We start from the raw sequence: 57,281 nt of genomic DNA on the forward strand, positions 1-57,281 counted from the left end.
GACCGCGTCGCGATCTACCTGCCGATGATTCCGGAAGCGATCGCCTCCATGCTCGCCGTCGCGCGCCTGGGAGCCATCCACTCGGTGATCTTCGGGGGCTTCTCGGCGGACAGCCTGCGATCGCGCATCGACGACGCGGGCGCAAAAGTCGTGATCACGGCGGATGGCGGCTACCGCAAGGGCAAAGTATCGGCCCTCAAACCCGCCGTCGACATGGCGCTCGCCGACCGCAACGGCTCGGGTGTACAGGCGAGCGTCGAGCACGTGCTGGTCGTGCGTCGGGGCGAGAACGAGGTCGACTGGACCGAGGGGCGCGACGTGTGGTGGCACGACGTGGTGCCCGAGGCATCCGCGGATCACGAGGCGCAGCCCTTCCCCGCCGAGAATCCCCTCTTCATCCTGTACACCTCGGGCACGACGGGTAAGCCCAAGGGCATTCTGCACACGTCGGGCGGATACCTCACCCAGGCCGCCTTCACGCACCGCAACGTCTTCGATCTGCGTCCCGAGACGGACGTCTACTGGTGCACGGCGGACGTCGGATGGATCACCGGACACTCGTACGTCGCCTACGGGCCCCTCGCCAACGGCGCCACACAGGTACTCTACGAGGGCACGCCCGACACCCCGCATCCGGGCCGCTGGTGGGAGATCATCGAGAAGTACGGCGTGAGCATCTTCTACACCGCGCCCACCGCCATCCGCTCGTTCATGAAGCTCGGGCGAGCGATTCCGCAGAAGTTCGACCTGTCGAGCCTGCGCGTGCTCGGCTCGGTCGGCGAACCCATCAACCCCGAGGCCTGGATGTGGTACCGCGAGGTCATCGGTGCGGGCAAGGCGCCGATCGTCGACACCTGGTGGCAGACCGAGACCGGCGCGATCATGATTTCGGCGCTCCCCGCCGTGACGACGACCAAGCCCGGCAGCGCGCAGGTGCCGATTCCGGGCATCTCGATCGACGTGGTGGACGACGCGGGCGAGCACGTCGGCACCGGCAACGGTGGGCTGCTCGTCGCGACGAAGCCGTGGCCGAGCATGCTGCGCGGCATCTGGGGCGACCCCGACCGATACGTCGAGACGTATTGGGAAAAGTTTGCTGATCAGGGGTTCTACTTCGCGGGTGACGGCGCGCGTCTCGACGACGACGGCGACATCTGGCTGCTCGGCCGGGTCGACGACGTGATGAACGTCTCGGGCCACCGCCTCTCGACGGCCGAGATCGAATCGGCGCTCGTTGCGCACGAGGCGACGGCCGAGGCCGCCGTGGTCGGGGCATCCGACGAGACCACCGGCCAGGCCGTTGTCGCGTTCGTGATCATCAAGCAGAGCTACCTCGACAAGCACTCCCCCGATGGTCTTGCGCAGGCGCTACGCGCGTGGGTCGGTGAGCAGATCGGACCCATCGCGCGTCCGCGCGACGTCTACATCGTCGCCGAGCTGCCGAAGACCCGGTCGGGCAAGATCATGCGGCGCCTGTTGCGGGATGTTGCGGAAGGCCGGGATGTCGGGGACACCACGACCCTCGCCGACACGATGGTCATGAGCGTGATCAGCGCTCAGGTGCGCTGATCACAGGAGCTGCTGCCAGGCGCTACCCCCGCCCTGGCGCTCGGCGCATGTCGGAGATCCGGCGAGGGTCGGATGGGGTGGATACATCCGATCCGACGTGCGCCGGATCTCCGACGCTCACGTCGGTGCGAGCGCCCGACCGACGCCTACTTGCCGTCGATGCGGCGCAGCTGCGACCCCACGATCACGAAGAGCGCACCAAGCCCGGCGACGAGGGCGCTGACGCCGTAGGCCAGCACAGAGGTCATCAGTGACGTGCGCAGAGACGCCGCGGTCGCGAGCGCCGCGCTCTGACCACGCAGCTTGCCCTCCTCCGCACTGCCCTTCTCGACGTGCCGGAGCGCCTCGCTGATATCGGCGAAAGTGCGGCCACCCGCCCCGCGCTCCGCGTTGCCCTTGATCACGACGGCTTCGACGTAGGCCGTCACCGGGTCCTGCACCGGCTTGCCCGCAAGGATCGGGGCGTTGCCGGGCACCGTGATCTTCTCGGCCCGCAGCTGCCGCGTCACCGCCACCCACGCGCCAGAACCCGCCACCGCGAACAGGGCACCCGCCGCGACCGTGAGTCCGCCGACACGACGCAGGGCGGTAAGGGGAGGGAGGGATGCCATGGGGTGTCCTTTCGGGCGCGGATGTCTCCACGCATCCTGACACGCGGCGCCCCGTTACCGCGCGCTCGAAAGGGCGTCAACCCCCGGCATCCGTTCACGCGGTTGACACACCGCGCTGTCATGATCGACGCATGAAGCGAGACGTCGGCGCACACATCACCCTCACGGTCACGGAACCGGCCGAGCTCATCTTTTCGATGGCGGTCGCGGATGGCGCCGACCTCGCATCGGAGCGCATACTCTTCAGCCTGGACGGCGCGGCCGTCGAGGCCGAGGAGCTGGTCGATTCGCACGGCACGCGCCTGCACCGGGTGGAGGTCGGGACGGGTGAGCTCGAGGCGAGTTATACCGCCACGGTTCTCGGCCGCTCGGCGGAGGAAGAGCTGATCCCGACCGACCTGATCCGGTACCTGCGGCCCAGCCGCTACTGCGAGTCCGACACGCTCGCGCCGACGGCGGGGGCCGAGTTCACGGGACTCGGGGGCGTCGACCTTCTCGACGCGGTCAGCTCGTGGGTCGGCACGCGCCTGGCCTACGTGAGCGGATCGAGCCTGCCGACGGACGGCGCCGTGCGTACACTCCTCGCCCGCCAGGGCGTCTGCCGCGATTACGCGCACCTCTGTGTGGCCCTGCTGCGCGCCCGCAACGTGCCGGCGCGCCTCGTATCGGTCTACGCCCCGGGCCTCGCGCCGATGGACTTCCACGCCGTCGCCGAGGCCTATGTCGACGGAGCCTGGCACGTCGTGGATGCGACGACCCTCGCCCCGCGCAGCAGCATGCTGCGAATCGCGACCGGGCGCGACGCATCCGACACCGCCTTCTTGACCACACAGCGCGGGGGTGTCGACTTCCACACGCTCGAGGTCACGGCCGTCGCGGATGAGTTGCCGAACGACGACGTGACCGCGCTGGTGCGCCTGGGCTGAGCGCCTCGGCGGGGCCGCTTCTCGCGTCGACCGCGTGTCAGCCGCGGCGGATGCCTCCAACTGGCGCCGAAGCGTGAGACCGGGCACGCTGGACACATGCGCACCTGGATCGTACGGTTCGTCTCGCTGTACCTCTTCAACCTCGTCGTGCTGTGGCTGATCGGGCTGCTGCTCGCGTCGGTGCGGGTCGGCTGGGCCGCATTCTGGGGCTCGATCGTACTCACCGCCGCAACCCTGTGGATCAAGCCCCTCATCACCTCGTGGTTCCGCGGCATGGCCGCGCGCTCGGCGAATCAGCGCACCAGGATCGGCGAGAAGCTGACGCAATACGTGCTCGTGCTCATCGTCGCCGCGATCGTGTGGGTGCTCGTCGTGCTGTTCACGTCGGTGCGGGTCGAGGGATGGTTCACCGGATGGATCGTCCCGCCCGTCGCACTGCTGATCGCCTGGGCGATCTACGACGCGATCGACGACCGCGTCGAGAAGCGCGCTGGGCACGTGTACGACGCGGCCGCGGCGAAGCTCGGGCGCTCCCCGAAGACGGGCGGGACGGATGTCTCGGCACCTGCCATGACGCCCGGTGTCGACGCATCCACTCGCCGTGAACTCAAGGACGGTCTGACCGACGAGCAACGCCGCATGCTCGACGAGCTCGGCTGACCGACCGCTGACCCCGGCCTGAGCATCGGGACCGCACGAGGGCAGGTGATCACACGAAGACAGGCCGATTCGTGATGGATCTGCCTGTTCTCGTGTTTTTGCCTGCACCCATGTGCCTCCGCAGACACCTGGGGGTCAGGCGATCGAGCGCTCAGCCGCTTCGACGACGTTGGTCATGAGGAGTGCGACGGTCATGGGTCCGACACCGCCGGGGTTGGGTGAGAGCCATCCCGCGACCTCGGCAACGGCCGGGTCGACGTCGCCGTAGACGGCGGACTTGCCGGTCTCGGGGTCCGGTTCACCGCGCGTGACCCCGACGTCGAGCACCGCGGCACCCGGCTTGACGTCCTCCGCCCGCACCAGGTGCTTCACACCCGCGGCCGCGACCACCACATCCGCCTGACGGATGAACGACGGGATGTCGGGGGTACCGGTGTGGGTCAGCGTCACCGTTGCATTAACCTCACGCCGCGTCAGCAGCAACCCGATCGAGCGGCCGATCGTCACCCCTCGACCGACGACGACGACATGCTTGCCCGCGAGGTCATATCCGCTGCGACGCAGCAGCTCGATCACCGCACGCGGGGTGCAGGGCAGAGGCGACGTGATCTCGTTGTTGACGTTCAGGACGAGTCGCCCGAGGTTCGTCGGGTGGAGGCCGTCGGCATCCTTGTCCGGATCGATCCGCTCCAGGATCGCGTCGGTGTCGAGGTGCTTCGGCAACGGCAACTGCACGATGTATCCGTGGCAGGCCGGGTCGACGTTCAACCGGTCGATGACCTCCTCGACGTCCTGCTGGGTCGCGTCACCGGGCAGTTCGATCTGGATCGAGTTCATCCCGATCGCCTCCGACTGACGGTGCTTCATGCCCACGTACAGCTGCGAGCCGGGGTCTGCCCCCACCAACACCGTCGCGATCCCGGGCGTCACCCCTCGCGCCTTCAATGCCGCCACGCGCTCGGTCAGCTCGGCCTTGATCGCCGCTGCCGTCGCCTTGCCGTCCAGCTTCTTCGCCGTCATCGTCTCTCCCGTCGGTCATCCGCGCTTCTTCGCTGCGGCACTGCGCTGTCTCCGACCGTGGCACTCGGCCCGGTCAAATACCTATGTCGATAGTTAATCTACAGAAGCGGCGTCCGCGGCGATAGGTGTTCACTATTCAGCACATCGCGCCAGATATCCCGCCAGACCCCCGGAATCCCGGCCCGTCGCGCGACAGCCTCGAACGAGCAGACTGAATTGCGAACGACGCGAGGGCGTCGGATCCCGGGGTCGGTCGCTACTGCTCGAGACCCGGGTACAGCGGGAAAGCCGCCGTCAGCGCGGCGACACGCGTGCGCAGCGCCTCGACATCCGCATCCGGCAGCAGCGCGAGAGCGATGATGTCGGCCACCTCGGAGAACTCCGCGTCGCCGAAGCCGCGCGTCGCGAGGGCGGGCGTGCCGATGCGCAGACCCGAGGTCACCATCGGCGGACGCGGGTCGTTGGGCACCGAATTGCGGTTCACGGTGATGTGGATCTCGTGCAGCAGATCCTCGGCCTGCTTGCCGTCGATCTGCGCGTTACGCAGGTCGACCAGCACGAGATGCACGTCGGTGCCGCCGGAGCGCACGCTGATACCAGCGCCCGCGACATCCGGCTGCGTCAGGCGCTCGGCCAGGATGTGCGCACCACGGACGGTGCGCTCCTGACGATCGCGGAACGCGGGCGTCGCGGCCAGCTTGAACGCGGTCGCCTTCGCCGCGATCACGTGCATGAGCGGTCCGCCCTGCTGACCGGGGAAGACGGCGGTGTTGATCTTCTTGGCCAGGTCGGGGTCGTTCGTCAGGATGAACCCCGAGCGCGGTCCGCCGATCGTCTTGTGCACCGTGGACGACACGACGTGCGCGTGCGGGAACGGCGAGGGGTGCAGCCCCGCGGCCACGAGCCCGGCGAAGTGCGCCATGTCGACCCAGAGGTAGGCACCGACCTCGTCCGCGATCTCGCGGAAGCGGGCGAAGTCGAGCTGACGCGGGTACGCCGACCAGCCCGCGATGATGACCTTCGGCTTGTGCTCGACGGCGAGCGCGCGCACCTCGTCCATGTCGATGAGGGATGTCTCGGCGTCGACGCCGTACGCGACGATGTTGAAGAGGCGGCCGGAGAAGTTGATCTTCATGCCGTGCGTTAGGTGCCCACCGTGGTCGAGCGACAGTCCGAGCAGCGTGTCGCCCGGGCGAGCGATGGCGTGCAGCACGGCGGCGTTCGCGGTGGCACCGGAGTGCGGCTGGACATTCGCGAAAGCCGCACCGAACAGGCTCTTGGCCCGCTCGATCGCGAGCTCTTCGGCCACGTCGACCTCTTCGCATCCGCCGTAGTAGCGACGGCCGGGGTATCCCTCGGCGTACTTGTTCGTCAGCACCGAACCCTGCGACTCGAGCACCGAAACCGGCACGAAGTTCTCGGATGCGATCATCTCGAGGTAACCGCGCTGGCGGTCGAGTTCGCGTTGCAGAACCTGTGCGATCTCGGGATCGACTTCGGAGAGCGGGGCGTTGAAGAGCGGATCGGTCATTGCAACCTCCAGGACGACGGCATCGGCAGAAATTCCGCATCGGCCCAGGCGAGCGGTCGAATGCCGTAGTCAGTCGCTCCCCGGTGGTCACCCACCCGAACGCCAGTCGCGACATGGCGAGTCTACCGGATGCTCCGACATCCGCTCTCTCCGGATGTCCTCCGATGTCGGCCACGAAAACCGCGCCGTAGCGGCCGGACCCGGGGTTTGTTAGGTTTCCTTACATGATCCCCTACCCGGCACGCGTCGAGCCCAGCGACGGGGCGCTTTCGCTCGCCGGGGGGCTCGTCGTCCTCGCCGACCCGGGGGCGTCACACGAGGCGCGAGAGTTGGCACGTTCCATCACGGTGCGCACCGGCCTGACCTCGACGGTTCAGACGACCGATGCATCCGCGCCCCACCCCGGGGCGATCCGGCTGCGCCTCGACCCGAACGTCGGGCTTACGGCGGAGGCCTACACACTGCGGACGGATGCCTCCGATGCGGAAATCGTCGCCGCAACAACCACCGGCCTGTTCTACGGGGCGCAAACACTCGTCCAGGCGATCGAGGCCGGCACCGACGGCGGCACCTGGCACCTTCCCCACCTGACGATCGAGGACACCCCGCGCTTCGCCTATCGCGGCATGATGCTCGATGTCGCGCGGCACTTCTTCTCGGTCGAGGACGTGTGCGCCGTCATCGACCGAGCCGCAAGCCTGAAGCTCAACCACCTGCACCTGCACCTCAGCGACGACCAGGGGTGGCGCCTGCAGATCGACACCTGGCCCCGGCTGACGGGGCCCGAGGCATCCGCGAGCTTCTATAGCAAGGCCGACTACCGGCGCATCGTCGAGTACGCAGAGACCCGACACATGACCGTCGTGCCCGAGATCGACATGCCCGGCCACACGCACGCGGTCGGCATCGCCTACCCCGAGCTGGTCGAGGCCCCGGTCATCTCCGACGCACTGCGCGCGCAGGTCGCCGAGCTCGGCCAGCAGCTGCCCGAGTCGGGCGTGCCGTTCACCGGGTGGGCGGTGGGGTTCTCGTCCCTGCGGATCGGTGACGAGACGGTCGACCGATTCGTGCACGATGTGGTCCGCGAACTCGCCGAGGTGACGCCCGGGCGGTACCTGCACATCGGGGGCGATGAGGCCCTTGGCACGGCGCCCGCCGACTTCGCCGCCTTCGTCAGCCGCGCAGCCCACGTCGTCCGCGAGGTCGGCAAGATCCCGATCACCTGGCAGGAGGCCGGGGCGGTCGCCGAGCTTCCGGCGGGCACGGTCGGGCAGTACTGGGGCTTCGTCGCCCCGCAGGATGGCCACGACGACCTCGCGCGTGCGTTCGTCCGGAACGGTGGCCGAGTCATCCTGTCCCCCGCGGACGCGGCGTACCTCGACATGAAGCCCGACGCCGAGAGCGCCCTGGGGCTCACCTGGGCGAACGGACCCACGAGCCTCCGCCGCGCCTACGAGTGGGAGCCACTCGCGGTGGTCGAGGGTCTCACCGAGCGCGACATCCTGGGGGTCGAGGCGGCGCTCTGGACCGAGACCGTCGAGACCCTCGCCGACATTGACGCCCTCGTCTTTCCGCGGATCGCGGCCGCGGCGGAGATCTCCTGGTCCAACCCGCCCGCGATGTCGGCGGCGCGCACATGGGAGTCCTTTCGCGAGCGAGTCGATGCGCTCGCACCGCTCTGGCTCGCCGCGGGAATCGGTGGGGCGCGATGAGCTTCATCGTGCACTCGGCGCGGCTGGTGGCGCCCACACTCGAGGCCGCAACATCAGGCAGCGGGGCAACGTCCGGCATCGTCCGGGACGAATCGGATGCCTGGCTGCGCGTCGAAGGCGGGCTCATCGTCGCGCAGGGCACGGGTGACTCCTGGCGTGCCGCGGCGCACGACAACGATCGGATCGTGGATGCCGCTGCAACGGCGGGCCCGGGCGCCGTGCTCACGCCCGGCCTCATCGACATCCACGTCCACGGCGGCGGGGGCGCGTCCTACGACGGCGATCGCGCCGGCGCTCGCGGCGGGTCCCGCGGCACCGATGTGCCAGAGGACCCGGATGCCGCGATCGCCCATGCCCTCGCGACGCACGGCGCACACGGCACGACTCGCGCCGTGCTCTCGCTCGTCACCGCACCCGTGTCCGACCTCGAACAGCGTGTCCGCCGCATCGCGCGGCTCAGCAAGTCTCAGCCGGGCATCCTCGGCTCCCACCTTGAGGGCCCCTTCCTCGACCACGACCGCCGCGGCGCGCACGACCCCGCCCAGCTGAGGGCACCGAACACCACCGACCTCGAGCGGCTGCTCGCCGCGGGTGAGGGGACGGTGCGCCAGGTGACGCTCGCGCCGGAGCATCCGGGTGCGATCGAGGCGATAACTCAGATCGTCGTGGCCGGCGCGGCGGCCGCGATCGGGCACACCGGCGCGGATCTGGCGACCGCCCGTGCCGCGTTCGACGCGGGAGCCACGATCCTCACCCACGCCTTCAACGCCATGCCGGGCCTGCATCATCGCGACCCGGGGCCCGTGGCGGCCGCGGCGATCGACGAACGGGTCACCCTCGAGGCCATCGCAGACGGGGTGCACCTCGACCCCGCGGTCGTGCTCTTGCTGTTCCGCATGGCGCCCGGACGGATCGCCCTCATAACCGACGCGATGGCCGCGGCGGGCGCGGACGACCGCGACGGAGACTGGGTCCTCGGGGCACGCTCCGTGGAGGTGCGTGATGGCATCGCACGACTTCGTGGCAGCGACACCATTGCCGGATCGACCCTGACGTCGGACCGCGCGCTGCGGATCGCCATCCGCTCCGGCGTACCCCTGACGGAGGCGGTACGCGCGCTGACGACGACACCCGCGCGTGCCGTCGGGCACCCCGAACTCGGGACGTTGGATGACGGGGGCCCCGCGGATCTCGTCCTCTGGGATCGGGATTTCCGCGTCCGCGCCGTGTGGCGCGCGGGCGAACCCGTGCCGCGGGCCGGCGCGTCCTGACACCGTCTTCAGCATCCCCATGCCTCGGGTCCGGTTCGCGCCCGTGTCCCCTTGAGTCCCGCGGCGACGAAATGAGGCGGGGCGTGGATCCGGATCGGCCTCCCCCCGGATGACCACCCGAAAGCCACGCCCCGCGGCTGCGACGTCCAGCGCCGCAGCGACTTCGCACCATCCCCCCGGAAGGATCGAAGCGCGTCTCTCACCCAAGAGATGCCCATCGAGGGAGTTCATTACGCGAGTTATGGAAACTTTTTCGAGTCGTCCGCGTGAGCATCCCTCCCCGTCGCACCGCGGGACGTGGACAATGGAGAGAACTGCGTCATAAAGCGGCCGCCCCTGCGTCTCTCTGAGTGAGACGAAAATCGGGCACGGCCGACAGGACGAGTACGGGGAATCTGCATGGAGAGCGACGAGGTCGACACGACGCCGACAGGCGATGGCGACGCCGACCTCGTCTTGCGCGCCCGCTCGGGCGACGGCGAGGCCTATGCCGAACTCTGGCGACGCCACTACCGGTCGGGCATCACCGTCGCACGCTCGATCACGAGTTCTCTCGACCCCGACGACCTGGTGCAAGAGGCATACGCACGGATCTACCAGTCCATCCGCCGGGGCGGCGGGCCCACAGGGTCGTTCCGCGCCTACCTGTTCACGAGTATCCGCAACACCGCGGCGGGGTGGGGCCGTGCCCGCCGAGAAACCGCGATCGACGAGCTCGACGCCGTCGAAGACCCCGCGTCAACGCCCGAGGCGACGGCGGACGCACTCGATCGCGGACTGACGCACCGCGCCTTCCGCAGCCTGCCGACGCGCTGGCAGGAGGTGCTCTGGTACTCCGAGATCGAGGGCATGAAGCCCGCCGAGATCGCGCCCCTGCTGGGGCTCAAGCCGACGGCCGTCGCACAGCTCGCGTTCCCGATCATGGCCCTCGCGGCCATGCCGTCGAGTCTGATGCCCGGGGCTGTCACCGTCGCGGGCGGGAGCGGTGCGGCGGCGAGCGGCGCGGGCTCTTTCGCGGGCGGCGCGGGCTCTGGCGGCGCGGCCGCGGCTGCTTCGGGCTCTGGCGCGGCGGCGGGCTCTGGTGCGGCGGCGGGCTCTGCCGCTTCGGGCGCCGGGGGCGCGGTGGTAGGAGCCGCCGCCGCGGGCACGGCGACGGCGGGCGCGGCAGGGATCTTCTCGGGCGCGGGGCTTGCGGTCGCGATCGCCGTCGGCGCCGTCGTGACCGGCGGAACCGTCCTCGGGGTCACTGTGGGGCCGTCCCTCTTCGCGCCCGCGGCAGCCGAGCCGAGTTCGGCCGCGGCCGTGGCGTCTCCTTCAACGTCATCGGCTCCCTCGCCGTCGGCTCTGCCGTCCACGGAGTCCACGGATATCCCGATCGACAGCTCATCCAGTCCCGCCGCCGAACCGGTTGCTCCGCTCCCGCCCACGAGCCGGCAGATCCGACCCCGGCATCGAGCCCGGCGCCGAGCACCGAGCCCGTACCCCCGGCGACACCCGCAGATCCGGTGGATCCCGTCGATCCGGTGGAACCCGTGGATCCCGTAGACCCCGTAGACCCCGTCGATCCCGTCGACCCGGTCGACCCCGTGGATCCGGTCGATCCCGATCAGCCCACAATTCCCCCGGGCGGGCCCACCGAGTTCTCCGTCACGAGCACAATCACCCTCGCCGCAGCCACCCTGAACATCTCCGTGGTCGGCGAAGAGGGCGCAACCCTTTCCGTGGACGTCGACGGCGTCACACGTTCCACCGTCATGCTGGGGCCCGGCGGCGTCGGCGCGCTGTCGGTGCCGTTCTCCCTCGTCGAGTACACACTCGCTCCCGTCACCGTCCGCTACGTCCCGACGAGCGGATCACCGATCGAGGTCGCGGGTTCGTCCGCTCTCGTCTGGGATCTGACGAACTGACCCCCGCTCGTAGACTGGGACGATGACCGATTCGTCCGCGCTCGACGGCGCACCTCAGCCCGCATCGACCCCCGCGGGTGGTACCGGGCGAGCGCCCGGGATGGTCGAACGGCCCGGCGTGATCGACATCGTGCGGCTGCTGACCGAACTCGTGGCCTTCGGAACCCTCGCGCTGTGGGGCTTCCTCGCCTTCGCCTTCCCGTGGAACCTCGTCTTCGGCATCGGCACCCCCGTCTTCGCGATTCTGCTGTGGGCGCTTTTCCTGTCGCCGCGGGCCGTCATCGCGGTGCATCCGTTCGTCGCCGCGTTCATCGAGCTGCTGATCTTCGTGAGCGCGACGCTCGCCTGGTGGAGCCTCGGCCAGCCGTGGATCGGCCTGGCGTTCGGCGCCGTCGCTGTCGCCACGGGACTCGTGGTCGGAAGACGGCGTTTCGCGTGACGTCTGATCTCGACATCGCGGTGCATCCCGACGCCGCACCCGAGGGCGATGTCGTCGCGCGTCTGCGCGCCGAGCTTTCGCATCGCGTTGATACGACGGATGCCTCGCTCGAGGCCGCCCGGGCCGACAAATCCGGTCATCGCTCGATCGGTCGGCCACTCGCCGTCGTCCATGCGGCATCGGTCGAGGATGTCCAGCGGACGATGCGGATCGTGACCGCGACGCGCACCCCGGTCGTCACGCGCGGTGCCGGCACGGGTCTCGCGGGCGCCGCTATGGGCGGGCCGGGCGAGATCGTGTTGTCGATGCGGTCGATGGACGCGATCCTCGAGGTGCGCCCCGATGACCTGCTCGCCGTGGTCGAGCCGGGGATCATCAACGCCGACCTGAATGCCGCGCTCGCCGAGTACGACCTGTGGTGGGCGCCGGATCCCGCGAGCCGTGCGATCTCGACGGTCGGCGGCAACATCGCGACAGGCGCCGGTGGGCTGCTGTGCGCGAAGTACGGCGTCGTGCGCGACGCCGTACTGGGCCTCGACGTCGTGCTGGCCGACGGGCGCCTCCTGCGCCTCGGGCACCGCACCGTCAAGGGCGTGACGGGCCTCGACCTCACGTCGCTCATGATCGGATCCGAGGGCACCCTTGGAGTCGTGGTGGGCGCAACCCTCAAGCTCCGCCGCCTCGTGCCCGGTGACGTGTGCACGGTCGCGGCGACGTTCCGCGACGTGCGCTCCGCGGCGCAGGCGTCGGCGGCCGTGACCGCCTCGGGCGTGCAGCCCGCGATCATGGAGCTGATGGATGCGACGACTCTCGCATCCGCACATTCCTATCTCGGAATACAGCCGCCCACCCCCGGCGCGGCCCAGTTGATCGTCCAGACCGACGGCCCAGCCGCGGCGGCCGAGGCGGAGGCCATCGGCGTCGTCCTGTCCGCAAACGGCGGCAACGTCACCGTCACGCGTGACCGGGACGAGGGCGAGCGGCTGCTGACGATCAGGCGCTCGATGCATCCGGCCATGGAGGCGCTCGGCAAAACAACACTGATCGAGGATGTCTCGGTACCCCGCAGCGCACTCGCGACGATGTTCGATGAGATCGCGCGCATCGAGCGCGAGTACGACGTGACGATCCCGACGATCGCGCATGCGGGTGACGGCAACCTGCATCCCAACTTCGCGTTCGACGGCGAAGAGGTGCCCGACCATGTCTGGGCGGCGGCGGATGCGCTGTTCCGCGCCGCACTCGCGCTCGGCGGCACCCTCACCGGCGAGCACGGCATCGGCACGCTCAAGCGGCGGTGGCTGGCGGATGAGCTCGGCGACGATCAGTGGGCCCTGCAGCGCGACATCGCGCGGGTGTTCGACCCCCTCGGCATCCTCAACCCGGGCAAGGTCTTCGCGCCCTGAGCTGCGGGTCGAGCGCGAAGCGGGGCAGGTTTCGTGCATTTGGGGCAGGTTTCTCCGTGCCCCACTGCACCTACGGTGCCCCACATCGTGTCTGTCGGCGTCGTCGGACTACAGCCCCTGCCAGGCCGGCTTGTGCGCCCACGTCTCGCGGTAGTAGCCCGCGAAGCGCAGGGCGGACGCCGCGGCCTCGTCCACGACGACGGTCGTGTGCGGATGCAGCTGGATGGCCGACCCGGGCAGCGACGCGGTGAGGGGCCCCTCGACGGCACCCGCGACCGCGGCGGCCTTGCCCACCCCGAACGCCAGCAGCACCAGGTGCCGTGCGCGCAGGATCGTGCCGAGGCCCTGCGTGATGCAGTGCACCGGAACATCGTCGATCGAGGCGAAGAATCGCGCGTTGTCTTCCCGGGTGCGCCGGGTCAGGGTCTTCACGCGCGTGCGCGACGCAAACGACGACCCCGGCTCGTTGAACCCGATGTGCCCGTCACTGCCGATCCCGAGCAGCTGAAGATCCACGCCGCCGGATGCCTCGAGCTCGGCCTCGTACGCCTCGCCCGCGTGCTCGATCCCCGTCAGCGACCCGTCGGGCACCCCCACCCGCTCCGGGTCAAGCCCGAGCGGCTCGACGACCTCGCGCCGGATCACGCTGCGGTAGCTCTGCGGATCGTCGGGGGCCAGGCCCACGTACTCGTCGAGGGCGAACGCGCGGACGCGCGAAACGTCCCTGCCCGCCAGTCGCTCCACCAGCGACCGATAGACCGGAAGCGGGCTCGACCCCGTCGCCAGGCCCAGCACCACGTCGGGGCGCCCGGCGATCAGGCGCACGATCTCGTCGGCGACGAGGGCACCGCCCGTCGCGGCATCCGGAACGATGACGACCTCAGCCATGAATCAGAACCCCTTCCTCCGGCGCTCCCGACAGTGCGGCGCCGAGAGCGGCAGCCGGCGAACCCGGCGGGAGCAATTCCACACGGTCGGCGAGCGCGAGTGAACGCAGGAAGACGGATGCCTCGGCCACCGCCTCGAGCTCGCGCCGCACGTCGTCGTGCAATCGTGCACCGAGCGCGGTCAGTCCGCCACCGAGAACGACGGTCTCGACATCCGTCGTGAGGACCAGTATCCGCACCGCCGCCGCGACTCCGCGCGCGAGCTCGCCGCGGAGCGTCAGCGCGAGCGGATCGCCCGACTCGGCCGCGTCGAAGATGTCCCCCACAGGATGAGTGCCCGGTCGCCCCCACCGTTCGGCGAGCGCGGCGCCCCCTGCGAGGGCTTCGATGCATCCGCGCTGTCCACACCGGCACATCGGTCCCGCGGGATCCACGCTGATGTGACCGACCTCGCCGGCCGCGCCGCGCGAACCACGCCAGACCGCGGGCACCGTCTCGCGCCCAGAACCCGCCGCAGCTATCGACCCCGCTAGAGAGCCCGTCACAAAGCCCGTCACGATCCCCGCGGCGATGCCCGTCCCGAGGTTCAGGTACCCAATCGACCCCGAACCCCCGCGCAACACGGCGGCGCCGAGCGCCGCGGCCCGCACGTCGTTGTCGACGTATACCTGCACCCCCAGCGTCGACGCGACGGTGTCGCCGAGGTCGAGCGACTCGATGCCCAGGTTGACGGCATGCTCTACCCACAGGGAGCCGGGCGCGATCTGGCCCGGGATGCCGATGCCGACCGACGCGATCTGCGGCGCAGCCCCCGACGCCTCGGCGCCCAGCTCGGCCCCGAGGTCGGCAACGACCCCGAGGATCGTCTCGACCACGGCATCCGGACCCCACCCCGTGGCGCGGCGCACGCGAGCCACAATCGACCCGTCCGGCGCGACGGCGACTCCCTCGGTCTTCGAACCGCCGACGTCCAGCCCGACCCTCATCGCCCGGCCCCCGATCGAGGGACGGTGCACACCGGATCACCCATCAGCCCTTGACCGCCCCCGAGACGAGGCCGCTCGTCATCCGTCCCTGCACGATGAGGAAGAAGATCACGACCGGCACGGCGACCAGCGTCGACCCGGCCATCAGCTCGGCCCAGTTCGTGCCGCCGTTCGGGTCGAGGAACGTCCGCAGCCACACCGGAAGCGTCATGGCCTCGGGGCGCGGGTTGAGCACGAGCGCGAAGACGAACTCGTTCCACGCTTGGATGAAGCCGAACACGCCGGTCGCGACCAGCCCGGGCGCGAGCAGCGGGAACGTGATGCGCCAGAACGCCTGCGAGCGGCTCAGCCCGTCGATCATCGCGGCTTCTTCGAGTTCGACCGGCACGCCGTTGACGAAGCCCCGCAGCGTCCAGATCGTGAACGGCAGGACGGTCGCGATGTAGACCGCTGAGAGCCCGATGATCGTGTTGAGCAGCTGCCATCCGTCGACGAGTCGGAAGGTCGAGATGATCATCGCCTCGGCGGGAATCATCTGCACGATCAGGATCGTCGCGATGAACGAACCCCGAGCCCGGAAGCGGAACCGCGTCACGGCGAGTGCCGCGAGAAAAGCGAAGACGAGCGCCACGATCACGGTGATGAGCGCGATCTGCAGCGAGTTCAGCAATGCCGGCACGAACGGCGCACGGGTCTGCCCGAGGATGATGCTCGCGTAGTTCTCGAGCGTGCCGTTGTCGGGCCACAGGTGCAGTTCACTCCCCCGCACCTGCCCGTTCGGCTGGAACGAGGTGTTGACCATCCAGTACACGGGGAAGACCGAGAAGAAGAAGACCACGAGCGCCGCCACACCGGCGAGCAGCGACCCCGTGCGGCGGCGCGCCGAGATCTTGCGGCGCGGCGGGCGTGCAGCGCGGGACGGACGCGTCGAACGAGCGGATGCCTCGGCATCCGTCCGCCCAATGTTGCGCCGCGTCGAAACGGCGCTCATGCGCTCTCCTCCCGCAGGCTTCGGCGAACGTAGAACAACGAGACTCCGACGAGCATCAGCACGACGATGACCGAGATCGCGCCGCCCGCGCCGAAGTCGCCCGAGCCGAGCGAGACGCGGTAGATGTACACCCCGAGCGTGTTCGTCTGGGATGCGAGACCGCCGATCGACTGCAGCGCGTAGATCTGCGTGAACACCCGCAGGTCCCAGATGACCTGCAGGATCGTCACGATGATGAGGATCGAGCGGATGTACGGCACGACCACGAGCCGGAACCGTTGCACGGCCCCTGCCCCATCGAGCTGCGCGGCTTCGAGCACCTCATCCGGTACCTGCGTGAGACCCGCGTACACCGTGAAGGCAACGAAGGGCACGGCACCCCAGACGATGATGATCGTCGCGACGAAGAAGAAGCTGAGCGGATCGATCAGCCACGAGTGCCCCTCGAACGGCAGACCGAGCGCGCTGAGAAACGCGTTCAACACCCCGTACTGCGTGTCGAAGATCCAGCCCCAGACAATCGTCGCCGACAAGGGCGGCATGGCCCACGCGAGCAGCAGCCCCACCGAGACGAGGGTGCGCAGGCCCGTGCCGAGCCGCCGCATGAGCAGGGCGACCAGGATGCCGAGCAGCATCGTCAGCACGACACACACGGCCGCGAACAGCACCGAACGGCCGAGCACCTGCCAGAACTCGGCGTCTGTCAGTACGGCGAGGTAATTCGCCAGCCCGACGAATTCGGGCGGCGCACCGAACACCTGAGCCCGACCGAATTCCTGGAAAGACATGACGAACAGCTGCACGAGGGGCCAGCCGGTGATCACGGCGAGCACGAGCAACCCGGGCCCCAGGAGTGCGTAGGGCGTGAATCCGCCGGGCCGGCGGGACCGGCGTCGACCGCCGCGCTGCCGGTCGGGGACGGGTGGTTCGGGGGCGACGAGCCGCTCTCCCTCGACCGCACTCACGGCCGGGGCGAGTCCGCGGGGGACGCTCGACATGGGATCTCCTGCTCGGGAGGCGAATGGGCGGGTGATGAACGAATGAGGGACGGATGCGCGGGGCCGGAGGAGCGCGCGGCTCCCCCGGCCCGCCCGATCAGCCGTTGAGGATCGACTCGATCTGCGTGTCGACCTCGGTCGCGAGCGCCGCGACGTCGCCGCCGAGCGCGATCTGCACGAAGAAGTCTTCGAGAACACGCGATGCCTCGACCTCGGCCCAGTTCGGCGACGCGGGCGTGAGCTTGGCGTTGCTCGCGGCTTCGGTGAAGGCGACGGCCTCGGGGGTGTCGCCGAGCGTCGATGCAAGCGACTTCTTGGCCGGGATGAGGCCGTTCTCGCCGTAGATCGTCTGGAACTCATCGCTCAGGATGATTGCCAGGGCGCTCTTCGCCAGGTCGGGATTGGCCGACTGGGCGGAGATTCCGATGTTGGAGCCGCCCGCGAAGACCTGCGCGGCCCCGCCGTCCATGCCCGGGAGGGCGTAGACGAACGGAGCTGCCGGCGGGGTCGCCGTCTCGCACGCGCTGGCGAGCCCGAGCGCCCAGTTCGGCGCCGAGAACTGCACGGCCTGGTTCTCGCAGTACGGGGTCCAGGGCTCGGCATTGTCGCCGTCCTTCGGTGCGAGCGAGGCGTTCATCATCAGGTCCTGCACCTGCAGCAGACCCGCGACCGAGGCATCCGATGACAATCGGGCGTCCCAGCTGTCGCCATCCGGGACGGCGATCTCGCCGCCGTTCTCCCAGATGAAGGGCAGCGCGTTGTACCAGTCCTGGCCGGCGAAGTAGATGCCGGACTTCCCGGGGTTCGCCGCGGCGAGCGCCTTCGCGCTCGTGACGTACTCGTCGAGTGTTGCGGGCGCGGCCGTCACCAGGGCGGGGTCGGCGAAGACCACCCGAGCGCCCGAGTACAGGGGCGGAGCGAAGAACTGCCCGTCGTAGGACCCGGCCTCGACGAAGCCCGGCAGCAGGTCGTCGCCGCCGAGTGCCTCGTACTCGTCCGTGAGGTCGAGCAGGGCGCCCACTGAGGTGAAGGCGGCCGCCTGGGTGTTACCGAACTCGACGATGTCGGGGCTGTCCGAGCTCGACAGGCTGGTCGTGAGTTTGTCAACGAGTCCGTCCCACGACTGCTCTTCGATCACGAGGGTCGAGCCGGGGTTGTCGGCCTCGAAGGTCTCGACGAGGTAGTCCCGAGCCGCTTGCGGGGTGTCCGTTCCGGCTAGCCACACCCGGATCTCGGCGGATTCCGACGATCCGGCGGTGCAGCCGGCGAGGACGAGGGCGGATGCCCCGAGCAGGGCCATGGCCCCGAGCGTCTTCTTCATGGTGTTCCTTCGCGTGTATTGAGTGGTGTGTTGAGTGGGTCGTGCGTGTGTCGATCGGGTGGTGCGGATCACGAGACGCCGAGCTGGCCCGAGAGCACCATGACGGCGGCCCCGCGCAGAACGATGTCTTGGCCGTGCTGTGTCATCCGCACGCGCACGCCGTCGTGGAACTCGGCGAGCGTGCGGGCGCGCAGGGTGTCGGCGGTCTGTTGGAGCAGGGGACCGTCGATCAGTTCGGGCGGACCCGACAAGACGATCTCGGATAGATCGAGCGCGCCGACGATGGGCGCGACCGCGATCCCGAGTCGCTCGCCCGCGTCCCGCAGGATGCCGTCTCTGTCGGTATCTGTGGTCGCCTCGGCCAGGCGGGCTTCCAACGCCGGCACCGACAGCCAGGCCTCGAGGCAGCCGACCTTGCCGCACGCACAGCGCGGACCGCCATCCGTCCCGATCGTGACGTGTCCGATCTCACCCGCGGCGAACCGGCTGCCACGGGTCGGCTGACCGCCGGTGAGCAGTCCCGAGCCGACACCCGCGCCGACCTTGATGAGCATCATGTCGTCTTCCGCGCCGCCGAACGTGTACTCGGCGAGCGCGGCCGCATTGGCGTCGTTGGCGACGAGAACGGGGAGCTCGAGCGCCGTCCGAAGGCGCGATTCGAGGTCGAAGGCCGTCCACCCGAGGTTCGGAGCGCTCAAGACGACGCCGCGGTCGTCGACGATGCCGGGTGTACCGACGCCGACGCCCAGCACCGGCGCGAACGAGTCGGCGATCAGGTGACGCGCGAGTTCGATGACGGCCGTGGCAGCGGCCTCTCCCCCGCCCGGCCGCGGCACTTCGTGACGGGCGACGATCTCGCCGTCGAGCGTGAGCACCGCGCCCAGAAAGGCGGTCGGACCCGAGAGGTCGATCCCGACGATGCGGTGCGCAGCGCGGTCGATATCGAGCAGGATCGCCGGTTTGCCGGGTCGCGAACCCTCGCGCAGGCCCTGTTCGATCACGAAGCCATCGGAGATCAGCTCGGCGACCAGGTCACTGATCGTGACGCGGGTGAGCCCGGTTTCGCGCGACAGATCCGCGCGACTCAAAGGGCCGCGGTGAAAGAGCGTCTGGAGGACGAGCGACCGGTTGTGCCCGCGTCCGTGCTCCGGCAGGACCTTCTTGCCGGGCCGCAGGGAGCGACCGGCCCCGAAAGCCCGTGGAGACGTCGTTGCCTGCGGCGTGGTGTTCGGGAGCGTGCGTTCGGTCGCGGACTCGGACACCGCGCCGGGGGGCTGCTCGGGGGTCGACATGTTTGTTAGTAGACCTTACTAACACGCTCGTTGGCAACCCCTCGTTCATAGTTCGTTCGGATCATTTACAAAACCGTAATCTTGCGTCCTCGCGACGCCGCGCAGAGAGCGCGCATAGGCTGGGACCTTCACCGAGGGGGAACTGTCATGAATCGACGACTGATCGCGCTCGCGCTTGCCGTGACAGCAACGTTCGGCTTGACCGCGTGCACGGGCGGCGGGACCGAATCCTCCGAGGGCACCGAGTCTTCGAACAGCGAGTCTTCGAGTGGCGCGAGCGCACCCGAGTCGCAGACCGTGGAAGAGGCCTGCGCCTCGGTCAACGACACAATCCAGAGCGTCTCTGACGACTTCGAGGGCGTCACCGCCGAACAGCCCGAGGACGCGGCCGCCGCGTTCCAGGCCGCGGCGGATGCCTTGGGAGACGCGTCCGCAGAGGTCGGAAATGCCGAGGTCGCCGCGCTGCTGCCCGACATCCAGGCCGTCTTCGAGGCTGCCGGAGAAGCGATGACCGCCCTCTCCGAGGGGGATGCCACCAAGGTCGCCGAGTTGCAGAACCTCGGAACGGACCTGCAGGAGAGCTTCACCGCGTTCCAGGAACTCTGCCTGGAGTAGGCCAGACCCCTCTTTGCGCCGCGTCGCGCAAAGTTGCACGCTCGCGCCGAGCACGATAAAGAGTCGTTGCGCCTTCGTTATCAACCCTCGCCTACAATCGAGGCACACCCCTCCGCGGGTGAGGGGGGGCCCGTGACTGATCTCATCTCGACGCCATCGTCTACTGACGACGATGCGCCGCTGACGCCTGCGCCGCGCGTGGAGTGGACTCCGGCGCCTCCGCGCAAGCGTCGCCGCTGGCCACTCGCCCTGTGGATCGGTATCCCCGCTCTCGCGCTTGCGGGTGCCGGCGCCTTCTTCGGAACCATCCTGATCGCACCTGGTGTCGCCATCGCGGGAGTTCCCGTCGGTGGTCTCACCGTGGGCGCCGCGGCCGAGAAGGTCTCGCAGACCGTCTCGGGAACGGGCGTCGAGGTGTCCGTCGCCGGCACCACCGCGACCATCACCGGTGCCGATCTGGGAGCGTCGATCGATGCGGATGCGCTCGCGCAGGCCGCCCTCGAAACGCACCCGATGTGGCAGGTGGGCGGATGGTTCCCGAGCCCCGACCGCATCGCCCCCGAGGTGGACTCCGCAGAATCGCAGGCGGCCATCGCGAACGCGTTCGCCGCCGACTGGGTCGAACCGGTCGACGCTGTCGTCGCGTTCGACGCCGCCACGGGCTCCTACGTCGTCACACCCGCGGTGCCGGGGCGCGGGCTCGACCACGCCGCGATCGAGCAGGCCTACGAGGCCCGGCTACTCGACCCCTCGCTCCCCCAGGCCTTCGACGGCGAGCTGGTCGCTCTCGAAGCCGACATCACGACGGATGCCGCGACATCCCGTGTCGAGCAGCTGAACGCCATGGTCGCGTCGGCGGGCTTCTACGTCGGCGAGGAGCGCACCGTTCCGATCGCCGCGGATGTGCTCGCTTCGTGGCTGACCCTGACGCCGGATCCCGAACAGGGCACGATCGATATCTCGGCCGACAGTGCGGCGATCCAGACCGTGGTGGACGCGCTGCCCGCAGCCGTCGATCGCGCGCCTGTCAACGGCGTCCAGGTTGTCAACAAGGCCGGCACGGTCCTGCGCACCGAACAGGCCGGAGCCGACGGACGCGTTCTCGGCGCGACGGCCGGAATCGCCGCCGGCTTTGCATCGCAGCTCGCGGCCGGTGATGCCGCCTACGCACTCGATGTCGAGGTGACAACCGCGCAGACCACGTCCGTGGTCCGTGTGCTCGAGGTCGATCTGTCCGAGCAGCGCCTGTATGTGAAAGAGAACGACGTCGTGGTCGACTCGTGGCTGATCTCCAGCGGAGGACCCGGTTGGGCCACCCGCCAGGGCAACTTCACCGTGAACGCCAAGGTGCGCGTCCAGGACATGGGCAACAGCGAGGTCGGCTATCTGCAGCCCGATGTCGAGTGGGTCATGTACTTCAGCGGCGACCAGGCCTTCCACGCCGTCTACTGGCGGAACATCTGGGGCACACCGCTGAGCCACGGATGCGTCGGCATGCCGACGTCGCTGGCCAAGCAGATCTACCAGTGGGCCGACGTCGGCACCGACGTCTGGGTGCACGCGTAAGCGAACGGCGCGGTCAGTTCGACTGCAGCGCGACAAGGCGGGCGTATAGGCCACCCCGGGCGAGCAATTCGGTGTGGTTTCCGATCTCGGCAATCCGCCCCGCTTCGATGACGACGATGCGATCGGCCCTGCGGACGGTCGACAGCCGGTGGGCGACGACAAGAGTCGTGCGTCCCGTCCGCGCGCGATCGATCGCCTCGGTGACCTTCGCCTCGGACTCGGGATCCAGCGCGCTCGTGGCCTCGTCGAGGATCAGGATGCGCGGAGCCCGGATAAGCGCCCGAGCGATCGCGAGGCGCTGCCGCTGCCCGCCCGAGAGACGCGAGCCGCGATCGCCGATCGTCGCGTCGAGTCCCTCCGGCTGTCCGTGGACGAGGTCCAGGGCATTCGCCGCCGCGAGAGCGTCGAGCACTTCGCGCTCGCTCCTGTCCAGGTCTCCGTATGTGACGTTCTGCCGGATGGTGCCGTCGAACAGGGCGGGCTCCTGCGGGACGATCGCGACGTGACGACGGAGTGAGCGCAGATCGAGGTCGGCGAGGTCGTGGCCGTCGATGAGTACGGCACCCCGACTCGGGTGCACGAAGCCCAGGATCACGTTGACGATGGTCGACTTTCCCGACCCCGAGGGCCCGACGAAGGCCACGGTCTCGCCGACGCCGATCTCGAGCGTGACGCCGTCGAGTGCGGGGCGCGACGCCTCCGGGTACGTCACGGTGACATCGCGCAGCTGCACGCGGCCCGTGATTCCGGGAACGGAAGCCTTACCGGCGTTCTCCTCGACGTCGAGCTCTTCCGTCACCTCGGCGATCGAGCGCACCGAGTCCATGCCTCGACTGAAGACCGGCGCGACGTTCATCAACATCACGATCGCGTTGGTGAGAACCGTGAAGTACGTCGTGAGCAGCACGACCTCCCCGGCAGAAATCGGAACGAGCTGGAGCACCGCGGCCGTGGCCGCACCCACGAGGCACAGGAGCCCGAGCACCTGGTAAGAAATCCACGACAGCGCAGCGAAGCGACCATTGAGAACATCGAGCTCGCGTCCGGCAGCGCGAACGGACGCGGCCCGCGCCGCGACCCGTGACGTCGCGAGATCCTCGAGGCCGTGCCCACGCGTGAGCGGCATCAACGTGGCCATCTCGTTGACCTGCGCAGAGAGGCGCTCGACCTGACGTCGGAATGCCTCGTTGCGCTGACCGGCGCGACTGCGGATGAAGATGACGAGTCCTGCGCCGACGGGGATCGTCAAGGCAAATACCACGACGAACTGCGGCACCGTGACCGCTGTGATCACGATCGCGCCGAGCAGAGTCGCGATCGACCCGACCGCGGTCGGGAATACCTGTTGCATCGTGAGTTCGAGGTTCTCGACATCTCGGATGATTTTGGTCTGCATGACCGACGCATTCTGGCGGTTGTGATAGCCGAGCGAGAGACGCTGCATCCGCGCGGCTAGCCCCGAGCGCACGGTGAATGCCAGGGAGCGGGTCGCCGCCGAGGTCAGCCGCACGACGATCATGTTGAACGGATAGTTGAGCACGAGAAGCGCGAGCGCCGCCCCTCCCCACATCCACAACCCGTCGACGGGCCCACCGCTCACGACGATGTCGATGATCGCCGCGGTGATCGGCGGCAGCAACCAGGCCGGACTGTCCTTGACGACGAAGCAGGCGATCGCCAGCGTCAGTCGGATACGGTGCGGGCGCAGCAGGCGCAGAAAGGAACGCAGCGGCTGCGTTCGCCGCACGCTGGCCGCGAGCAGTGCCTCGGCGTCGGAGTAGTCCGTCATCCGCTACACGCGCGAGGCAAGGAACGCCGTCTGCGCGAGCCACTGGTAGGTCGACCCGCCCTCGTGCTCGTTGAAGGGGTAGACCTCGATCGCTTTCTCGCCCGCGTAGCGGTTGTAGGCGGCGAACACGGTCGAAGGCGGGCAGATCGGATCGAGTAGTCCCACCGAGAACAGGGCGGGCGCCGCGGCATGCGTCGCCATCGTCGCTCCGTCGAAGTACGACAGGGTGCGAAACACCCGCTCCTGCGCACCACGGTGGATCGACAGGTAGCGCACGATCTCGTTGTAGGGGTCGTGGTCGGTCATGCCGACCGCACGCTCGAAGTGGCAGAGGAACGGCACATCGGGCATTGCGGCGACGAGCCCGTCGCTGAGCCCCGCGGCGGCCAGCGCGATGCCTCCGCCCTGGCTCCCGCCGCACACCGCGACCCGCTCCGGGTCGACGCGGTTCATCGTGCGGACGGCATCGATCGCCCGCACCGCATCGGTATAGACCCGGCGATAGTAGTAATCGGCGGGGTCTTCGATCCCCCGAGTCATGAATCCACTGAACGAGGGGCCCGTGCCGTGCGGATCGGGGGTCGCGCCGCCCGTGCCCCACGCGGAGCCCTGACCGCGCGTGTCCATGAACAGGTAGGCGTACCCGGCCGAGACCCAGCCGAGCCGCTCGAACGGAAGCCCCCGACCCCCGCCGTATCCGTTGTACTCGACCACCGCCGGCAGGCGGCCCTCGGTGCCGGCGGGGAGCAAAAGCCACGCCCTGATCGGGTCGCCGGCGAAGCCGGGGAAGGTGACGTCGAAGACCTCGATCGTCGAGAGCGGGCTCTCGACCGGAATCACCTCGACCGGCACGTCGTGCGCACGCGCCTCGGCAAGTGTGCCGCGCCAGAACTCGTCGAAGTCCGGCGGGACCGCGATCTCGGGCGAGTACTCGCGCAGGTCGTTCAGCGGCAGGTCGAAGCGGGGCATGTCGTTCGTCTCCAGGGGTCGGGTCGGGGATCGAGTGGGATGAGGCTGGGGGTCGGGCGAGGGCCGGGTCAGTGGTCGTCGCCCGTCGGCGCCGGACGCTCACCGCTGCCGCGCTCGATGATCCACGTGGGCAGCTCGACCTGACGAGTGAATCCCGCCGGATCGCCGATGCGCTCCATCGCCGCCAGCGCGGCCTGTCGGCCCAGCTCGAACGGGTCGTAGCTGATCACGCTCACACCGATGACGTCCGCGGTGTCAAAGTCGTCGAAGCCGACGAGGGCCGTGCGTCCGGCTGCATCTCGATCGCGCAGCACCCGCAAGGCTCCGATCGTCATCCGGTTGTTTCCCGCGATCAGGGCGGTCGGCGCGTCCTCGGACGAGAGTAAGTCGTCCACGATCCTGTCGGGTGGGATCGTCAGGTCGTCCTCGAGCCGCTCCCACCGGGAGCTGTCATGGATGCCGTATTCAGCCAGGGCGTCGCGGTAGCCACGCAGGCGCTCCTTCTGCGTGTAGACGGATGCCGGATTGCACACGTAGCCGATGCGCCGATGCCCGCGGGCCAGGAGCCGGCTCGTCGCGTCGAAGACGCCGCGACGGTTCTCGAGCACGATCGAGTCGGCGACGAGGTTGCGCGCCGGCCGGTCGATCGCGATCACGGGGGTTCCGAGCTGACGCTCACCCTCCAGGTAGGACTGGTCATCGGCGACCGGGATGAGCAGGAGCGCGCCGATGCGCTGCGCGAGGAGCGCGTCGGCGACCCGTTCCTCGCCCTCGGGCGTGTCGTCGGTCGTCGCCACGACGAGCGCGTGGCCGTGCGCGGCCAGCTCTTTTTCGATACCCGCGGCGACTTTGTAGTAGAAGGGGTTGCCGAGCTCACCCATGATGAACCCGATCGTGTTCGTGCCGCCGCCGCGGCGCAGGTTGCGCGCGAGCGTGTTCGGCCGGAAACGCAGCCGCTTGGCCGCCGCGAGCACACGCTCGGCCGTTTCGGGTGAGACGAGCTCGCGACTCGCGAACACGCGCGAGACCGTCTTCGAACTCACGCCGGCGAGACGGGCGACGTCGTCGAGGGTCGCGCGGTTCTGAACCGTCACTGACTCACCTTCCTGGGATTCCGGTTAGCCTAACATCGCTTCGGCATCATGTCGACGTCAGACATTTCACGGACATCATCACCACCACAATGTCGGTTTGCGTCTCAATATTTGTTGATAAATCAGCGCTATAGCCCATGAATGATGCTTCGGACAGACAAAGACAGCGTTGACATTGCGCCTTGTGGATCGCCGCGAATACGCATACTCTGGCCCGGCGATACGCCGCGCGACGATGCGGCGGCAACAGCACCTCAGTTCAAAGCTGAACCTGACAAGGAGAGATCACATGGCTAGGAAGACACTGGCGGGCATCACACTGCTCGTCGCGACCGCCGTCGCGGTCAGTGGCTGCACGGGTGGTTCCGGCGCCAATGACGCGGACAACACGATCGACGGCGAGGTGACGGGCGAGGTGACCTTCGTCACGTGGCGCACCGACCTCGTGCAGGATGGCACCTTCGACGCGTACGCGGAGGAGTTCCACGAGATGTACCCCAACGCGACCGTGACGTTCGAAGGCATCACCGACTACGAGGGCGAGTTGAAGACGCGTCTGTCGACGACGAACTACGGTGACGTGCTGGGCATCCCGAACAGCGTCCAGCCCGACCAGTTCGCCGACTTCTTCGAGCCTCTCGGGGATACCGAAGAGCTCACGGCCGACTACCGATTCCTGGCGCCCAAGAGCTACGACGGCACGCAGTACGGCCTGGCACTCGGCGGCAACGCCAACGGCATCGTGTACAACACGGCCGTCTTCGAAGAGGCCGGCATCACCGCGCCCCCCGCCACCGAAGACGAGTGGCTCGCGGCGATGGAGAAGATTCAGGCGAACACCGACGCCATCCCGATGTACACGAACTATAAGGACGGCTGGCCCCTCAGCCAATGGTCGGGCAACATCGGCGCCGTGACCGGCGACCCCGAGGCCATGAATGCGATGGCGACCGAGGATGCGCCGTGGACTGAGGGCACCGACATCTTCGCGATCGACTCGCTCGTCTACGACACGGTCGCTGGTGGCTACACCGAGGAAGACCCGCTGACCACCAACTGGGAGCAGTCGAAGGTCGACTTCGCGACCGGCAAGATCGCCACGATGGCGCTCGGCTCGTGGGCCATCTCGCAACTGCAGGCGGCGGCGACCGACGCCGGCGAGGACCCGTCCGTCGTGGGCTACATGACATTCCCCTCGACCGTGGACGGCGCCCAGTACGCGATGGTGGGCGGCGACTACAACCTCGGCATCAACAAGAACTCTTCCGTCAAGGCCGCCGCCATGGCGTGGATCGACTACCTGATCGAGGACTCGGGGTTCACCGAGTCGCAGGGCATGGTCTCAGCACTGCTGGCCGACCCGTTGCCCGAGAACCTCACCGGGCTCTCCGACGCGGGTGTTGAGCTCATCGAGCTGAACGCGGCACCGGTGGGGCAAGAGGCACTGTTCACCAACATCGCCGACACCGCCCAGATCGACGTCTGGGGCAACCTGTACCGCCAGAAGCTCATCGACATCGCGCGCGGCGCCGCCGACGGCGACAAGGAGTCCTACTTCGACGAGCTGAACACCCGCTGGGCCGAGGCCCGCGCCGAGGTGGGCTGACCCACGACCATCGCACCGGCCGGGGCGGACGACGTCCCGGCCGGTGCCCGTCGAACGGATGCTGTGATGTCATTCTCCACTGCCGGGCCCACCGGGACGGGTGCCGCTGGGCCCCTCGTCGCCGTCACCCCCGAGGAGCTCGATCTCGCCGAGATCGCCGACTCCGACCGTCCGCGGCGACGTCGCCGCCGACGCCGCTCCGGCGCCGCTGCCGGCGCCCCCGCGGGTCGAGGCCTCCTCGCGTCACTCACCCCCTACCTCTTCATCGGCGCGGCCGTGGGCCTGCTGCTCCTGTTGACATACCTGCCCGCGGTCAACATGCTGTGGTACTCGGTCACCGACTGGGACGGGCTTGACCTCGACAAGAACTTCATCGGGTTCGACAACTACGTCGACGTGTTCACCGACCCGCAGATATTCGGGGTGTTCTTCGTCAGTCTCTACTACTTCGCGGGCGCATTCGTGCAGATGGCGATCGCCCTCTACTTCGCCGCTCTCCTGTCGACGTCGACACGGTTCTCGAACTTCTTCCGCGGCGTGCTGTTCTTCCCGTACCTGATCAACGGCGTCGCGATCGGCTTCGTTTTCCTCTACCTGTTCCAGCCGGACGGGACACTCGACACGGTGCTGAGCTGGTTCGGGCTGAGCGATCCGCCGCAGTGGCTCGGCGACCCCGACATCGCGAACTACTCGCTCGCCGGCACCAGCGTATGGCGCTACACGGGCATGAACTTCGTGCTGTTCCTCGGGGCGATCCAGTCGATCCCTGCCGAGTTCTACGAGGCCGCCGAGATCGACGGAGCGAGCAAGTGGCAGCAGTTCTGGGCGCTCACCTTCCCCGGAATCCGTCGCATCATCGGCCTCACGTTCATCCTCGCGGTAGCGGGCAGCCTGGCGGTGTTCGAGATCCCCTTCATCATGACCGGTGGCGCGAACGGCACGTCGACGTTCGTCATCCAGACGCTGCAGACGGCATTCAACTTCCGCCAGGTGGGCCTAGCGTCCGCCATGGCGGTCGTGCTGCTGCTCATCGTCCTGCTGGTCACCTGGGTCCAGCGCAAACTCTTCCCCGACGAGAAGGTCGAGCTGTCATGACCGCCCTGCAGAGCAACCCCGAAACGGCCGTCCCGCTCGGCCCCCCGCGCCGGCGGCGAGGCGGCAGCGACGCCACGATCGCGACCCGCCGCATCGCGGGAACGACGACCAAGTACGCCTCACTCATCATCGGCGTGCTGTTCACCCTGATCCCCCTGAGCGTCGTGTTCATCGCGAGCTTCAAGACGTCTCAGGAGTTCGGTCAGTCGGGCCCGTTCGACGCGCCCGCGAACTGGTTCAACATCGACAACTACGTGACCGCGTTCGAGAAAGGCGGCATGGTCGAGGGGTTCATCAACACCACGATCGTGCTCGTCTTCTCGCTCGTCGGCACGATCCTGATCGGCACGATGGCCGCTTATGCGCTCGATCGGTTCACCTTTCGGGGCAAGAAGCTCATCGTCGCCCTCTTCCTGGTCGCGACTCTCATCCCCGGTGTCACGAGCCAGGTCGCCACGTTCCAGATCATCAACGGCCTGGGACTGTACGACAATATGGCGGCGCTCGTGCTGCTGTTCATGGGAACCGACATCATCTCGATCTACATCTTCATCCAGTTCATGCAGTCCATCCCCGTCTCGCTCGACGAGGCCGCCATGCTCGACGGCGCGAACCGCTGGACGATCTACTGGCGCGTCATCCTCCCCCTGCTCAAGCCCGCGATCGCGACCGTCGTGATCATCAAGGGCATCGCGATCTACAACGAGTTCTATATGCCCTTCCTCTACCTGCCCTCGCACGAGATGATCTCGACGTCGCTCTTCCGCTTCAAGGGGCCCTTCGGCGCCCACTGGGAGATCATCGCCGCGGGGACCGTGCTCGTCATCGTCCCCACCCTCATCGCGTTTCTCGTCCTGCAGCGGTTCATCTACCGCGGCCTCACGGCGGGAGCGGTCAAGTGAGCGCCGCACGCGCGCTGCACGAGGGCTGGACCCTTCGCGCGGCGGGGGGACCGGCGCCCGCCGAGATCGCGGACGTCGTCGTCCCGGCGCAGGTGCCCGGATGCGTCCACGTCGACCTCCTCGCGGCGGGACTCATTCCCGACCCCTACCAGGGCGTGAACGAGGCGCTGCTGGCCTGGATCGGGCTCGTCGACTGGACCTACCGGACGAGCTTCGACTGGTCGCCCGACGGCCAGACACGCCATGACCTCGTGTTCGACGGCGTCGACACGGTCGCCACAATCGAGTTCAACGGCACAGTGCTCGGCGATGTGGCGAACCAGCACCGCTCGTACCGCTACGACGTCGGTTCGCTGCTCGTCGAGGGTGAGAACACGATCGAGGTGCGCTCCCGCGCGCCCGTGCCTTATGCGAACGCCGAGTCGCTGCGACTGGGCGCACGGCCGCGCCCCTATCCGCTCCCGTACGAAGCGATCCGCAAGTCCGCCTGCAACTTCGGCTGGGACTGGGGCATCGCGACCTTCACGAGCGGGCTGTGGCGCGGTGTGCGGCTGGAGTCGTGGTCGGTCGCTCGGCTCGCCGAGGTGCGCGTCGCCGCGCTCGTCGACGCGGAGAGCGTGGGCGGCCGCGTCGTCGTGGATGCACGGATCGAACGCGCGACGGATGCGCCGCTATCGCTCGCCGTGACGGTCGAGGGCGTCACCGAGACGGCCGTCGTGAGCGGCGACCGGGTGCACGTCGAGACGACGCTTGCGAGCGTCGAGCGCTGGTGGCCCGTCGGCTACGGTGCGCAGCCCCTGTCGGACGTCACGATCGAGTTGCGGGACGACGGTGCGGCCCACGCATCCGTCCATGACATCGCGCACCGCCGCGTCGGGTTCCGCTCGCTCCGCTGGGACACGACGCCGGATGCCTCCGGCACACCTTTCACCCTCGTCGTCAACGACGTCCCTGTCTTCGTCAAGGGCGCCAACTGGATCCCCGACGATGCCCTTCCGGTGCGCGTGGACCGCGAGCGATACGAGCGACGCTTGCGCCAGGCGACGCGCGCGAACCTCAACCTGATCCGCGTGTGGGGCGGCGGCATCTACGAGTCCGACGACTTCTACGACCTCTGCGACGAGCTCGGTCTGCTCACCTGGCAGGACTTCCTGTTCGCGTGCGCCGCTTACCCCGAAGAGGAGCCGATCCGCTCCGAGGTCGCGGCCGAGGCGCACGAGAACATCGTTCGCCTCGGGTCCCACGCGTCGCTGGCCCTGCTCACGGGCAACAACGAGAACCTCTGGGGGTACGAGGACTGGGGCTGGCAGGCGCGACTCGACGGCCGCACCTGGGGCGCGCACTACTACTACGAGATGCTCCCGGGCTTGGTCTCCGACCTCGCCCCACACGTGCCATACTCCCCCGGCAGCCCGTTCAGCCCCGGCGGCGAGCACCCGAACGACGAGGCGCACGGCTCGATGCACCTGTGGGAGCAGTGGAACAGGCAGGACTGGCTCACCTATCGCGACCACCGGCCGCGTTTCGTCGCCGAGTTCGGCTGGCAGGCGCCACCGACCTGGTCTACCCTGACGCGGTCGCTGGACGACGCCCCGCTCACCCCGGAGTCGCCGGGCATGATCGTGCACCAGAAGGCGATGGAGGGCAACGTCAAGCTGACGAACGGCCTCCTGCCTCACTACCGGGTACCCGACGACATGGAGACGTGGCACTGGGCGATGCAGCTGAACCAGGCCAACGCGGTCGGTGCGGCGCTCGATCACTTCCGCTCGCACGCCCCGCACACGATGGGGGCGATCGTCTGGCAGCTCAACGACTGCTGGCCCGTGACCTCGTGGGCCGCGATCGACGGCGATGAGCGGCCCAAACCGCTCTTCTACGCTCTGCGCAACGCGTTCGCGCCACGGATCGTCACGATCCAGCCTCGCGAAGATGGTCTCACCGCGATCGCGAGCAACGACACCGCCGAGGCCTGGACGGGTTCGCTGCGCTTCGTTCGGCGCGACTTCGCGGGAACAGTGCTGGCCGAGGCGAGCGCGCCCGTCGAGATGGCCCCGCACGGACGAACCGAGGTCGTGGTCCCGGCAGACGTCCGGACGGCGGGCGACGCCGGTTCGGAGGTCCTCAGCGCCGAGCTCGAGGGCGTCCGCGGCGTGTGGTTCTTCGCCGAGGGACGCGACAGCGCGCTGTCCGCTCCCGAACTGACGATCGACGCGGCGGCCCATCAGGACGGCCTGGATGTCACGATCACGGCACGCACGCTCGTGCGGGACCTGACGCTCCTGGTCGACAAGATCCGACCCGAGGCCGTCGCCGACGAGGGCCTGGTGACCCTGCTGCCGGGCGAGTCCGTCACGATCCGCGTCGCGGGTCTGACGGAGCAGGATGCCGCACGCCTGGACGAAGCGGGCATCGTGTGCACGGCGAACGAATTGGTGGCACGATGACGACGCTGATCGAACGCCTCGGCGAGCCCATCTGCGGGATGACCTGGGGCTGGGTGGGCACCCGCGGCACGTGGGCCACCCGCACCGCCGCGGATTCGATGGCGCGGATGGCCGAGCACGCCGTCACCTGGACCGCGCTGGCGTACGCGGCCGAACAGGCGACACCGTTCTCGACCGACATACCCTTCCGCGACACCCCGACCGTGACCGACGACGAGATCACGTGGGCCATCCGCGAAGCCAAGCGGCTGGGCATGAAAGTCGTGCTCAAGCCCGTCGTGAACTGCGCCGACGGCACCTGGCGCGCACACATCGGCTTCTTCGACTGGGACGTTCCGAACGAGCCGAGCTGGTCGGAATGGTTCGCCTCGTACCGGGAGTTCATCCTGCACGCCGCACGGATCGCCGAAGCCGAGGGGTGCGAGATGCTCTGCATCGGCTGCGAGATGGTTCGCGCCGACGGGCAGGAGGCCCACTGGCGGCGCCTGGTCGCCGACGTGCGCGAGGTCTACGGCGGGCTGGTGACCTACAACTGCGACAAATACCAGGAAGACCACGTCACGTGGTGGGACGCCGTCGATGTGATCTCATCGAGCGGCTACTACCCGATAGACGAGTGGGAGCAGCAGCTGGATCGCATCGAACGCGTGGTCGAAGCATCCGGCAAGCCCTTCTTCTTCATGGAGGCCGGATGCCCCAGCCGCACCGGTTCCGCCCAGCTCCCGAACGACTGGGCACTGCCGGGAGAACCCTCGGGTGCCGAGCAACTCACGTACTACCAGGCGATGTTCGCCGCCTGCCGGAACCGGCCATGGGTGGGCGGGCTGATGCTCTGGGACTGGCCGGCCGACCTCTACGACGCGGACGCGGCCGCGTGTAACGACGACTACTGCCCGTACGGGAAGCCGGCGGGAACATACCTGCGCGCGACCTATCGCGCGTGGCACGAGGAGACGAAGCCATGAGCATCACCGAGCCGGTGGTACTCGCGATCGACGCGGGTCAGACGGCGATCAAAGTGCGGGTCGAACGCGCGGACGTCGCCCCGACCGAACGGCTGTTCCCGGGAATCCGGACGCACGAACCCCTGCTGCCACAGCTGGCCGATATCGCGCGTCGAGTCGCAGCCGAGCAGGACCTGGCGGTCGACGTCGTCGCCGCCGGCGTCTCGGGCCTGACGAGGATCGAGTCCGACGCGGCGAATCTGCGCAGTCTGCTCGATCTGCCCGTGGACGTGCGCCGCGTGATCCTCGCGCACGACTCGGTCACATCGTTCCTCGGCGCGCTCGGCGACGGGACCGGCGCGGTCGTCGCCGCCGGCACCGGCGTCGTCACGCTCGGCGTCGGCCGATCGCGCGTCGCGCGCGTCGACGGCTGGGGCAACATCATGGGCGACGCCGGGAGCGGCTACTGGATCGGGCGCGAAGCCCTGGACGCCGTCATGCGCGCCCACGACGGCCGGGGTGAGCGCACCGCACTCACCGACCTCGTCAAGCAGCGATGGCCCGATATCGAGAGCGCGTACATCGAGCTGCAGGCCACCGACGATCGTGTCGCGCTGGTCGCGTCGCTGGCGCATCGGGTGACGGAACTCGCGTCGGAGGACGGCGTTGCCGCCCAGATCTGCCTGCGTGCCGCACGCGAGCTTTCCGTGTCGGCCACCGCGGCCCTGCGCAGGGTGGCCGAGCCGGGCGACGACACCGCCACCGTCTGTGCCATCGGCGGGGTCTTCCGGTCCTCGCTTATCCGCGAGCGTTTCACCGAGCTGCTGCAGGAGGCGGTTCCGGGCGTGCGCATGCAGACGAGCCGCGGAGGTGGGATCGACGGCGCGACCGCCCTGGCCCACCTGGGCTCAGGCCATGCGCTGCTGTCGTACGTCTCGATCGCGGACTGAGACAAGACCGCGGGGGCCTCGCCTCGCGCGGAGGCCCCCGCAAGGCGGTCTCAGGCGAGTGCGTCGATGATGCCGTTCAGCGTCTTCGAGGGACGCATGATGTCGTCGACCCGCTGCGCGTCGGGGTGGTAGTAACCGCCGATGTCGACGGCCGTACCCTGCGCGGCGGCGAGCTCGTCGACGATCGTCTGCTCATTCGCCGCGAGCTCCTCGGCGATCGGCGCGAACCGCGCGGCGAGTTCGGGGTCGCTGGTCTGCTTCGCCAGCTCCTGCGCCCAGTACAGCGCGAGATAGAAGTGGCTCCCGCGGTTGTCGATCATGCCGACGGCGCGACCCGGCGACCGGTCGTTCTCGAGGAACGTCCCCGTTGCCGCGTCCAACGTGTCGGCGAGGACCTTTGCGCTGGCGTTACCCGTGCGGTCGGCGAGGTGCTCGAACGAGGCGGCGAGCGCGAAGAACTCACCCAGCGAGTCCCACCGCAGGAAGTTCTCGCCCGTGAGCTGCTGCACGTGCTTGGGGGCCGATCCGCCGGCTCCCGTCTCGAACAGGCCGCCGCCCGCAAGCAGCGGAACGATCGAGAGCATCTTGGCGCTCGTGCCGACCTCGAGGATCGGGAACAGGTCGGTGAGGTAGTCGCGCAGCACGTTGCCCGTCACCGAGATGGTGTCGAGGCCGTGGCGCATGCGCGAGAGCGTGTAACGGGTCGCCTCTTCGGGCGACAGGATCGACAGCTGCAGACCGTGCACGTCGAGCGTCGCGAGAGCCTGGTGCACCTTCGCGATCAGCTGTGCGTCGTGCGAGCGGTTGACGTCGAGCCAGAACACGGCGGGCGAACCCGTGGCACGCGCCCGCGAAACGGCGAGGCGCACCCAGTCGATGACGGCGATGTGCTTGGTCTGTGTGGCCCGCCAGATGTCGCCGGCCTCGACGGTGTGCTCGATCAGCACCTCGCCCGAGCTGTCGAGCACCTGAACGATGCCGTCGGCAGCGATCTCGAACGTCTTGTCGTGGCTGCCGTACTCTTCGGCGGCCTGGGCCATCAGACCGACGTTCGGCACGGTGCCGATCTTGGCCGGGTCGAGTGGGCCGTTGGCGATCACGTCGTCGATCACGGACTGGTAGACGCCCGCGTACGACGAGTCGGGGATCACGGCGAGGGTGTCGTCTTCGCCGCCGTCAGCGCCCCACAGCTTGCCGCCGTTACGGACGAGGGCGGGCATGGATGCATCGACGATGACGTCCGACGGGACGTGCAGGTTCGTGATGCCCTTGTCGGAGTTGACGTACGACACGCGAGCCCCGGCCGCGAGAGCCTCGTGGAACGCGGCGATGATCTCGTCGCCCCCTTTGACACTGCCGAGACCGGCGAGGATCGCGCCCAGCCCGTTGTTCGGGTCAAGCCCTGCCGCGGCGATCTTGTCGCCGTAGCGGGCGAAGACGTCGGCGAAGTACGAGCGGACGACGTGACCGAAGATGATCGGGTCGCTGACCTTCATCATGGTCGCCTTGAGGTGCACCGAGTAGAGCACGTCGTCGGCCTTGGCGGCATCCTGCGCTTCGACAAGGAACGCGTCGAGCGCCTTCGCCGAGAGGAAGGTCGCGTCAATGATCTCGCGCGGCAGAACCTTGAGGTCGCTCTTCAACACCGTCTCGGTGCCATCCGTGGCGGTGTGGCGGATGGTCAGCACGTCGTCGTGAGCGGCGACCCAGGACTTCTCGTTGCTCTTGAAGTCGTCGTGGCCCATGGTCGCGACGCGCGTCTTCGAGCCGGCCGGGAACGGCTTGTTGGTGTGCGGGTGCTTGCGGGCGTAGTTCTTCACCGAGAGCGGCGCGCGGCGGTCGCTGTTGCCCTCGCGCAGCACGGGGTTGACGGCCGAACCCTTGATGCGGTCGTAGCGCGCACGCACATCCTTCTCATCGAGGCTCGTGGGCTCGTCGGGATAGTCGGGGATGTCGTAGCCCTGCGCCTGCAACTCGGCGATAGCCGCCTTGAGCTGCGGGATCGATGCCGAGATGTTGGGCAGCTTGATGATGTTCGCCTCGGGGAGCGTCGCGAGCCCACCGAGCTCGGCGAGCGCGTCGCCGACCTGCTGTTCGGGCGTCAGCTTCTGTGGGAACGCCGCGAGCACGCGAGCCGCCAGCGAGATGTCGCGCGTCTCGACGTCGACACCCGCCTGTCGAGCGACAGCACGAACGATCGGCAGAAAAGAAGCCGTCGCGAGGGCCGGGGCCTCATCGGTGTGGGTGTAGATGATGGTCGATTCGGTCACCAGGAAGTCTCCATTCACGTCTCGTCCACCCTATCCCACGCACCCGAAATGTATCTCGACGTCGAGATAGTTGTGCGGGTCGGACGCACGGAACAACGGCGCCTCGGCACCCTGTCCAACGCTGGATGTTCACCGCGCAGACACATTCAGCAACATCCTCATGTGGGTCTCCATGGCAACAGCCGTTACCCTGTCGCTATGGCTGAGCTGCGATTGGTTGAACTGTCCGCATCCACGATCGTGGCGGTCAACAACTTGTCTTTGAAGCCCGGGCAGGAACAATTCCTCGCCCCGGTCTCGTACGGCGTCGCGGCCACCGTCGCCGACCCGAGTACCTCCTGGCAGCGCGTCGTCGCCGATGGCGACGAGGTCGTCGGGTTCGTCAGCGCGAACTTCGATGACGATGCCTCGATCGACTACTTCCGTTCGGTGCTGTGGCGCATCAACGTCGACGCCGACGATCAGGGTCGCGGTGTCGGACGCTTCGCCGTGCAGTCACTCGTCGAAGAGGCGCGCTCGCGCGGACTCGACCATGTCAACGTCATCTACGAAGCGGGCGAAGAAGGTCCCGAGGCGTTCTTCCGCCGGGTCGGCTTCACCCCCGTGGGCGAGACCGAGTACGGCGAGGTCATCGCCCAGATCCGCATCTGAGCCAGGTCAGTCGGCGGTCAAGAACTCCAGCGCCGCGTTGCGGAAGTCGCGCGAACCCGGCGTGTTGAAGTGGTGCCGACCGGGAATCTCGACGAACCGACCGTTCGGGGTCGCCTCGGCCAGAACGCGCGAGCGCTCGAGGATCGCGTCGTCGCTTCCCGTGGCGAACAGGATCGGCTGGCGCGGCGGATGCGTGGGGTCGGGGTCCGCATCACCCAGGCGCATGCCCTCGGCGAGCGCGATGAGCGAGCGCAGATCGTTGCCCGCCACCCGCTCCGAGAGCGTGACGTAGTTGCGGGTGACCTTGTCGGTGATCTCCACGCCGTCCTCGACGAACGCCCGCGCCTGATCGAGCTTCAACCGCCCGAGCGGTGTGCCATCCGGAATTCCCCCCAGTACAGCGCGCGACACGCGGTGCGAGGCATCGACCGCGAACTGCCAGCCCACCCGCGCGCCGAGCGAGTATCCGACGTAGCGCACCTCGTCGACCAGATAGGTGTCGAGGACGATCTCGAGGTCGGCGAGAAAGTCGTCCATCGTGTAAGCGCGGGGCTCGTGGGGTTTGTCGCTCGCCCCGTGGCCGCGCTGATCGACACCGATGACGCGGAAGCCCGCCCGGGTGAGGTCGCGCACCCAGCCCGTGTCGACCCAGTTGTCCCGGCAGCTCGATGAGAAACCGTGGACGCAGAGCACGGGCTCCGCGTCCACGTCCCCCCACGTGTAGGTCGCGATGCGGTAGCCCTCCACCGACATCACGAACTGCGGATCGGGCATCTCGGTGAGCACCGACGACGAGGGAGCGGTCATGGCACACAGCATCCCACGTCGTCGGCGGCCGCCACGACCGCTAGACGAGGGTCTCGCGCCAGGCTTCGTGCAGCTTCGCGAACCGTCCCGTTCCCGCGATCAACGCCTCCGGGGTGTCGTCCTCCACGATGCGCCCGTGCTCCATCACCAGAACGCGGTCGGCGATCGCGACCGTCGACAGCCGGTGGGCGATGATGATCGCGGTGCGATCGGCGAGCAGGTGCTGCAAGGCATCCTGAATCAACCGCTCACTCGGCATGTCGAGCGAAGCGGTCGCCTCGTCGAGGATCAGCACGGCAGGGTCGGCGAGGAATGCGCGCGCGAACGAGATCAGCTGACGCTGACCCGCCGAGACGCGCCCGCCGCGCTTGTTCACATCGGTGTCGTAGCCGTCCGGGAGGGCACGGATGAACTCATCCGCCCCCACCGCCCGCGCTGCAGCCTGAACTTCTTCGAACGTCGCCTCGGGCTTGCCGAACGCGATGTTGTCGGCCACCGAGCCGCTGAAGAGGTAGGCCTCTTGCGTCACCATGACGATCGCGCGACGCAGGTCCTTCGGGTGCACATCGCGCAGGTCGACGTCGTCGAGGGTCACGTGACCCCGCGTGGGGTCGTAGAAACGCGATACGAGCTTGGCCAGCGTCGACTTGCCCGCGCCCGTCGTGCCGACGAGCGCAACGGTTTGACCAGCCGGGATGTCGAGCGTGAAGTCGGGCAGGATCGTGCGGTCGCCGCCGTAGCCGAACTCGACCCCGTCGAACCGGACATGACCGCGGGCCTTCCAGAGGTCGATCGGCTTGGTGGGGTCGGGCACCGTCGGCTGCTCCTCGAGCACGCCCGACACCTTCTCGAGCGCCGCCGTCGCCGACTGGTACGAGTTCAGGAAGAACGCCACCTCCTGCAGCGGCGAGAAGAAGTTGCGAACGTACAGCACGGCGGCCAGCAACACGCCGACCTCGATCCCTCCCCCGGCGATACCGGCGACGCGGACCCCGCCCCACAGCAGCACGAGCGCGACAGTGGTCGCGGCGACCGCCATCAGGCCGGGCTCGAACGTTCCGAACAGGCGGATCGAGCGCATGTTGACGTCGCGGTACTGGCTCGCGAGTTCACCGAAATCCTCGTCGTCGCGCTTCTCGCGCCGGAATGCCTTGACGGCACGGATGCCCGTCATCGTCTCGACGAACTTCACGATCACCTGGGCGCTGACGACCCGCGACTCGCGGTAGACCAACTGCGAGCGGCGGTAGAACCAGCGCATCAGCAGCCAGAGCGGCACACCCATCACGACGAGGATGATGCCGGACTGCCAGTCGAGCAGGAGCAGCGCGATGAGCGTGAACCCGCCGTACAACAGGCCCGAGACGAGCTCGTTCAGACCGCCGTCCAGCAGCTCCCTGATGGAGTCGAGGTCGCTCGTCTGGCGCGAGATGATGCGCCCCGACGTGTACGACTCGTGAAACTCCAGGCTGAGCAACTGCGTATGGCGGAAGATCCGCATCCGCAGGTCGAGCATGATCGTCTGCGTCAGGCGAGCCGTGACGACGACGTACCAGCCGATCAGCACCGCCCCACCGATTGCCGACAGGATGAACACCGCGACGACGCCGATCGTCGGCATCCAGTCCATGCGTTCCGTGACGGCCGGAAGTGCCGTGTCGATCCCGTAGGCGATCAGGGCAGGGCCGAGGACCCGCAGCGCCGTCGAGACGACGAGCACCGAGGCCGCAAGAATCAGGTTGGCGCGCACGGGCGAGAGCAGCGAGCCCAGCAGGCGCAGCGATCGGCGACGGATCTGCCGGCTCTCGGCCTGGGTGTAGTCGGAGCGGTCTTCGCCCTCGGTTCCGGTGACGGTGCTCACGGGTTGACCCCTCCGAGGCCGGCGGCGCCGGGCCCCTCACGTTCGACGATCGATGCGGATGACAGGGGTGCGGGCTCGGCGATCGAGGCATCCGGAATCGGGGGCGAACCATCCGTCTCGTTGGTCGGGTTGGTTTCCGATTCGAGGCTCGAGATCACGTGCCGGTAGTGCTCGCTCGTGCGGAGAAGCTCGGAGTGCGTGCCTACTGCCGTGATCCGCCCGTCCTCCAGCAGAGCGACCCGGTCGGCGAGCGCGACGGTCGACGGCCGGTGTGCGACGATCAGCGCCGTCGTCGTCTCCAGCACACGCCGTAGCGCGGCCTCGACGAGCGCCTCCGTGTCGACATCCAGGGCCGAGAGCGGGTCATCGAGCACGAGGACGGCCGGGTTGGCGGCGACCGCCCGGGCGAGGGCTAGACGCTGACGCTGACCACCCGACAGGCTCAGGCCCTCTTCGCCGATGATCGTGTCGACGCCGTCGGGCAGGTCGTCCACGAAGGCCGCCTGCGCGACGTCGAGCGCTTCGCGCAACACACGCTCGGCCTCGGCGCTGCCGGGCTCGAGATCTTCGCGTCCGAGCAGCACGTTCTCGCGGACGGTCGCGGAAAACAGCGTCGCGTCTTCGAAAGCCATCCCGATGTGACGCCGGAGCTCGTGCAGCGTGAGCTCGCGAACATCTACGCCATCCAGCTCGACACGCCCCGCGGTCACGTCGTAGAGCCGCGTCGGCAGCGTCGTGAGCGTCGTCTTGCCGGAACCGGTCAGGCCGACGAGTGCCATCGTCTCGCCCGGGCGCAGCACGAGGTCGATGCCATCGAGGATGTCGCGATCGGTTTCGGGCGCATCCTGATATCGGAAATGGGCGCCACGGAACGCGAGCTCGCCACGGACCCTACCGTCGGCGAGAGCCGCGCTGCGGGGCTTGGCGGGATCGACGATGGTGTTCTCTTCGTCGAAGACCTCGAACACACGATCCGTCGCGGTGCGCGCATCGAGCAGGAACGAGAACAGGAATCCGATCGACTCCATCGGCCACCGCAGCACCGTGGCCATCGCGAAGAACGCGAACAGTTCGGCGACGCTCAGCTGGCCGAGCTGCGCGAGCACGATCCCAGCCGCCAGGCAGAGCGCGAAGGCGATCTCGGGCAGCAGCACGAGCCAGAACCAGATCAGCCCGACCGCACGAGCCTTGTTCAACTCGGTCGCGCGCAGACCCTCGGCCTGGCTCGCGAACTTCTTCAGCGCGTGGCCGCCCCGGCCGAACGCCTTCAGCACACGGATGCCGTGCACGCTCTCTTCAACCGCCGTTGCCAGGTCGCCCGCCTGATCCTGGCTCTGCCGGGTGAGCGATCCGTAACGCTTCTCGAAGCGGAAACCGGCAATCCAGAGCGGAATCGAGCAGACCACGAAGATCGTGCCGAGCGCCCAGTGCCACCGGAAGAGGATGACCGAGCCGACCAGGATCGTCAGGACGTTGACGACGAGCAGCACGAGACCGAACGCGAGCCAACGCCGGATCAGGCTGATGTCCTGCATCATGCGGCTGAGCAGCTGCCCCGACTGCCAGCGGTCATGGAACGCGACGGGCAAGCGCTGCAGGCGCTCGTAGAACTGGGTGCGCAGGTCGTATTCGACCTTCGTCGCGGGTCCGAGCACGAACCAGCGCCGCGCCCACACCATGAGGGCCTCGAGAAGCCCGAGGCCGAGCACGACGACGGCGCCCCACACGATCTGCCCGGTGTCTCTCGACGCGATCGGGCCCGCCACGATGACCTCCAGGGCGAGCGGGATCGTGAGGGCCAGCAGACTCGCGATGAGGGCGCTGACGCCACCCAGCACGAGGCGCCCGGCGACCGGACGGGCGAAGGGAACGAGGCGGGCCAGGGCGCGCGGCGTTGACAGCCGAGAGGTCGACGGTTGGGGCGTGGGTGTCGAGGCTGTCGAAGTCATGGTCCTTTTGGGCGTGCAGAATCGCCTAGTCGGCGCGACGGTGCGGAAGAGCTGCAGCGCACGGATCCTGGTCGCCAGGCGCGGTGCGGGCAGCCTTCCAGAGTATGCGCCCGCGCGGAGCGAGGCAAGCATCAGACCGCTTCCCGCGCGGGGTGCGGGCCCGAGCGGGCCGGTTTCGACAGGATCAGGACGACTGCGTCACGGGCAATGCGTCTCCCCGTTCGCGGGCGAGCAGGCCGGCCTTGACGGGCAGACCCCAGGCGAAACCGCCGAGCGATCCGTCGCTGCGCAGCACGCGGTGACACGGCACGAACAGGGCGGGGGCGTTTCGCGCACAGACGGATGCCGCGGCCCGAACCGCCGTCGGCGAGCCGAACGTGGCAGCGAACTCGCTGTAGGTCAGCGGCCCTCCCGGCGTGATGCGACGCAGCGCACTCCAGCCCTTGAGTTGCAGCTCGGTGCCGTGCTGCCGCACCGGTACGTCATCGAGCGCGTCGAGGGCGCCGCCGTAATACGCGCGCGCCGCCTCGGCAGCGTCGAGGTGGGCCTCGCGCACGGCGTCGGGCCGCAGGGACGGGTGGATACGGGCGATGACGGCCGAGGCATCCGTCGTCCAACCGGCCGCAAGCACGCGCTGGTCAGTGTCGGCGACGATGACGAGCGGACCGTCGGGCGTGTCGATCGTCTCGGTGAGGGCGGTCTCGGTGGGGGTCATGCGGGGATGCCTTTCGTCGGGCGAGCATCAGGAAGGTGAGCTGGGGCGGAATATGTCTCGAGGGGCCCGGATTCGGGGTGTTGCGGGTGCGGCTCCTCTGAGATGTCCGCCGGGCGCAGGTCCGCGGCCGCGCGCCATAGATGCCCGGTCAGATACGACCGCCACGGCGCGAACGGTGCGACACGGGCGGTCAGCTCGCGGGGGCCGCCGGGCAGTCCGGCGCGAACGGCGCCCGTCCGCACGGCCACGTCGCCCGGCAAGAACACATCGGGGTCGCCGGTCACCCGCATCCGCACATAGTCGGCGGTCCAGGGCCCGACGCCGGGCAGAGCGAGGAGTGTCGCGCGCTGCGCCGCGGGGTCATCCCCCGGCCCCAGATCGAGCTCGCCCGACGCGAGGGCCGCGGCGACGGCCGTGATGGCGTTGATCCGGGCACGTGGACCGCGCAGCACGTCGGCGCCGTGCTCGGCGAGCGCGGACATCGTCGGGAACAGCCGATCCGTTCCCTCCCCGGCGTCGACGGATTCGCCGAGCTCTTCCGTGAGCCGCGTGAGCGCCGTTCGGGCCGCGCCGACGGTGATCTGCTGCCCGACCATCGCGCGGATTAACATCTCGTGTGGGTCGGCGGCACCGGGCACCCGCAGCCCGGGCACGGCGCGCACGCGCGCGGCGATCAGTGAGTCGGTCGACAGCGCCGCATCGATCGCGAGCGGGTCGGCGTCGAGATCGAAGAGCCGCCGCACCCGTGCCACGAGAGACGCCAGGTCCGCCGGGCGGGCAACGCGGGCTTCGAGCACGAGTCGACCCTGCGCGGGTACATCCCGCACCCGGAACCACGCGGGCCCACCCGGCAGCCGCAGGGTGCGCGCGAAGGAATCGGATGATGCGACCTCCACCCCCGCGATCGCCCGCGCCGACATCCACGCGAACAAGCCCGCGGCATCGAACGGCAGCCGGTACGGCAGCGCGAGGCGGATGGTGCCCCCCGCCTCGGGCGCCGCCCCGGCCCGCGTGCCACGCGCGCGCAGCTCGGTCGGGGTCATCCCGAACACCTCGCGCACCGTGTCGTTGAACTGCCGAACGCTCGCAAATCCCGCCGAGAACGCGACATCCGCCGCCGTCAGGTCGGTGCCGAGAAGCAGCATGCGAGCGGTATGGGCGCGCTGGGCTCGGGCGAGGGCAAGCGGCCCGGCGCCGAGTTCGGCCGCGAGCATCCGCGTCAGATGCCGGGGCGAGTAGCCGAGTCGCGCAGCGAGCCCCGGAACGCCCTCCCGTTCGATCACGCCGTCGGCGATCAGCCGCATGGCCCGGCCCGCGGCGTCCCCCCGCAGATCCCACTCGGGCGAACCCGGCGCCGCCTCGGGCAGGCAGCGCTTGCAGGCGCGGTAGCCCGCCTCGTGTGCGGCGGCCGATGTGGCGAAGAATGACACGTTCCCGGGCTTTGGAGTCCGCGCGGGGCAGCTTGGCCGGCAGTAGATCCCGGTCGTCCGGACCGCCGTGACGAACTGGCCGTCGAAGCGGGTGTCGCGCGACGAGATCGCGCGGTAGCGCTCGTCGAAGGTCATCGACGGATGCCTCGGCGGGGCGCTCGCGGACTGCTTCATGCCCCCAGCCTGACACGCTCCGGACGCCCTCGCTCGCGGAAATCGGACACCGCGGCGCGGGCTTCGAACCCCGGCGTGCCGAGCCTGCCGGTTAGCGCCGAGCCCGCCGCTTATCCACGCGGAACAACCGGCGCGCTCGGGACCAACCGGCGGACTCGGTGCCTCTTCTCAACTCGCGAGGGGAAGGCCCTCGCGTCGCATGAGCCGGAATCGCTGCCGTCGCGTCGACCCCCGGGTCGACCGTGGCGAAGGCGTCACGCTAACGCCGCCGCGCGCCGGCGCATGCCGAGGCCGCCCGTTCTCGCCGAGGCCGCCGCATATCCGCGCGGAACAACCGGCGGACTCGGCAAGAACCGGCGGACTCGCGAGTTCAGATCCGCGCACGAAACGAGAGGCGCCGCGTCAGTGGAAGAAGTGGCGCTCGCCCGTGAAGAACATCGTCACGCCGGCGTCACGCGCGGCCTGGATGACCTCGTCGTCACGCACCGAGCCACCCGGCTGCACGATCGCGGCGATACCCGCATCGAGCAGCACCTGCGGACCATCCGCGAACGGGAAGAAGGCATCGGATGCGGCAACCGAACCGCGTGCGCGGTCCCCCGCACGATCGACCGCGAGGCGGCACGAATCGACCCGGTTGACCTGACCCATCCCGATTCCGACGGTGGCGGAGTTCTTCGCGAGCACGATCGCGTTCGACTTGACCGCGCGGCACGCCTTCCACGCGAAGATGAGGTTCGTCATGTCTTCGCCCTCGGGCTGCGTGCCCGAGACGAGCTCCCAGTCCTTCGCGACCGACTCGATGTCGTCCGGGAACCGGTCCGCGTCCTGCAACAGCAGTCCACCGGAGACGAGGCGGACATCCATCCGCTCCTGCTTCCAGTCGGCCGGAAGCTGCAGCAGCCGCAGGTTCTTCTTCTCGGCGAAGACCTCGAGCGCCTGCGGCTCGAAGCCCGGCGCGACGATGACCTCGGTGAAGATGTCGCGCAGGTTCTCGGCCATCTTCAGCGTGACCGGGCGGTTCGCGGCGATCACGCCACCGAAGGCCGAGACGGGGTCGCACTCGTTCGCCCGCAGGTGGGCGCTGGCGATCGGGTCGAGCGCGTTCGGCGCTCCCACCGCGATGCCGCAGGGGTTGGCGTGCTTGATGATCGCGACGGCGGGCTTGACCATGTCGAACGCGGCGCGGAGGGCGGCATCCGCGTCGACGTAGTTGTTGTAGCTCATGCCCTTGCCCTGCAGCTGCGTCGCCTGCGCGATACCGTGGCCGCCCGTGCGCGTGTAGATCGCGGCACGCTGGTGCGAGTTCTCGCCGTAGCGAAGGGTCTCGAGGCGCTCGGCGCGGATCGTCAGGTGGCCCGGCAGTTCTTCGCCTTCGGCGAGCGTGCCCTCGGCGAACCAGGTCGCGACGGCCGAGTCGTATGCCGCGGTGTGCGCGAAGGCACGCGCCGCGAGCTCACGGCGCTGGCCGAGCGTCGTGCCGCCCGAGGCGACGGCGTCGATCACGGCCGGGTAGGACGAGGGCGACACCACGATGGCGACGTTCGCGTGGTTCTTGGCCGAGGCGCGGACCATCGCGGGGCCGCCGATGTCGATCTGCTCGACCACGTCGTCGGCTTCGGCGCCCGAGGCCACGGTCTCCACGAACGGGTACAGGTTGACCACGACGAGCTCGAACGGCGCGATGTCGAGGTCCGCGAGCTGGCGCTCGTGGTCTTCCAGACGCAGGTCGGCGAGAAGGCCCGCATGCACGCCCGGGTGGAGCGTCTTGACCCGCCCGTCGAGCGACTCGGGGAAGCCCGTCACCGCCGCAACATCCGTCACCGCGAAACCGGCGTCGCGGATCGTCGCCGCGGTCGAACCCGTCGAAACGATCTCGACACCGGCGTCGGCTAGGGCTGCAGCAAGAACCAGCAGGTCGGACTTGTCGCTGACGGATACGAGGGCGCGACGAACGGGGACGACATCGCGGTCGCGGTAGAGGGACTTGTCGTGGCTCGGTCCGGCCATGGGGATGCTCCTTTGCGGGGACGTTGGTCCGTGGTTGGCGAAAATCAGGTGGGGGAAATCAGGCGGAGGATGCGGCGGCGAGATCCAGCTCACCGGCTCCGATGCGGCGGACGACATCGATCAACAGGCGGCGCTCGACGGGTTTGATGCGCTCGTGCAGGGCAGCCTCGTCGTCGCTCGGGTGCACGGGGACACGCTCCTGGGCGAGGATCGGTCCGGTGTCGACCCCGTCGTCGACGACGATGACACTCGCGCCGGTCTGCTCCACACCCGCGGCGAGCGCGTCACGGACGCCGTGCGCGCCCGGAAACTCGGGCAGGTAGGCAGGATGCGTGTTGACGATGCGCGGGGCGTACGCCGCGACGACGGCTGGCGGCAGCAGGCGCATCAGGCCGCTCAGCACGATCAGGTCGGGGTTCCACACATCGAGCTGACGCAGGAGCTCGTCGCCCCACGCCTCACGCGAATCGAAGCTCGACCACGGCACGAGGAAGGTCGGGATGCCGAACTCGTCGGCATGGGCGAATCCCTCGGCCTCGCGATCGGCACCGACGACGATGATTCGAGCGGGGAACCCGGCGCCGTGCGCGGCTTCGAGCAGCGCGCGAAGGTTCGATCCCGTGCCCGAGATGAGGACCGCGACCGTGAGCACCGGTCAAGTCTACCGGGGCCGGGGCGACACACCCGGGGCGATCACCCCTGAGTGAGAGGAGCGATGGGGGCGGTTGCCTGGTCGTCCTCGATGACGAAAGGACGATCACGCGTCTCGCGCGTCGGCGCGATCGGCTGATCCCCGTGCTTCCCGGACGGGGAATCGTCCTCCGGACGCGCGTGCGAGAGAGGCGACAGCAACAGGATGGCTGCTCCCACGAGCACCTCGACGCCGATCGCGAGGGCGAGGGGGCCCACCTGCGGGCCGACGTCGGCGAGGCGTCCGGGACCGATCGCCCCCGAAGCCGCGACCGCCATCCCGGTCGCTGCCAGGGCTGCGACGACCGCCATGGCGAGGGTTGTCACGACGCGCGGTGCCATCGCGTCGCTCGGCCCCTCGGTCACGGCGTGCAGGTGGGAGCGGGCGAACCATCCGCCGAGTGCACCCGCCGCGACGGGGATCAGCGCGACGAGCAGCAGCCACGCGTTGGATGCGTCGGGCACGGCGCCCAGCACGGGGATCGATGGGACCACGGCCAGATCGGTGCCGACGGGCGAGACGGTGCTGCCCGTGCCGATCGCGAAACCGGGGCCGGCGATCCACGAGATCGTCCACACGATGAGGGTCGGGACGTAGGCGAGCTGCCCGAGGGTGACGACGATCGCGCCGAGGATGTCGACGTTGCCGGCTTGATAGAGCGCGACGATCTCGCCCCCAGATATCGCCACGGCACCCGCGAGCACCACGGCTCCGGCCCCGATAATCGCGGCCACGGTCACGGCCACGCCCAGCGCCGTCGCGCTGATGACCGCGTCGCCTGCGCCGCGGCGCTCGAGCCCGTCACGACATGCGTCGATGACCCCGTCGTCCCCGTTCCGCCACGCCGAGACGATGCCCCCGATCAGCACGGAAACCGCATACAGGGCCGCGGGGATGACGATGGCCTGCCAGAGAACCGTCGAGACGACATCGGTCGTGGAGGTGAGGGCGATCACCGTCGAGAGCGCTCCGGAGACGAGAAGCGCGGAGACGAATCCGGTGAACCACGCGCCGGAACGTGCCGCGCGGGCACCCGAGCGAACGCCGAAGATGACGGTGAAGGCGGCGAAGCCGAGGGGGGCGAGCGAGAACGCGAATGATGCGGCATCCGCCGATATGCCCGCGGCGATCAGCGTGTCCGGCAGCGTCACCTGCAGCGGCACGAGGTTGCCCGCGTGCCAGACCGCGGCCGTCGAGGGCCAGAGTGCCGCCCAGTCAGCCGTAGCCCCCAGCCCGAAGACCCACAGGGCGGTGAGGGGTGCGGCGATCACCGCGAGTCCTCCCGCGACCTGGATGAGGGCGTCGAGCGCACTGAGCAGGGCGACGATGAGGCGATGCATGGCGCCCTCGACCCTACCCGCGGCCTCGATATCGTCCCGCTCGACCCACCGCCGGCCGGACAACACTCCCGGGGCAACATGGGTATTCCTCCCCATTGGGCCACCCGGAGCGTCCCGGTTAGCATCGACAGGACTCAAGAGGAGGGTCTGTGTCGCTCGTACTGCCGCACGATATCGCGCCCATTCCCGGTGATGCCGCGGGCATCCGCAGCAAGGCCGACCGGTTCACGCGCACAGCGGATGCCATTCTGGATGCCGTCGATGCGCTCCGCACCAGCATCGCCCAGACGCGCAACCACACCAGCGAAGCGCTCGATGTGCTCGCCGAGAACGCGGGTTCGGTGTCGGAGCAGCTGTCGACGTTGGAATCGCGCTACCGGGTCGCCGGGAGTGCCCTCGGGGATTTCGGAGACGCCCTCGAGACCGCACAGGCCGAGGCCCGTTCGCTCGTTGACCAAAGCGCCCAGACGGCCCCGAATCTTGCGTACTACGACCGGCAGATCGCGATCTACACCGACGAGCGGACAACGACGACCCGACCGAGCTCGCCGAGGTCACCCGTCACCTGACCGGGCTGCACAGCCGCCGCAACAACGTGCAGGGCGACCTCGCGGATCTGCAAGCACGCTTCGATCGGGTGGTGCAGGGCGTGCGGGATGCCGGGACCCACGCCGCGGGACGACTCCAGGATGCGATCGGGGGCGACGGCCTGAACGATTCGCTCTGGGACGACTTCAGCGGATGGGTGCACGAGAACGCCGAGATTCTGAAGGCCATTCACCAGGTGATGCAATGGGTGACGACCGGGCTCGCCATCCTGAGCCTGTTCATTCCTGTCTTGGCACCGTTCGCACTGGCCGCCGCGATCCTGACGGCGGGGCTGAGCCTGATCCTGGCCGCGACGGGCGAGATCTCGTGGGTGGACTTCGCGCTCGACCTGCTCGCGGTCGCGACCCTCGGCGTTGCCGCCGCGGCGACGCGCACGATCTCGGGCGTCATGACGGCGCTCAAGGGCACCCGTGTCGCGCGTCTCGGGGCCCAGGGAGTCTCGTCGCCGCTCCGCGTCGTCACCGGAAGCTTCAACGGCGTCCTGAAGGGCACCAAGGGTGCGCAGCTGGGCGGCTTGCAGCTGCCCTCGCTCGGGTGGGCGAAGGAGATCTGGAAGGCCAAGGGCATCTCGAACGCGCACTTCCTGCGGGTGGCCGAGCTGACGAGGGCCGGAGCGAGCGGCCCGCTCGATCAGCTCCTGCTCGGCATCGGGCGTCAGGAGATGGCGAAGATCACGATCGCAAACGCCGTTCGCACCGGTGCGACGCAGGTGGATGCCACGCTCAACGAGCGGATTCCTCAACTGCTCGAACTCGCGCCCGACGCCCTCGCCGACTCCCCCGTCGGCGACGTGCTCTCGAACATCAGCGAGGGATACCAGGACATCCGCGAGTCCGCGACTTGGCGGGTGGGCTCGTGACGTCGCCGGTCTCGCGCACCCGCGCGACTTCCGCTACGCGCACGCGGTCAGACAGGGCCGCGCACATCGCCGCGCGCGTCGAATGGTGGACCGCGATCCTCGTCGTGGCCCTCGGCATCCTCCCGATCGTTTTCATCGCCGTGATCGGGCTCATCCAGGGCAACGTCCCCGATTCGGACGACGGCGGCATCCTGGGCGCGGGCCCCGGCTATCCCCTGTTCCAGCCGCCGTTCTGGCTGCTGTGGGTGCCGGCCGTCATGATGTTCGGCCTCTCCGTCGCAACGTTCCCCCTTCCCCTCCAGCGCTTCCTGTGGGGTGCCCGTCTGGAGATGTCGACCGTCGCGATGGTCGGCTTCGGCACGACCCTCGCGGTGTCGGTCGCCTACGGCGGTCAGCACATCGACCTGGCGTGGGCGTCGCTGCTGCACCTCGCCGCGATCGTGCTCTTCGGCATCCGGGCTCTTCTGGGTGCGCTCGCGCGGCTGCCCGAATCGTGGCGCATCGATCCGAAGAAGCCCCTTCGCGGGAAGGGCACTCGACGATGACGGCGACAGTCACCGATCCGACAGCGACCGAGCCGGCTCGCCCCCAGGTCATCCTCCCGCCGGGATGGGTCCTGCTGCCCGTCACAGCGGACAACGCGGCGACCGCCCGCGAGACCTTCGCCTCGGGCTGGGAACGGGGCCCGCGCGACAGCATCGGCCCCTTCATCCACCGCATGGAGTCGTGGCTGACGACCATGCTCGACGACGCGCACCACAGCGGCGGAACGAGTGTCGTGCTGCCCCTCGGAGTGCCGTGGCAGGTGCCGGTCTCGACCGGCATCGTGTTCAGCCGCGCCGCTCCCCCGGCCGGCGTGCTGGGCGCGAGCGACGCACTGCCCCTGCCCGATTCGGGCGATCTGGTCGAGACGGATGCGGGACCCGCTCGCCATCGCGTCGTTGACCACGAGGTTCCCGCGGATGCCGACGACACCTCGATGGTGCGACTGCACACGATCGAGCGCACCTGGGTGGCTCCCGAGGGGGACGCGTACGTGCTGGCGACCGCCACCATCGCGGGTCAGCCGATTGACGACTACGCGCCGGTCGCCGACGCTCTGCTGCTGCTGATCGAGACGATCCTGGACGCGGTGACGTGGACGACGCCGCCCCCTGCTGAGAACCCCGGCGAAAGGCAGGACAATGCCTCTGCGCGTTGATTTCGACCGAGACCTCTGGCTCTACATCCCGACCGAATGGCCCTGGATGGGGTATCCGACGCTCGAGAACTGGCGCGATGCCGTGGTCGCGGCGCTCGCGGATGCCTACGGTTACGACGCGGCCACGCGCGACTGGCTCTCCGCGACGCTCGAGGGCATGGTGCGCGGCGCCGGAGAGGGCGAGGAACGCTTCGCCTACCTGGGGCGGCCGCACGAGAGTATCGGCATGGTCAGCCTCTACGAGTGGGCGACGCTCGCCGAATCCAGCCTCGACGATCTCTTGGGGGTCACGGACGGCGCATCCGTTCGTCCCCCCGTCGTGTCGCCGATCGAGGGCGCGGGCCTTGGCCCCGGAACGAAGGCGGTGCGCTTCACCACCGAAGCGGCGCCCGAGGCGTCCTCAGCGCCGGCGGTCGTCGGCGTCGCGCACTGGGTGTGGCGGCTCCCCGACCGCGACGTGATCCTGATCGCCGGAGACAGCGACCTGGTGCGCTTCGACGAGCGCCAGCCCGCGTTCGACGACCTGGCGCGCAGCATCTCGCTGGTGTCCGATGATTCACAGTCAGCCCGAGAAGAAGGGAACACCCGATGACCGGCACACTCAAGCTCGACACCGAAGATGTCGCGAGCGCCGCACGCAGCATGGGCACCATCGTCACGAACCTCGAGCGCGCGGATGCCGATGCGTCCGCGCTCGCGGGGATGATTCCCGTGCCCGAGCTCGCCCGCGCCGCGGAGGATTTCGCGGGCAAATGGGACGACCGTCGCCGCACCTTGATCGAAGAGATCAACGCCCTCAAGGAGCAGGCCTCGGCCGTCGCCGAGGCCTTCGACGCCGCGGACTCGTCGCTCGTCGACGTGCTGACGCGGCCGCCCGAGCAGGCTCCCCCGACGCACCCGGGCAACATTCCGGTGTAATCCCGTCGACCAGGTCGATTCACGCCGTTCCGGCGGCCCGTCAGGCACATCCTCCGGAATGTTGTGCGCCCAGGCCTGGGAAAACAACGAAGAAGGGCGGATGCTGCAGCCTGAGCCGCGGCATCCGCCCTTCTTGCGTGTGAGTGCTAGAGCGCCTCGATGACCTCGCGCATGAGCGCGGCGGTCTCGCTCGGCGTCTTGCCGACCTTGACCCCGGCGGCCTCAAGCGCCTCCTTCTTGGCCTGCGCGGTTCCCGCCGAGCCCGAGACGATCGCGCCGGCGTGGCCCATCGTCTTGCCCTCGGGGGCCGTGAAGCCCGCGACGTAGCCGACGACCGGCTTGGTGACGTGGGCCTTGATGTAGTCGGCCGCGCGCTCTTCGGCGTCGCCGCCGATCTCGCCGATCATGACGATGGCCTTCGTCTCGGGGTCGGCCTCGAACGCGGCAAGCGCGTCGATGTGCGTCGTTCCGATGATGGGGTCGCCGCCGATGCCGATGGCGGTCGAGAAGCCCAGGTCGCGCAGCTCGAACATCATCTGGTACGTCAGGGTGCCCGACTTCGACACGAGGCCGATCGGGCCCTTGCCGGTGATGTTGGCGGGCGTGATGCCGACGAGCGCCTCGCCGGGCGTGATGATTCCGGGGCAGTTCGGGCCGATGATGCGGGTCGCGTTGCCCTTGCTCTGGGCGTAGGCCCAGGCCTCGGCGCTGTCGCCGACGGGCACGCCCTCGGTGATCACGACGAGCAGCGGGATCTCGGCATCGATGGCCTCGAGCATCGCGTCTTTCGTGAACGCGGCGGGGACGAAGGCGATCGAGACGTCCGCGCCGGTCGCGGCCATGGCCTCGCTGACCGAAGCGAAGACGGGCAGCTCGACGGCGTTGCCCGAGGCATCCGTGTGCGAAACCGTCGTGCCGGCCTTGCGGGCGTTGACGCCGCCGACGACCTGGGTGCCGGCCTTCAGCATGAGTGCCGTGTGCTTGGTGCCTTCGCCGCCGGTGATGCCCTGGACGATGACCTTGGAGTCCTTGTTGAGGAAGATCGACATTTCTCTACAGTCCTTTTATCCGGGTCAGACGTTGGCGAGCTCGGCGGCCTTGTCGGCGCCCTCGTCCATGGTCTCGGCGAGCGTGACGAGCGGGTGGGCGTATTCGCGCAGGATCGCGCGGCCCTCTTCGACGCGGTTTCCGTCGAGGCGGACGACGAGCGGCTTGGAGGCCGTCGCGCCAAGCGTGTCGAGGGCGCCGACGATTCCGTTGGCGACCGCGTCGCAGGCGGTGATGCCACCGAACACGTTGACGAAGACGCTCTTTACCTGCGGGTCGCCGAGGATGACGTCGAGGCCGGCGGCCATGACGGCGGCGGATGCTCCACCACCGATGTCGAGGAAGTTCGCGGGGGTCACGCCACCGTGGGCTTCACCCGCGTAGGCGACGACGTCGAGCGTCGACATGACGAGGCCCGCGCCATTGCCGATGATGCCGACCTGACCGTCGAGCTTGACGTAGTTGAGGTCGTTCTCCTTGGCCTTCGCCTCGAGCGGATCGGCGGCGTCCTTGTCTTCGAGAGCCTCGTGGTCGGGGTGGCGGAACGCGGCGTTCTCGTCGATCGAGACCTTGCCGTCGAGAGCGATGATGTCGCCCTCTTCCGTCAGCACGAGCGGGTTGACCTCGACGAGCGTCGCGTCCTCGCCCTTGTAGACGTCGTAGAGCTTGACGAAAACGTCGGCGACCTTCGGGGCGAGCTCGGCATCGAAGCCGGCTGCCTCCGCGATCTCGAGCGCCTTGGCGGGGTCGATGCCGGTCAGCGGGTTGACCTCGATGCGGGCCAGAGCCTCGGGCTTCTCGACGGCGAGCTGCTCGATCTCCATGCCGCCCTCGACGCTCGCGAGGCTGAGGTAGGAACGGTTGGCGCGGTCAAGCAGCACCGAGAAGTAGTACTCGGTGGCGATGCGGGCGCCCGCCGCGACCATGACGCGCTTGACGACGTGGCCCTTGATGTCGAGGCCGAGGATCTGCTGAGCAGCCTCATATGCCTCTTCGGGGGTCTTGGCTACCTTCACGCCGCCGGCCTTGCCGCGGCCTCCGACTTTCACCTGGGCCTTCACGACGACGACACCACCGATCTTCTCGGCGGCCGCCTTCGCCTCCTCGGCGGTGTCGGCGATGATGCCCGCGAGAACCGGCACCTCGTACTTCTCGAATAGGTCTCTTGCCTGGTACTCGTAAAGATCCACGTTGCAGTCCTTCGCTGTCGCGCCGGGGAATTTCTTCGAAAAGAGTCTTGATGTCGAGAGATCGACCAGTCCCCGAGCCTACTACGGGGTGGTGTGAACGGCAGACGCCGGGCACCCACGCGGGGCCTCGTTCGCCGGCGCGTCCGACGGCCCATCGAGGGGCGTGAGGTCGTCGACCGCGGGGCCCTCGATTCGTGTTCCATCGGGCGCAAAACGCGAGGCGTGGAGCGGACAATCCCAGGTCCGGTCGGCATCATTCCACGACACGACTCCGCCCAGGTGCGGGCAGACGGCGCTCACCGCGCGCGTCTGTCCGTCGACACTCGACACGGCCACCGGATGCCCGGCGCGCTGGGCGATGACACCCTCCCCCTCACCGGGGCGCGGCACGGGCACGCCCGCACTCTCCGCCCGCAGCCAGCCCTTCGCGGCTTCGGCGCCGACGAGGGCGTTCTCTCGCGCACCTCGGGCCAGGTCGGCCGGAACGGTCAGGCGCGTGCCGAGCGCGATCATCCAGGACGGCCGTTCGCGGAACGGCACGCGCATGATCTCGGACGTGAGCCGGATGGCGGCGGCCGGTCCGTTCGTCAGGCCCCACTTGGCGTATCCCGTTGCGAAACGCACGCGCCCGAGGGTACGGGGCATGACACCGACGAACGGCACGAGGTTGTGCGACTCGTAGTCCTGCGCCGACCAGCGTGCGACTTCGCGCGCTCCGGGGAAGTTCTTCTGTGCCCAGGCGACAAGCTCGTCGATCTCTGCCGCATCCGAGTGCGAGCGACCGACCGGATGACCGTTTCCTCCGACGATCAGACGGGCTGCGCCCGCGGGCCCGTCATCCGCGGTGACCGAGCGCACCGAGCGAGCGGGTCCGTCGATGGAGAGGAACATGCCGTCGGGGATATCGCCGTCATAGTCGAACGCGACGCAGTGCGATCGCAAGCCGCGAGTTTTGGCGAACGTCAGACCGCGGTCCATGATCGCCGTGCCGGTCGCGAGCACGATGCGATCCGCACGGAGGGCTCCCGCATCCGCCCGCACGAGGGGTTCGGGAACGGCGTGCACGGAGCGCACGCGCGTGCCCGTGTGCAGGGTGCCGCCCGCGGCGACAAAGGCCCGAGCGAGAGCGTCCGCGAGAGCGACCGGGTCGATCGCGAGTTGACCGTCGAGCGCGGCTGCCGCCATCGCGGGGAACGGTGTTGCGAGCTCCGCCTCGTCGGCACGTCGCATGTCGAGACCCGCCTCGCGTCCGGCTTCGATTTCTGCCTCGACGGCTTCCACACCGGACCGCGACGGCGTGTACGAGAACGCGGTGCGGGTGGTCATGGGCACTCCCGCGCTCTCCGCGAACTCGGTCAGCCACTCGGCTCCCGCCCGGTTCGCGTCGACATACGCGCGCACCAGCGACGCGGGGTGATGCCTGCGCAGCGTCGAGAGCGTGCTGCCCTGCAGCAGCGAGACCTTGCCCGTGTTCGACCCGGTCGCAAGTTCGGCGATCTCGCCCGCCTCGACGATCGCGACGTCCGGCCCGAGGGCCGCGAGCATGAGTCCGGTCGACAGCCCCGTGATGCCGGCCCCGACGATCACGACCTCGTGCCGCGCGGGAGCGAACGGGACGGACAGGGACGGCGTGGTGCGGTCGAGCTTCCAGAGCGGGGGCATGAAACCAGCACACCCCGCGGTCCCCGATGAAGCAACGGGGTTGACAGGGAGGCGGGGTTCGCGGAGCGCGCGGGGCCCGCGGGTCTAGGCTGCTGTCGACATGAGCGAGACACCGTCACCGTCCGCCGCGCGCACCGTCGTCGTCGCCGCGGCCCTGGAACTCTTCGCCCAGCAGGGGTTCGAAGCGACGTCGGTCGAGCAGATCGCGCGGGCCGCGGGCGTGTCACGCAGCACCTTCTTCCGGCAGTTCGGGGGAAAAGAGGATGTGGTTTTCGCAGATCACGAGATCCTGCTCGCAGACCTCCGCACCTGGCTCGAACGCGGTCATGAAAATCCGTGGGTCGCGGTCTGCGAGGCGACCGAGCGCGTCTTCCGGCACTTCGCGAGCGACCCGAAGGTCGCGCGTCGCCGCTATGAGATCGTGCGGCAGGTTCCGGCGCTTCGCGATCGCGAGATCGTGACCGTCTTCCGCTACGAGCGCCTGTTCGACGAATACCTGCGGTCGGCTCTGCCCGGCATCGACCCGCTCGACGCGGTCGGGTTCGCGGCTCTCGTGACGGCTCTCCACAATCACGTGCTGCGGCGCCTGCTGCGCGGAACCAAGCGCGTGCCGCTGTCGGAGTTGCAGGCCGCGCTCGATGGCGCCCTCCGCCGCTACGGGGTCCACCCCGACCCGGCGCCGGCGGCAGCGGACGACGTCGTGATCGCCGTGTTCCCGCGCGCGACGCCGGCGGCCGAGGTGGCGCGCCGCATCCGCTCGTCCCTCGACTGATCCCGCGCGAGAGTGCCCGTTGCTGGGCGCGAGGGTGCCCGCTCCTATCCCCGAAGGTGCCCGTTCCGAGGCACGACTGCGAAAAGGGCAACCTCGAGGCTCATAAGAGGCACCCTCGCGCGGCAAAACGGGCTCCCTCAGGCGGATGGAACAGGCCGAGATGTGGAACTGCGTCCCAAAAGTGGTGGAACCGGATGTCGCGAGAGTACCTTTGAGCGCATGAGCAGCACCGCACCCACCACGGCATCGGGCGACACCTCCGGCGACGACACCTTCCCCGGCGAGCGCGTCCCGCACTACGACGTCTCGCAGCGCCTCGACACCGACTACTACGCGGTGTTCGCCGATATCCCCGCCGAGGACCGCGCCGTCTGGGATCGGGCGAAGACGCTCGTCGACGAGGTCGCGCCGACGATGCGCGAGGCCTGGGACCGCGCCGAGTACCCCCTCGAGGTCGCGCGGCGCATCGGCGAGCTCGATCTGCTCGGCGACGGCATCGACCACCCGGACATCACGCACCTCTCGCCCCTCGCCGCCGGCCTGGTCAACATGGAGGTCTCGCGCGGCGACGGATCGCTCGGCACGATGCTCGCCGTTCAGGGTGGCCTCGCACTCCGCACGCTCGCGCTGTTCGGCAGTCCCGAACAGCAGGAGCGCTGGCTGCGCCCCCTCGCAACCTCTGAGGTGCTCGGCGCCTTCGCGCTGACCGAGCCCGACCACGGGTCCGACTCGGTGTCGCTCGAGACGACGGCCCGCCGCGACGCGGACTCCGACGAGTGGGTGCTTCGCGGCGCCAAGAAGTGGATCGGCAACGGCGCCTCGGGCGGCATCACGTTCGTCTGGGCACGCGTGGACGACCCGGATGCTGCGGAGCACGGCGCCGTCCGCTGCTTCCTCGTCGAGCAGGACCGCGCCGGGTACAGCGGCACCCCCATACTCGGGAAGGTGTCGCTGCGCGGCATCCATCAGGCGCACATCACGCTCGACGACGTGCGCCTGCCAATTGACGCGGTGCTGCCGGGTGCGAAGAGCTTCAAGGATGCTTCGACCGTGCTCTACGCCACCCGCTCGGGTGTCGCGTGGTCGGCGCTCGGGCACGCAACCGCTTGCTACGAGGCCGCCCTGTCGTATTCCCTTCAGCGCATGCAGTTCGGCAAGCCGCTCGCGAAGTTTCAGATGGTGCAGGAACGCCTGACGCAGATGCTCGACGAACTGACCGCCATGCAGCTCTACTGCCGCTATCTCGCCGATCTGGAGGCATCCGGCGCCCTCCGTCCGACGCAGGCGTCGCTCGCGAAGTTCCACAACACGCGGGCCGCGCGGCGTATCGCCTCGACCGCGCGAGATCTGCTCGGGGGCAACGGGATCCTGCTCGAGAACGTCGTTATGCAGCACCTGGCCGATATCGAGGCGATCCACACCTACGAGGGCACGGAGTCGATCCAGGCCTTGCTGATCGGCCGCGACATCACGGGCATGAGCGCCTTCGTCTGAGCGGCGACCACGGGACGACCGGAAGCTCCGGAACCTTTACCGTCCCCCTCGGACGCAAGGGCGGGCAATTCCCCGACACCCGGGGTACCGTCGTGCCATGGGACTCTTCGGCAACAGCTCGTCCGCG

Annotated in this window: 51 protein-coding genes and 1 riboswitch (2 of these 52 only partly in view); of the genes, 27 read left to right on the forward strand and 24 right to left on the reverse strand. The window is 68.8% G+C overall.

Annotated elements, in window-relative coordinates; translation table 11 throughout:
* A protein-coding gene (gene acs, locus CGU34_RS11820) for an acetate--CoA ligase (protein ID WP_100814182.1) crosses the window boundary here: on the forward strand, window positions 1-1,569 show its 3' portion. 399 nt of this gene lie to the left of the window's left edge; the window shows 1,569 of its 1,968 coding nt (coding positions 400-1,968); the start codon falls outside the window, past its left edge; it ends in the stop codon at window positions 1,567-1,569.
* A 146-nt stretch (window positions 1,570-1,715) separates the two neighbouring features.
* Here the strand turns inward: acs and CGU34_RS11825 are convergent, their stop codons facing one another.
* Entirely contained in the window at window positions 1,716-2,180 is a 465-nt protein-coding gene (locus CGU34_RS11825; protein ID WP_100814183.1) for an aromatic ring-opening dioxygenase LigA, read from the reverse strand.
* Between the two features lie 131 nt (window positions 2,181-2,311).
* Between CGU34_RS11825 and CGU34_RS11830 the strand changes: the two genes are divergently transcribed.
* Both CGU34_RS11830 and CGU34_RS11835 read left to right on the forward strand, forming a co-directional pair.
* Complete coding sequence (locus tag CGU34_RS11830; protein WP_100814184.1) at window positions 2,312-3,106, forward strand: transglutaminase-like domain-containing protein; 795 nt, start codon at window positions 2,312-2,314, stop codon at window positions 3,104-3,106.
* 96 nt (window positions 3,107-3,202) lie between these two features.
* Window positions 3,203-3,766: a hypothetical protein gene (locus tag CGU34_RS11835; protein ID WP_100814185.1), complete on the forward strand. Its 564-nt coding sequence runs from the start codon at window positions 3,203-3,205 to the stop codon at window positions 3,764-3,766.
* A gap of 135 nt (window positions 3,767-3,901) precedes the next feature.
* Here CGU34_RS11835 and CGU34_RS11840 read toward each other — a convergent pair whose 3' ends face one another.
* Window positions 3,902-4,786, reverse strand: coding sequence for a bifunctional methylenetetrahydrofolate dehydrogenase/methenyltetrahydrofolate cyclohydrolase (locus tag CGU34_RS11840; RefSeq protein ID WP_100814186.1), 885 nt, complete (start codon window positions 4,784-4,786; stop codon window positions 3,902-3,904).
* Window positions 4,787-5,042: 256 nt separating this feature from the next.
* Window positions 5,043-6,317, reverse strand: a complete 1,275-nt coding sequence (gene glyA / locus CGU34_RS11845; RefSeq protein ID WP_100814187.1) for a serine hydroxymethyltransferase — start codon at window positions 6,315-6,317, stop codon at window positions 5,043-5,045.
* Window positions 6,318-6,352: 35 nt separating this feature from the next.
* Window positions 6,353-6,437, reverse strand: a riboswitch (ZMP/ZTP riboswitch).
* Window positions 6,438-6,541: 104 nt separating this feature from the next.
* On the opposite strand from glyA, the gene CGU34_RS11850 reads away from it, so the two are divergent.
* The 6 genes from CGU34_RS11850 to CGU34_RS11880 all read left to right on the forward strand — a co-directional run bounded on the left by CGU34_RS11850 (window position 6,542) and on the right by CGU34_RS11880 (window position 13,052).
* Window positions 6,542-8,029 (forward strand): beta-N-acetylhexosaminidase, encoded by a 1,488-nt coding sequence (locus CGU34_RS11850; protein WP_100814188.1) that lies wholly within the window; start codon window positions 6,542-6,544, stop codon window positions 8,027-8,029.
* The gene (locus CGU34_RS11855) at window positions 8,026-9,300 is read left to right on the forward strand and encodes an N-acetylglucosamine-6-phosphate deacetylase (protein ID WP_100814189.1); all 1,275 of its coding nucleotides are present in this window, start codon (window positions 8,026-8,028) and stop codon (window positions 9,298-9,300) included. The genes CGU34_RS11850 and CGU34_RS11855 overlap by 4 nt, the downstream gene beginning before the upstream one ends.
* A gap of 399 nt (window positions 9,301-9,699) precedes the next feature.
* Window positions 9,700-10,845, forward strand: coding sequence for an RNA polymerase sigma factor (locus CGU34_RS11860; protein WP_100814190.1), 1,146 nt, complete (start codon window positions 9,700-9,702; stop codon window positions 10,843-10,845).
* On the forward strand, window positions 10,833-11,207 hold the full coding sequence (locus tag CGU34_RS17210; RefSeq protein ID WP_198517764.1) for a hypothetical protein: 375 nt from the start codon (window positions 10,833-10,835) through the stop codon (window positions 11,205-11,207). The genes CGU34_RS11860 and CGU34_RS17210 overlap by 13 nt, the downstream gene beginning before the upstream one ends.
* Window positions 11,208-11,229: 22 nt before the next feature.
* A complete protein-coding gene (locus tag CGU34_RS11875) occupies window positions 11,230-11,646 on the forward strand; it encodes a YrdB family protein (RefSeq protein ID WP_100814192.1) in 417 nt (138 codons plus the stop codon).
* Window positions 11,643-13,052 carry an FAD-binding oxidoreductase gene (locus CGU34_RS11880; RefSeq protein ID WP_232711658.1) on the forward strand — a complete coding sequence of 470 codons (1,410 nt, stop codon included), beginning with the start codon at window positions 11,643-11,645 and terminating at the stop codon, window positions 13,050-13,052. Before CGU34_RS11875 ends, CGU34_RS11880 begins: the two co-directional genes overlap by 4 nt.
* A gap of 108 nt (window positions 13,053-13,160) precedes the next feature.
* On the opposite strand, the gene CGU34_RS11885 is transcribed toward CGU34_RS11880, so the two are convergent.
* The 6 genes from CGU34_RS11885 to CGU34_RS11910 all read right to left on the reverse strand — a co-directional run bounded on the left by CGU34_RS11885 (window position 13,161) and on the right by CGU34_RS11910 (window position 19,527).
* A complete protein-coding gene (locus CGU34_RS11885; RefSeq protein ID WP_100814193.1) occupies window positions 13,161-13,940 on the reverse strand; it encodes a glucosamine-6-phosphate deaminase in 780 nt (259 codons plus the stop codon).
* Window positions 13,933-14,925, reverse strand: coding sequence for an ROK family protein (locus CGU34_RS11890; protein WP_100814194.1), 993 nt, complete (start codon window positions 14,923-14,925; stop codon window positions 13,933-13,935). Before CGU34_RS11890 ends, CGU34_RS11885 begins: the two co-directional genes overlap by 8 nt.
* Before the next feature lie 43 nt (window positions 14,926-14,968).
* A complete protein-coding gene (locus CGU34_RS11895) occupies window positions 14,969-15,916 on the reverse strand; it encodes a carbohydrate ABC transporter permease (RefSeq protein ID WP_198517765.1) in 948 nt (315 codons plus the stop codon).
* The gene (locus CGU34_RS11900) at window positions 15,913-16,914 is read right to left on the reverse strand and encodes a carbohydrate ABC transporter permease (protein ID WP_051513594.1); all 1,002 of its coding nucleotides are present in this window, start codon (window positions 16,912-16,914) and stop codon (window positions 15,913-15,915) included. Before CGU34_RS11900 ends, CGU34_RS11895 begins: the two co-directional genes overlap by 4 nt.
* Window positions 16,915-17,011: 97 nt before the next feature.
* Window positions 17,012-18,235, reverse strand: coding sequence for an extracellular solute-binding protein (locus CGU34_RS11905; protein WP_100814195.1), 1,224 nt, complete (start codon window positions 18,233-18,235; stop codon window positions 17,012-17,014).
* A 68-nt stretch (window positions 18,236-18,303) separates the two neighbouring features.
* Window positions 18,304-19,527, reverse strand: a complete 1,224-nt coding sequence (locus CGU34_RS11910) for an ROK family transcriptional regulator (RefSeq protein ID WP_100814196.1) — start codon at window positions 19,525-19,527, stop codon at window positions 18,304-18,306.
* Between the two features lie 147 nt (window positions 19,528-19,674).
* Between CGU34_RS11910 and CGU34_RS11915 the strand changes: the two genes are divergently transcribed.
* Complete coding sequence (locus tag CGU34_RS11915) at window positions 19,675-20,142, forward strand: hypothetical protein (protein WP_100814197.1); 468 nt, start codon at window positions 19,675-19,677, stop codon at window positions 20,140-20,142.
* 132 nt (window positions 20,143-20,274) lie between these two features.
* Window positions 20,275-21,708, forward strand: a complete 1,434-nt coding sequence (locus CGU34_RS11920) for a L,D-transpeptidase (RefSeq protein WP_100814198.1) — start codon at window positions 20,275-20,277, stop codon at window positions 21,706-21,708.
* A 13-nt stretch (window positions 21,709-21,721) separates the two neighbouring features.
* On the opposite strand, the gene CGU34_RS11925 is transcribed toward CGU34_RS11920, so the two are convergent.
* The 3 genes from CGU34_RS11925 to CGU34_RS11935 all read right to left on the reverse strand — a co-directional run bounded on the left by CGU34_RS11925 (window position 21,722) and on the right by CGU34_RS11935 (window position 25,560).
* Window positions 21,722-23,497 (reverse strand): ABC transporter ATP-binding protein, encoded by a 1,776-nt coding sequence (locus CGU34_RS11925; protein WP_051513600.1) that lies wholly within the window; start codon window positions 23,495-23,497, stop codon window positions 21,722-21,724.
* A gap of 3 nt (window positions 23,498-23,500) precedes the next feature.
* A complete protein-coding gene (locus tag CGU34_RS11930; protein ID WP_036299252.1) occupies window positions 23,501-24,466 on the reverse strand; it encodes an acetylxylan esterase in 966 nt (321 codons plus the stop codon).
* Window positions 24,467-24,534: 68 nt separating this feature from the next.
* A complete protein-coding gene (locus CGU34_RS11935; RefSeq protein WP_100814199.1) occupies window positions 24,535-25,560 on the reverse strand; it encodes a LacI family DNA-binding transcriptional regulator in 1,026 nt (341 codons plus the stop codon).
* Between the two features lie 289 nt (window positions 25,561-25,849).
* Between CGU34_RS11935 and CGU34_RS11940 the strand changes: the two genes are divergently transcribed.
* The 6 genes from CGU34_RS11940 (at window position 25,850) to CGU34_RS11965 (ending at window position 33,504) form a co-directional block, all read left to right on the forward strand.
* Window positions 25,850-27,166: an ABC transporter substrate-binding protein gene (locus tag CGU34_RS11940; protein ID WP_036299257.1), complete on the forward strand. Its 1,317-nt coding sequence runs from the start codon at window positions 25,850-25,852 to the stop codon at window positions 27,164-27,166.
* 66 nt (window positions 27,167-27,232) lie between these two features.
* Entirely contained in the window at window positions 27,233-28,261 is a 1,029-nt protein-coding gene (locus CGU34_RS11945; RefSeq protein ID WP_081766345.1) for a carbohydrate ABC transporter permease, read from the forward strand.
* The gene (locus CGU34_RS11950) at window positions 28,258-29,163 is read left to right on the forward strand and encodes a carbohydrate ABC transporter permease (protein WP_036299260.1); all 906 of its coding nucleotides are present in this window, start codon (window positions 28,258-28,260) and stop codon (window positions 29,161-29,163) included. The genes CGU34_RS11945 and CGU34_RS11950 overlap by 4 nt, the downstream gene beginning before the upstream one ends.
* Window positions 29,160-31,610 (forward strand): glycoside hydrolase family 2 protein, encoded by a 2,451-nt coding sequence (locus tag CGU34_RS11955; protein WP_100814200.1) that lies wholly within the window; start codon window positions 29,160-29,162, stop codon window positions 31,608-31,610. The genes CGU34_RS11950 and CGU34_RS11955 overlap by 4 nt, the downstream gene beginning before the upstream one ends.
* A complete protein-coding gene (locus tag CGU34_RS11960; RefSeq protein WP_036300465.1) occupies window positions 31,607-32,575 on the forward strand; it encodes a glycoside hydrolase family 113 in 969 nt (322 codons plus the stop codon). Before CGU34_RS11955 ends, CGU34_RS11960 begins: the two co-directional genes overlap by 4 nt.
* Complete coding sequence (locus CGU34_RS11965; protein WP_036300463.1) at window positions 32,572-33,504, forward strand: N-acetylglucosamine kinase; 933 nt, start codon at window positions 32,572-32,574, stop codon at window positions 33,502-33,504. The genes CGU34_RS11960 and CGU34_RS11965 overlap by 4 nt, the downstream gene beginning before the upstream one ends.
* A 50-nt stretch (window positions 33,505-33,554) precedes the next feature.
* Here CGU34_RS11965 and CGU34_RS11970 read toward each other — a convergent pair whose 3' ends face one another.
* Window positions 33,555-35,774, reverse strand: a complete 2,220-nt coding sequence (locus CGU34_RS11970) for an NADP-dependent isocitrate dehydrogenase (RefSeq protein ID WP_100814251.1) — start codon at window positions 35,772-35,774, stop codon at window positions 33,555-33,557.
* Window positions 35,775-35,972: 198 nt separating this feature from the next.
* On the opposite strand from CGU34_RS11970, the gene CGU34_RS11975 reads away from it, so the two are divergent.
* Complete coding sequence (locus CGU34_RS11975) at window positions 35,973-36,425, forward strand: GNAT family N-acetyltransferase (RefSeq protein WP_100814201.1); 453 nt, start codon at window positions 35,973-35,975, stop codon at window positions 36,423-36,425.
* 6 nt (window positions 36,426-36,431) lie between these two features.
* On the opposite strand, the gene CGU34_RS11980 is transcribed toward CGU34_RS11975, so the two are convergent.
* The 8 genes from CGU34_RS11980 to CGU34_RS12015 form a co-directional block, all read right to left on the reverse strand.
* On the reverse strand, window positions 36,432-37,232 hold the full coding sequence (locus CGU34_RS11980) for an alpha/beta fold hydrolase (protein WP_100814202.1): 801 nt from the start codon (window positions 37,230-37,232) through the stop codon (window positions 36,432-36,434).
* Window positions 37,233-37,272: 40 nt separating this feature from the next.
* Entirely contained in the window at window positions 37,273-39,093 is a 1,821-nt protein-coding gene (locus tag CGU34_RS11985) for an ABC transporter ATP-binding protein (RefSeq protein ID WP_100814203.1), read from the reverse strand.
* On the reverse strand, window positions 39,090-41,042 hold the full coding sequence (locus CGU34_RS11990; protein WP_081766407.1) for an ABC transporter ATP-binding protein: 1,953 nt from the start codon (window positions 41,040-41,042) through the stop codon (window positions 39,090-39,092). Before CGU34_RS11990 ends, CGU34_RS11985 begins: the two co-directional genes overlap by 4 nt.
* A gap of 184 nt (window positions 41,043-41,226) precedes the next feature.
* A complete protein-coding gene (locus CGU34_RS11995; protein ID WP_036300454.1) occupies window positions 41,227-41,757 on the reverse strand; it encodes a methylated-DNA--[protein]-cysteine S-methyltransferase in 531 nt (176 codons plus the stop codon).
* The gene (locus tag CGU34_RS12000; RefSeq protein WP_232711659.1) at window positions 41,754-43,361 is read right to left on the reverse strand and encodes a DNA-3-methyladenine glycosylase 2 family protein; all 1,608 of its coding nucleotides are present in this window, start codon (window positions 43,359-43,361) and stop codon (window positions 41,754-41,756) included. Before CGU34_RS12000 ends, CGU34_RS11995 begins: the two co-directional genes overlap by 4 nt.
* A gap of 402 nt (window positions 43,362-43,763) precedes the next feature.
* Window positions 43,764-45,371 (reverse strand): bifunctional phosphoribosylaminoimidazolecarboxamide formyltransferase/IMP cyclohydrolase, encoded by a 1,608-nt coding sequence (gene purH / locus CGU34_RS12005; protein WP_036300451.1) that lies wholly within the window; start codon window positions 45,369-45,371, stop codon window positions 43,764-43,766.
* Between the two features lie 58 nt (window positions 45,372-45,429).
* Window positions 45,430-46,023 (reverse strand): phosphoribosylglycinamide formyltransferase, encoded by a 594-nt coding sequence (purN, locus tag CGU34_RS12010; RefSeq protein WP_100814204.1) that lies wholly within the window; start codon window positions 46,021-46,023, stop codon window positions 45,430-45,432.
* A 41-nt stretch (window positions 46,024-46,064) separates the two neighbouring features.
* A complete protein-coding gene (locus CGU34_RS12015) occupies window positions 46,065-47,402 on the reverse strand; it encodes a cell division protein PerM (protein WP_198517766.1) in 1,338 nt (445 codons plus the stop codon).
* A 149-nt stretch (window positions 47,403-47,551) separates the two neighbouring features.
* Between CGU34_RS12015 and CGU34_RS12020 the strand changes: the two genes are divergently transcribed.
* Genes CGU34_RS12020 through CGU34_RS12045 form a run of 6 tightly spaced genes read left to right on the forward strand, consistent with a single transcriptional unit; the run spans window position 47,552 to window position 50,989 of the window.
* The gene (locus CGU34_RS12020; RefSeq protein WP_100814205.1) at window positions 47,552-47,971 is read left to right on the forward strand and encodes a hypothetical protein; all 420 of its coding nucleotides are present in this window, start codon (window positions 47,552-47,554) and stop codon (window positions 47,969-47,971) included.
* Window positions 47,972-47,997: 26 nt separating this feature from the next.
* Window positions 47,998-48,870, forward strand: coding sequence for a hypothetical protein (locus CGU34_RS12025; RefSeq protein ID WP_100814206.1), 873 nt, complete (start codon window positions 47,998-48,000; stop codon window positions 48,868-48,870).
* Window positions 48,867-49,415 carry a hypothetical protein gene (locus CGU34_RS12030; RefSeq protein ID WP_100814207.1) on the forward strand — a complete coding sequence of 183 codons (549 nt, stop codon included), beginning with the start codon at window positions 48,867-48,869 and terminating at the stop codon, window positions 49,413-49,415. Before CGU34_RS12025 ends, CGU34_RS12030 begins: the two co-directional genes overlap by 4 nt.
* Window positions 49,412-50,071, forward strand: coding sequence for a hypothetical protein (locus CGU34_RS12035; RefSeq protein ID WP_100814208.1), 660 nt, complete (start codon window positions 49,412-49,414; stop codon window positions 50,069-50,071). Before CGU34_RS12030 ends, CGU34_RS12035 begins: the two co-directional genes overlap by 4 nt.
* A complete protein-coding gene (locus CGU34_RS12040) occupies window positions 50,055-50,663 on the forward strand; it encodes a hypothetical protein (protein WP_100814209.1) in 609 nt (202 codons plus the stop codon). Before CGU34_RS12035 ends, CGU34_RS12040 begins: the two co-directional genes overlap by 17 nt.
* Window positions 50,660-50,989 carry a hypothetical protein gene (locus CGU34_RS12045; RefSeq protein WP_036300426.1) on the forward strand — a complete coding sequence of 110 codons (330 nt, stop codon included), beginning with the start codon at window positions 50,660-50,662 and terminating at the stop codon, window positions 50,987-50,989. Before CGU34_RS12040 ends, CGU34_RS12045 begins: the two co-directional genes overlap by 4 nt.
* Window positions 50,990-51,135: 146 nt before the next feature.
* Here the strand turns inward: CGU34_RS12045 and sucD are convergent, their stop codons facing one another.
* From sucD to CGU34_RS12060, 3 genes are all read right to left on the reverse strand, one after another.
* On the reverse strand, window positions 51,136-52,038 hold the full coding sequence (gene sucD / locus CGU34_RS12050) for a succinate--CoA ligase subunit alpha (RefSeq protein WP_036300423.1): 903 nt from the start codon (window positions 52,036-52,038) through the stop codon (window positions 51,136-51,138).
* Window positions 52,039-52,062: 24 nt separating this feature from the next.
* On the reverse strand, window positions 52,063-53,226 hold the full coding sequence (gene sucC, locus CGU34_RS12055; RefSeq protein ID WP_100814210.1) for an ADP-forming succinate--CoA ligase subunit beta: 1,164 nt from the start codon (window positions 53,224-53,226) through the stop codon (window positions 52,063-52,065).
* 81 nt (window positions 53,227-53,307) lie between these two features.
* The gene (locus CGU34_RS12060; protein ID WP_100814211.1) at window positions 53,308-54,888 is read right to left on the reverse strand and encodes an FAD-dependent oxidoreductase; all 1,581 of its coding nucleotides are present in this window, start codon (window positions 54,886-54,888) and stop codon (window positions 53,308-53,310) included.
* A gap of 100 nt (window positions 54,889-54,988) precedes the next feature.
* On the opposite strand from CGU34_RS12060, the gene CGU34_RS12065 reads away from it, so the two are divergent.
* The 3 genes from CGU34_RS12065 to CGU34_RS12075 all read left to right on the forward strand — a co-directional run.
* A complete protein-coding gene (locus CGU34_RS12065; RefSeq protein ID WP_036300418.1) occupies window positions 54,989-55,660 on the forward strand; it encodes a TetR/AcrR family transcriptional regulator in 672 nt (223 codons plus the stop codon).
* 219 nt (window positions 55,661-55,879) lie between these two features.
* Window positions 55,880-57,154, forward strand: coding sequence for an acyl-CoA dehydrogenase family protein (locus CGU34_RS12070; protein WP_051513839.1), 1,275 nt, complete (start codon window positions 55,880-55,882; stop codon window positions 57,152-57,154).
* A gap of 97 nt (window positions 57,155-57,251) precedes the next feature.
* On the forward strand, window positions 57,252-57,281 hold the beginning of the coding sequence (locus tag CGU34_RS12075; RefSeq protein ID WP_100814212.1) for an AI-2E family transporter. The gene runs 1,122 nt beyond the window's last position; only the first 30 of its 1,152 coding nucleotides appear in the window; it begins with the start codon at window positions 57,252-57,254; its stop codon lies beyond the right edge, outside the window.

Origin of the sequence: Microbacterium lacus (assembly GCF_002812805.1) — a bacterium.
GTDB lineage: Bacteria > Actinomycetota > Actinomycetes > Actinomycetales > Microbacteriaceae > Microbacterium > Microbacterium lacus_A.

What these genes read in the sequence shown, in the direction of transcription:
- CGU34_RS11850 (WP_100814188.1), top strand. Translation starts at nt 6,542, where the DNA reads ATGATCCCCTACCCGGCACGCGTCGAGCCCAGCGACGGGGCGCTTTCG.
- CGU34_RS12060 (WP_100814211.1), bottom strand. Translation starts at nt 54,888, where the DNA reads ATGCCCCCGCTCTGGAAGCTCGACCGCACCACGCCGTCCCTGTCCGTC.
- purH (WP_036300451.1), bottom strand. Translation starts at nt 45,371, where the DNA reads ATGGCCGGACCGAGCCACGACAAGTCCCTCTACCGCGACCGCGATGTC.
- CGU34_RS11860 (WP_100814190.1), top strand. Translation starts at nt 9,700, where the DNA reads ATGGAGAGCGACGAGGTCGACACGACGCCGACAGGCGATGGCGACGCC.
- CGU34_RS11840 (WP_100814186.1), bottom strand. Translation starts at nt 4,786, where the DNA reads ATGACGGCGAAGAAGCTGGACGGCAAGGCGACGGCAGCGGCGATCAAG.
- CGU34_RS11965 (WP_036300463.1), top strand. Translation starts at nt 32,572, where the DNA reads ATGAGCATCACCGAGCCGGTGGTACTCGCGATCGACGCGGGTCAGACG.
- CGU34_RS11895 (WP_198517765.1), bottom strand. Translation starts at nt 15,916, where the DNA reads ATGAGCGCCGTTTCGACGCGGCGCAACATTGGGCGGACGGATGCCGAG.
- CGU34_RS11945 (WP_081766345.1), top strand. Translation starts at nt 27,233, where the DNA reads ATGTCATTCTCCACTGCCGGGCCCACCGGGACGGGTGCCGCTGGGCCC.
- CGU34_RS11915 (WP_100814197.1), top strand. Translation starts at nt 19,675, where the DNA reads ATGAATCGACGACTGATCGCGCTCGCGCTTGCCGTGACAGCAACGTTC.
- CGU34_RS12000 (WP_232711659.1), bottom strand. Translation starts at nt 43,361, where the DNA reads ATGAAGCAGTCCGCGAGCGCCCCGCCGAGGCATCCGTCGATGACCTTC.
- CGU34_RS12070 (WP_051513839.1), top strand. Translation starts at nt 55,880, where the DNA reads ATGAGCAGCACCGCACCCACCACGGCATCGGGCGACACCTCCGGCGAC.
- CGU34_RS11995 (WP_036300454.1), bottom strand. Translation starts at nt 41,757, where the DNA reads ATGACCCCCACCGAGACCGCCCTCACCGAGACGATCGACACGCCCGAC.
- CGU34_RS11940 (WP_036299257.1), top strand. Translation starts at nt 25,850, where the DNA reads ATGGCTAGGAAGACACTGGCGGGCATCACACTGCTCGTCGCGACCGCC.
- CGU34_RS11890 (WP_100814194.1), bottom strand. Translation starts at nt 14,925, where the DNA reads ATGAGGGTCGGGCTGGACGTCGGCGGTTCGAAGACCGAGGGAGTCGCC.
- CGU34_RS11925 (WP_051513600.1), bottom strand. Translation starts at nt 23,497, where the DNA reads ATGACGGACTACTCCGACGCCGAGGCACTGCTCGCGGCCAGCGTGCGG.
- CGU34_RS11830 (WP_100814184.1), top strand. Translation starts at nt 2,312, where the DNA reads ATGAAGCGAGACGTCGGCGCACACATCACCCTCACGGTCACGGAACCG.
- sucD (WP_036300423.1), bottom strand. Translation starts at nt 52,038, where the DNA reads ATGTCGATCTTCCTCAACAAGGACTCCAAGGTCATCGTCCAGGGCATC.
- CGU34_RS11835 (WP_100814185.1), top strand. Translation starts at nt 3,203, where the DNA reads ATGCGCACCTGGATCGTACGGTTCGTCTCGCTGTACCTCTTCAACCTC.
- CGU34_RS12040 (WP_100814209.1), top strand. Translation starts at nt 50,055, where the DNA reads ATGCCTCTGCGCGTTGATTTCGACCGAGACCTCTGGCTCTACATCCCG.
- CGU34_RS11990 (WP_081766407.1), bottom strand. Translation starts at nt 41,042, where the DNA reads ATGACTTCGACAGCCTCGACACCCACGCCCCAACCGTCGACCTCTCGG.
- CGU34_RS11950 (WP_036299260.1), top strand. Translation starts at nt 28,258, where the DNA reads ATGACCGCCCTGCAGAGCAACCCCGAAACGGCCGTCCCGCTCGGCCCC.
- CGU34_RS12045 (WP_036300426.1), top strand. Translation starts at nt 50,660, where the DNA reads ATGACCGGCACACTCAAGCTCGACACCGAAGATGTCGCGAGCGCCGCA.
- CGU34_RS11905 (WP_100814195.1), bottom strand. Translation starts at nt 18,235, where the DNA reads ATGAAGAAGACGCTCGGGGCCATGGCCCTGCTCGGGGCATCCGCCCTC.
- CGU34_RS11910 (WP_100814196.1), bottom strand. Translation starts at nt 19,527, where the DNA reads ATGTCGACCCCCGAGCAGCCCCCCGGCGCGGTGTCCGAGTCCGCGACC.
- CGU34_RS11980 (WP_100814202.1), bottom strand. Translation starts at nt 37,232, where the DNA reads ATGACCGCTCCCTCGTCGTCGGTGCTCACCGAGATGCCCGATCCGCAG.
- CGU34_RS12035 (WP_100814208.1), top strand. Translation starts at nt 49,412, where the DNA reads ATGACGGCGACAGTCACCGATCCGACAGCGACCGAGCCGGCTCGCCCC.
- CGU34_RS12015 (WP_198517766.1), bottom strand. Translation starts at nt 47,402, where the DNA reads ATGCATCGCCTCATCGTCGCCCTGCTCAGTGCGCTCGACGCCCTCATC.
- CGU34_RS11930 (WP_036299252.1), bottom strand. Translation starts at nt 24,466, where the DNA reads ATGCCCCGCTTCGACCTGCCGCTGAACGACCTGCGCGAGTACTCGCCC.
- CGU34_RS11960 (WP_036300465.1), top strand. Translation starts at nt 31,607, where the DNA reads ATGACGACGCTGATCGAACGCCTCGGCGAGCCCATCTGCGGGATGACC.
- CGU34_RS11875 (WP_100814192.1), top strand. Translation starts at nt 11,230, where the DNA reads ATGACCGATTCGTCCGCGCTCGACGGCGCACCTCAGCCCGCATCGACC.
- CGU34_RS11855 (WP_100814189.1), top strand. Translation starts at nt 8,026, where the DNA reads ATGAGCTTCATCGTGCACTCGGCGCGGCTGGTGGCGCCCACACTCGAG.
- CGU34_RS11885 (WP_100814193.1), bottom strand. Translation starts at nt 13,940, where the DNA reads ATGGCTGAGGTCGTCATCGTTCCGGATGCCGCGACGGGCGGTGCCCTC.
- CGU34_RS12065 (WP_036300418.1), top strand. Translation starts at nt 54,989, where the DNA reads ATGAGCGAGACACCGTCACCGTCCGCCGCGCGCACCGTCGTCGTCGCC.
- glyA (WP_100814187.1), bottom strand. Translation starts at nt 6,317, where the DNA reads ATGACCGATCCGCTCTTCAACGCCCCGCTCTCCGAAGTCGATCCCGAG.
- CGU34_RS11900 (WP_051513594.1), bottom strand. Translation starts at nt 16,914, where the DNA reads ATGTCGAGCGTCCCCCGCGGACTCGCCCCGGCCGTGAGTGCGGTCGAG.
- CGU34_RS11975 (WP_100814201.1), top strand. Translation starts at nt 35,973, where the DNA reads ATGGCTGAGCTGCGATTGGTTGAACTGTCCGCATCCACGATCGTGGCG.
- CGU34_RS11825 (WP_100814183.1), bottom strand. Translation starts at nt 2,180, where the DNA reads ATGGCATCCCTCCCTCCCCTTACCGCCCTGCGTCGTGTCGGCGGACTC.